The following is a 55,908-nucleotide window of genomic DNA, read 5'->3' on the forward strand; positions in this document are numbered from 1 at the left end:
GGGGCGTGCCGGCCGTCGGGATCGTCGTGTCCGTCTCCATCGGGGTCCTCCGGTCGGCCGGTGCTCCGCGGGCGCGGGTCATATGAGAGGGACCGTTTCTCCCGGGGTCTCCCGGGACCAGGCGGCGAGTGGGGTGAACCCCCGGTGCCCGCACTCCCCGAAGACGGTCACCGGGGCCCCGCCGGACAGGGCGACCAGGCGCCAGAGCCCGGGACGGGACTGGGCTGCGGAGGTCAGCGGCAGCGCCTCGCGGCCGTCCGCGTCGGCGAGCTGCCAGCCGTACTCCGCGCGCGCGGGGACGACCCCGCTCAGCGTCACGGGCCAGGAGTTCAGCCACGGGTCCTCGCGCAGCGCGCGGCCGTACGCGTCGAGGGCCGAGCCCACCGGGCCGCCCGGCGGCGGGGCGGCGGGACCCTCGACCGGGACGAACCGCTCGCCGGGCTCCGCGCGCAGCCGGCCCGAGCCCTCGTGCGGGGTCAGCTCGCCGTCGAGCACGGCGCCCACCGGGAGCGCCAGCCCGGGGGCTCTCCCCGCGGCGCCGTAGGACAGCAGGAACGCGGTGCGCCCGCTCGTCGTGCCGTGCAACCAGATGCGCCGGGTGGTCAGCCGGGCGTCGGCCGCGTCGTACTGCGCGAGCACCAGCCAGTGGTCGCGCACCGGGACGCCGCCGACCGCGCCGGAGAGGCCGACCCGGGTCCGTACGGTCGTGGCGAAGGGGGCGGGCAGCCGGTCGGCGGTGAGCCAGGCGCGGTCGAGGAGGTGGGTCAGCGCGCACTCCTCCAGGAGCCGCACCGGCCAGCCGGGTCCGGAGCCCGGTATCGCCCCCAACTCCCGCACCCGGCCAGCGAGTCCCGGCGCCTGCGCGTCCACCATCCGGGCCGCCGTCTCCTCCCACAGTCCGTACCCCCGCTGCTCCGCCGCCGCCAGGCCGCCGCGCAGCAGGTCGGCGAGCCGCTGCTCCAACTCCTCGGCGCCCGCGGTGATCCGGGCGGCTCTCCGCTCGGCCCTGCGGCGCGCCGCCTCCGGATCGGCCGGGCCCCCGGCGGATCCGGACCCCGACCTCGCGTCCGCGCTCCCGGCCCGCTCGCGGCGCGCCGCGAGCCACGGCCCGGCCCAGTCGGGCGCGACGGTCTCCCCGCTCTCCCCGCCGTCCGTCCCGTCCGAGGCCTGGAGCAGCAGCAGCCCGAGCGCGTGCTTGCACGGGAGCGCGCGGCTCGGGCACTCGCACAGGTAGGCGGGCCCCGTCGTGTCGACCACCGTCCGGTACGGCACGCGGCCGCTGCCCTTGCACAGACCCCAGACGGCGCCCTCGCCGCTGCCTCTGCCCGACCACGGTCCGGCCGTGCCGAGCCTGCTCCCCGCTCTGCGCGACGCGTCGTCAGGAGCCAGTGCCAGCACCTGCTCAGCCGTCCAGCGCACCCCCATGGCATTCATGTCCTCGACGGTAGAGGCCGCCACTGACAACGCCCGGGCCCGGAGGCCCGGGCGTGCGGGAGGGCGGGCGCAGAGGGCGGGAGACCAGAGCGCTTTACCCTTCCTTTACCATTCTCCTGGCGGGTTCAACCGACTCGCACGAACCGTCCAGGGGGAACCCGTATGAAGCGCACCGTTCGCACCGCCGTCTCCGCCCTCGCCGTCGCCGGCCTCGCCCTCGGCCTCGGCGCCTGCTCCGAGGCCGCCGAGAAGGCCGTCGACCAGGTCGACAAGTCCGTGAACGAGACCTACGAGGTCACGTACGAGGTCACCGGCACGGGTATCGAGTCGATCGACTACCACGCGGGCGACGGCACCGCGATGGCGCCGAAGATCGAGTCGGAGAAGAAGCCGGCCGCGCCGTGGAAGAAGACCGTGAAGCTGAAGGGCATCATGCCGCCGGCCGTCATGCCGGTCTCGCTCACCCCCGCCGACCTCACCTGCAAGGTCGTCTACCAGGGCAAGGTCATCAAGGAGGCCAAGGCCGAGCAGGCCATGGCCGGCGGCTGCGTCGCCGTCTCCCCGATCGCGGGCTGACCCTCCCTCACTGCTCCAACAGCCCCTGACCAGCGGCGACATCCGATTGTCAGTGGCATGGTGCACGGTGGATCCCACAGCAGATCGAACGATCTGGAGGGGGATCCATGCCCGTGCCCGAAACCATCGCGCAGCCCCGTTCCGGTGCCGAGACGGACACCGGACCGGGGCGGCCGCAGACCGTGACCGAGGTCCTGCGGCCGCACGCCGAGCACGCCTTCGCCGACGAACTCGCCGCGCTCGCCGCCGCCGACGACCGGCCTCGACCCGCCCGCTGGCGCCTCTCGCCCTGGGCCGTCGCCACCTATCTCCTCGGCGGCACACTCCCCGACGGGACGGTGATCACACCCAAGTACGTGGGCCCGCGCCGCATCGTCGAGGTCGCCGTCACCACCCTCGCCACCGACCGGGCGCTGCTCCTGCTCGGTGTGCCCGGCACCGCCAAGACCTGGGTCTCCGAGCATCTCGCCGCCGCCGTCAGCGGCGACTCGACCCTCCTCGTCCAGGGCACCGCCGGCACCCCCGAGGAAGCCGTCCGGTACGGCTGGAACTACGCCCGGCTGCTCGCCGAAGGCCCCAGCCGGGACGCCCTCGTGCCGAGCCCCGTGATGCGGGCGATGGCGCGGGGCATGACCGCGCGCGTGGAGGAACTCACCCGTATCCCCGCCGACGTGCAGGACACACTCATCACGATCCTGTCCGAGAAGACCCTCCCCCTCCCCGAGCTGGGCCAGGAGGTGCAGGCCGTCCCCGGCTTCAACCTGATCGCCACGGCCAACGACCGGGACCGGGGCGTCAACGAACTCTCCAGCGCGCTGCGCCGCCGCTTCAACACGGTGGTCCTGCCGCTGCCCGCGACCCCCGAGGCCGAGGTCGACATCGTCGCCCGCCGCGTCGAGCAGCTCGGGCGCTCCCTCGCCCTGCCCGCCGTCCCGGACGGCGTCGACGAGATCCGCCGGGTCGTCACCGTCTTCCGCGAACTGCGGGACGGGGTCACCACCGACGGCCGGACACGGGTCAAGTCCCCCTCGGGGACGCTCTCCACGGCCGAGGCGATCTCCGTCGTCACCGGCGGCCTCGCGCTCGCCGCCCACTTCGGCGACGGGGTGCTCCGCCCCGCGGACATCGCGGCGGGCATCCTCGGCGCGGTCGTCCGCGACCCGGCGGCCGACCGGGTCGTCTGGCAGGAGTACCTGGAGACGGTGGTCAGGGAGAGAGACGGCTGGAAGGACTTCTACCGTGCCTGCCGCGAGGTGAGCTGATGACGTCCGCCTCCACGGCCGGGACCACCCCTCCCTCCACCAACACCTCTCCCTCCACCACCTCGATCTCCCTTGCCGCCACCGCTTCCCGGGCCGTCGCCGCGTCCGGACGCGGCCGCGCCGGCGGGCCGCTCGTGCTCGGGGTGCGGCACCACGGGCCCGGATCCGCGCGGGGCGTGCGGGCCGCGCTGGAGGCGGCCGATCCCGCCGTCGTGCTCGTCGAAGGACCCGCCGAGGCCGACGCGCTCGTGGAGCTCGCCGGCGACCCCGGCATGCGACCGCCGGTCGCACTGCTCGCCCACGCCGTGGACGACCCCGGCCGCGCCTCGTTCTGGCCGATGGCCGCGTTCTCTCCCGAGTGGGTCGCGATCCGCTGGGCCCTCGACCGGGGCGCCGCCGTCCGGTTCATCGACCTGCCCGCCGCCCACACCCTGGCCGCCGCCGACCCCACCTGGGACGACGGGGAGGAGGAGGTCTCCGGGAGCGGCCCGCGGATCGACCCGGTCGCCGAACTCGCCCGGGTCGCCGGGTACGAGGACGCCGAGCGCTGGTGGGAGGACGTCGTCGAACTGCGCGGCGACGACGACCCGACCGCCCCCTTCGAAGCCCTCGCGGAGGCGATGGGCGCGCTCCGCGAGGCGTACGGGCACGGCGGGCACCCCCGCGACCTCGTCCGCGAGGCCCATATGCGGATCCGGCTGCGCGCAGCCCGCAAGGAGTTCGGCGACGACGCCGTCGCCGTCGTCTGCGGCGCCTGGCACGTCCCCGCCCTCACCCGGAAGACCACCGTCGCCGCCGACCGGGCCCTGCTCAAGGGGCTGCCCAAGTTGAAGGCCGAGACGACCTGGGTCCCCTGGACCCACCGCAGGCTCGCCCGCCGCTCGGGGTACGGCGCCGGGATCGAGGCGCCCGGCTGGTACGCGCATCTCTTCGCCGCGCCCGACCGGCCCGTCGAGCGGTGGATGACCAAGGTCGCGGGACTCCTCAGGGACGAGGACCACCTCGTCTCCTCCGCCCATGTCATCGAGGCCGTCCGGCTCGCCGACACCCTCGCCGCCCTGCGCGGCCGCCCGCTCCCCGGCCTCGACGAGACGACGGACGCCGTCCGCGCCGTGCTCTGCGGGGGCTCCGACGTGCCGCTCGACCTGGTCCGGGACCGTCTCGTCGTCGGCGACGTCCTCGGCGAGGTCCCGGCCGGCGCCCCAGCCGTCCCCCTCCAGCGCGATCTGGCCCGCCGTCAGCGCACCCTGCGCCTCAAACCCGAGGCCGCCGAGCGCGATCTCGATCTCGACCTGCGCAAGGACATGGACGGGGAGCGCAGCCGACTGCTGCACCGGCTGTGCCTCCTCGGCGTCGGCTGGGGCGAACCGGCCACCGGCCGTTCCGGCACCGGCACCTTCCGGGAGGGCTGGCGGCTGCGCTGGGAGCCCGAGTTGCACGTCCAGGTCGCCGAGGCCGGCGTCTGGGGCACCACTGTCGAGGCCGCCGCCACCGCCCGGGCCGGATCCCGGGCGGTGGCGGCCGACGCCCTCGCCGACATCACCGCCCTCGCCGAGCAGTGCCTGCTCGCCGGGCTCACCGACGCCCTCCCCGTCGTCATGCGGGCGCTCGCCGACCGGGCCGCGCTCGACACCGACGTCGCCCGCCTCGCCCAGGCCCTCCCCGCCCTCGCCCGCTCCCTGCGCTACGGCGACGTCCGGGGCACCGGGACGGCGGCCCTCGCCGAAGTCGCCGCCGGCCTCGCCGAACGGATCTGCGTCGGCCTGCCGCCCGCCTGCACGGGACTCGACGCCGACGCGGCCGGCGCCATGCGTGAGCGGATCGACGAGGTGCACCAGGCCCTCGGACTGCTCCCCGGAGCCGACGGGCTGACCGACCGCTGGGCCGGCGTCCTGCGCCGGCTCGCCGACCGCGACCGGATCCCGGGCATCCTCAGGGGCCGCGCCGCCCGGCTCCTCCTGGACGAGGGCCGGCTCGCCGCGGACGAGGCCGCCCTCCTGATGAGCCGCGCCCTCTCGCCCGGCACCTCGCCCGCCGACGCCGCCTCCTGGATCGACGGCTTCGCCGGCGGGGCCTCGGGCGGCGGACTGCTCCTGGTCCACGACGACCGTCTCCTGGGACTGGTCGACGACTGGCTGACGGGCGTCCCGGCGGAGGCGTTCACCGATGTCCTGCCGCTGCTGCGGCGCACCTTCTCCGGATACGAGCCGGGGGTACGCCGGACCCTCGGCGAACTGGTCGCCCGCGGTCCCCGGGCCGGCGGCCCCGGGCACACCACCCCCGGAGTCCCCGGCTTCGCGCCCACCACCGACCGGGACCGGGCGGACGCCGTCCTGCCCCTCCTCCATCTCGTCCTCGGCACGGAGGCCCTCGTATGAGCACCGGCACGTCCGCCGCCACCACCGGCACGTCCATCGCCGCCGCCACCACCGGCACGTCCATCGCCGCCGCCACCACCGGCACGTCCGCCGCCGCCACCGGGCACCCCACCGCCGACGTGACCACCGGCCCGGCCGCGCCCGCGCACACCGGGGAGGCGCCGGACGACGAGCGGCTGCGCCGCTGGCGGCTCCTCCTCGGCGGCGGGGAGGCCGACGGCACCGGCCGTGCGCTCACCGGCACCGACGCAGCCATGGACAGAGCGCTCACCGCGCTCTACGGCCGCGGGAACCAGGGCGGCGACCGCACCGGACGGGACCGCTCGGCCGGGCTCGGCGCCTCCGCCCCCTCCGTCGCCCGCTGGCTCGGCGACATCCGGACGTACTTCCCCAGCTCCGTCGTCCAGGTCATGCAGCGCGACGCGATCGACCGCCTCGGCCTCGCCACCCTGCTCCTGGAGCCGGAGATGCTGGAGGCCGTCGAGGCGGACGTCCATCTCGTCGGCACCCTGCTCTCCCTCCACCAGGCCATGCCCGAGACGACCAGGGAGACCGCGCGGGCCGTCGTGCGCAAGGTCGTCGACGATCTGGAGAAGCGCCTCGCCGCCCGCACCCGCGCGACCCTCACCGGCGCCCTCGACCGCTCCGCCCGGATCAGCCGCCCCCGGCACCGGGACATCGACTGGGACCGGACGATCCGCGCCAACCTCAAGAACTGGCTGCCCGAGCACCGCACGGTCGTCCCCGAGCGGCTGATCGGCCACGGGCGTGCCTCCCGGGCGATACGGAAGGAGGTCGTCCTCTGCGTCGACCAGTCCGGCTCCATGGCCGCCTCCGTGGTCCACGCCTCCGTCTTCGGCGCCGTACTCGCCTCCATGCGGTCGATCGCCACCCGGCTCGTCGTCTTCGACACCGCCGTCGTGGACCTGACCGACCGGATCGAGGACCCCGTCGACGTCCTCTTCGGCACCCAGCTCGGCGGCGGCACCGACATCAACCGCGCCCTCGCCCACTGCCAGTCGAAGATCACCCGGCCCGCCGACACCGTCGTCGTCCTCATCAGCGACCTGTACGAGGGAGGCATCCGCGACGAGATGCTGAAGCGGGTCGCGGCGATGAAGGCCTCCGGCGTCCAGTTCATCGCCCTGCTCGCCCTCTCCGACGAGGGCGCCCCGGCCTACGACCGCGACCACGCGGCGGCCCTCGCCGCGCTCGGCGCCCCGGCCTTCGCCTGCACCCCCGACCTGTTCCCGGAGATCATGGCCGCCGCCCTGGAGAAGCGCCCGCTGCCGATACCCCCGGTCTGACCGGCCGACCGGGCCTGACCGGCCGACCGGGTCTGACCGGCATGCCGGACGGCCCGGCCGCCTCGCTCCGCCGCTTCCGTCTGCCCGGGGCCGGGGTGCGGAATTCGTCGTCGCCGGACCACCCGCACGGGTGTCCCGGACCCCACTGAGTCCCATATCACACCTGCCTCGGAACGGCCCTCACCCGTCTTCCCGGCGCGTCGTGAGGGGCCGGGAGGCCGTGCCCCGCCTGCCGCGCACGCCGTACGGCGCCACCCCCCGCCCCCTACGGCCGACCCCGTGGCCCCTACAACCTGTGACCCGTATCACCGCTCTGTTGTGATCTGCGATTTAGGGACCCGCGCCCCTCGGCGATAACCTGCGAGACGGACATGCCGCGTCCACGGTCACCGTGTGCGCCTCCCTTGTGACAGCGCAGTCACGTTGCCCTTCGCGGCACGCCCACGCAGACAACGAACCGCGATCATCAGAAAAGGGACGGACGCGCGTGGACCTGTTCGAGTACCAGGCGAGGGACCTCTTCGCCAAGCACGGTGTACCGGTGCTGGCCGGTGAAGTCATCGACACGCCTGAGGCGGCGCGCGAGGCCACCGAGCGTCTTGGCGGCAAGTCGGTCGTCAAGGCGCAGGTGAAGGTCGGTGGCCGCGGCAAGGCCGGCGGCGTCAAGCTGGCGGCGAACCCGGACGAGGCCGTCGCCCGTGCGACGGACATCCTCGGGATGGACATCAAGGGCCACACGGTCCACAAGGTGATGATCGCCGAGCTGTCCCCGGAGATCGAGGCGGAGTACTACGTCTCGTACCTCCTCGACCGCACCAACCGCACCTTCCTCGCGATGGCGTCGGTGCAGGGCGGCATGGACATCGAGGAGGTCGCGGAGAAGACCCCCGAGGCCCTCGCGAAGGTCCCGGTCAACGCCGTCGACGGCGTCGACATCGAGAAGGCCCGCGAGATCGTGGCCCTGGCGAAGTTCCCGGCCGACGTGGCCGAGGGTGTCGCCGAGGCCCTGGTGACCCTGTGGGACACCTTCGTCGCCGAGGACGCGCTCCTCGTCGAGGTCAACCCGCTGGTGAAGACCAAGGACGGCCGCATCCTGGCCCTGGACGGCAAGGTGTCTCTCGACGAGAACGCCGACTTCCGCCAGCCGGGCCACGAGGCGCTCGAGGACAAGGCCGCAGCCAACCCGCTCGAGGCTGCCGCCAAGGCCAAGAACCTCAACTACGTCAAGCTCGAGGGCGAGGTCGGCATCATCGGTAACGGTGCCGGTCTGGTCATGTCGACCCTGGACGTCGTCGCGTACGCCGGTGAGAACCACGGCGGCGTGAAGCCGGCCAACTTCCTCGACATCGGTGGCGGCGCCTCCGCCGAGGTCATGGCGAACGGCCTGGAGATCATCCTGGGCGACCCGGACGTCAAGTCCGTGTTCGTCAACGTCTTCGGTGGCATCACCGCCTGTGACGAGGTCGCCAACGGCATCGTCCAGGCTCTGGAGCTCCTCGCCTCCAAGGGCGAAGAGGTCACCAAGCCGCTGGTCGTGCGCCTCGACGGCAACAACGCGGAGCTGGGTCGCAAGATCCTGTCGGACGCGAACCACCCGCTCGTGCAGCGCGTGGACACCATGGACGGCGCGGCCGACAAGGCCGCCGAGCTCGCGGCTGCGAAGTAAGGGACGAGGTCAAGCACACCATGGCTATCTTCCTCACCAAGGACAGCAAGGTCATCGTCCAGGGCATGACCGGTGCCACGGGCATGAAGCACACCAAGCTCATGCTGGGTGACGGCACCAACATCGTCGGTGGCGTGAACCCGCGCAAGGCCGGCACGTCCGTCGACTTCGACGGCACCGAGGTCCCGGTCTTCGGCTCCGTCGCCGAGGCGATGAAGGAGACCGGCGCCAACGTCTCGGTCCTCTTCGTCCCGCCGGCGTTCGCGAAGGCCGCCGTGGTCGAGGCGATCGACGCCGAGATCCCGCTGGCCGTCGTCATCACCGAGGGCATCGCCGTCCACGACTCCGCCGCCTTCTGGGCGTACGCGCAGGCGAAGGGCAACAAGACCCGCATCATCGGTCCGAACTGCCCCGGTCTCATCACCCCGGGCCAGTCCAACGCCGGCATCATCCCGGGCGACATCACGAAGCCGGGCCGCATCGGCCTGGTCTCGAAGTCCGGCACGCTGACGTACCAGATGATGTACGAGCTCCGTGACATCGGCTTCTCGTCCGCCGTCGGCATCGGTGGCGACCCGGTCATCGGCACCACGCACATCGACGCCCTCGCGGCGTTCGAGGCGGACCCCGACACCGACCTGATCGTCATGATCGGTGAGATCGGCGGCGACGCCGAGGAGCGTGCGGCCGACTTCATCAAGGCCAACGTCACCAAGCCGGTAGTCGGCTACGTCGCGGGCTTCACCGCGCCCGAGGGCAAGACCATGGGCCACGCCGGCGCCATCGTCTCCGGCTCCTCCGGCACCGCCCAGGCGAAGAAGGAGGCCCTCGAGGCCGCCGGCGTCAAGGTCGGCAAGACGCCGACCGAGACGGCCAAGCTCGCGCGCGCTATCCTCGCGGGCTGAAACGGCCGTAGCCGCGGGTTTCCGCGGTGGCTGTAGCTGTACGAGAGGGCCCCGCCCCCGCCCGGTTCACCCGGGCGGGGGCGGGGCCCTCTCGTATGCGGCGACTCGGCGGCCGCTACTCGGCGGCCGGGATCAGCCGCTCCGGACCCGGGTTCGGCTCGGAGCGCAGCCGGTCGCGGAGCTCCAGGTCCTCCGGGCGGAGCTTCTGCGGGCCACCGCGGACCGGGACGCCGTTGACGGTCTCGCCGGGGGCGTTCACCGGGATGTAGCGGGTCGGAGCGGTCGCCGCGGTGAAGCCCGTGACGCCGATGAGGACCGCCGTCACCCCCAGCACCGCGCGCGTCCACGTCCGCGTCCGGCGTTCGCTGCCGGACCGGACCGTGCGGGCCGCCGGGAGGGTCGCCGTCGGCGCCTCCGTGACCAGCGCGCCGAGCCGCTCGTGCAGGGCGTCGGGATCGGCCAGCTCCGGGACCCGCTTGGCGAGGACCGTGCGGGCGTGCAGCAGCCGATGGGCCGCGGCGGGGGTGCTCGCCTCGGTCTCGGCGGCGGTCTCCGGCAGGTCGAGTCCGAGCCCGTCGTAGAGCAGGACGGTGCGGCGGTACGGCGCCGGCAGATCGAGGAGCGCGGTGAGCAGGGCCCGGCGGCCCGCCTCGGTGGGCGGTGCGTCGGGGTGCTTGTGGGTGCGGCGCAGCCGGTGCCAGGGGGAGAGGGCGTACTCGTACGCCGTCGCCCGCACCCAGCCCACCGGGTCCGCGTCGACGGCGACCTCGGGCCAGCGTTCCCAGGCGCGGTGGAAGGCGTGCTCGACGGACTCCCGGGAGAGCCGCCGCCGGCCGGTCAGCAGATACGTCTGGTGGACGAGGCCGGGCGCGGCCTGCGCGTACAGCGCGTCGAACGCCTCCTCGGGGGTGAGGCCCGGGACGGCGGGCGGCCCGGGAGGCCTCTCCGCCACGGCCTGCGGGGCCTCGGCCGGGACCGGTTTCAGCCGTTCCTGAGGCCTCGGGGCGCCCTTGCGGGCCGGACCTCCGGCGATGACGGGGGAGGGGGAGGGAGCCTTGGGCGGCTTGGCGGCCCGCTTCGCCGCGGCCTTGGGGCGGACGCTCGCCGCGGGGGCGGGGGCCGGTCCCTGGGTTTTCGCCGGGGTCTGCGGCCGTACGGGTGACGGTGGCCCGGAACGCGGCTCGGCGGGCTTCTCCGGGAGGGGTGCGGAGTCCGGCCGGGAAGGGGAGGGCGACTCCGCGGGGGCGGGCGCGTCGGCCGGCCCGTGGGCGCCGAGCAGTCTCGCGTACGCCTCGCGCTTGCGGCCCCGTGGTGCCGAACGTCCGGTCTCCCATGCCTTGACCGTGGCCTTCGTGACGCCCATGGCCTCGGCGACCTGCTCCTCGCTCAGGGCGAGGGCCTCACGCAACCTGCGCCGCTCCTTGGGGGACGGCAGAGTGACGGAGGATGCGGAATCCGTGGTGCTCCGGCTCATCGGCGTCGACCTCCCGCAGAGCTGCTGTGGGCGGAAAAGTACATAAACGTATATTGGGCGACACAGCGGAGGTTTGCCTGTTACGCGACGAAAGCGCGTGTCGTTGGGAGCATGACTCCGTGACCCATGTGACCGAGCATCCCCTGGTCCGCGGCGGCCGTTCCGCGGCGCTCGCCACCGCCTGCGTCCGGGGCGGGGTCGCCGCCGGACTCGGACTCGGCGCCCTCGCGGTCCTGGTGACCGCCGGCTGGATCAGCTCCCCGTACCCCGACAGCGGCCCCGGCGGCGCCCTGCACCTGGCCGCCGGGCTCTGGCTGCTCGCCCACGGAGTGGACCTCGTCCGCACGGACACCCTGTCGGGGCTGCCCGCGCCCCTCGGCATCGTGCCGATGCTCCTGACGGCCCTGCCCCTCTGGCTCGTCCACCGGGCGACCCGCGACACCCTCGACGGGGCCGACGACGGCGACCGGCGGCCCCCCTCCGCGGGCGGTGCGGTGGCCGCCGTGACCGGGGGGTACCTCCTGGTCGCCGCCGCGGTGGTGGTCTACGGCGAGAGCGGTCCGCTGCCCGCCGAACCGCTCAGCGCCGGGTTCTGGCTGCCCGCCGTCGTGGTGGGCGCGGCCGGGGCGGGCGTCTGGACGGCGTTCGGACGCCCGCTGCCCGCTCAGCGCCAGGCGGCCGCCGCCCTGCGGGCGACCGGGCTCGGTCTCGTCACGCTGTGCGGCGGCGGCGCGGTCGTCGCGGCGGTCTCGCTCGCCTGGCACGCGGGCGAGGCGCAGACCGCGTACGCGGGTCTCACGGGGGAGTGGTCGGGGCGGGTGGCGGTGCTGCTGCTGGTCCTCGCGCTGCTGCCGAACATGGCCGTCTGGGGAGCCGCGTACGGGCTCGGCCCCGGCTTCACCCTCGGCACGGGCGCGCTCGCGACCCCGCTGGGCCTCGTCGGTGACCCGGCGGTACCGCACTTCCCGCTGCTCGCCGCGCTGCCCGACGACGGGCGCGGCGGCTGGATCCACTGGGCGGCCGCGGCGGTCCCGCTGACCGCCGTGCTGCTCCAGGGTGGCCGGGTGGGCCGCGCGGCGCGGACCTGGACGGCCCGGGACACGTCGCTGACGGCGCTGGGCGCGGCCTGGGGCTGCGGTGCGGTGGTCGCCGTGCTCTCGGCCGCGGCGGGCGGTCCGCTCGGCACGGCCCGGCTGTCGGCGTTCGGTCCGGTGTGGTGGCAGACGGGCGCGGCGACGGTCCTGTGGGGTGCCTGCGTCGGGGTGCCGGTGGCTCTGGGGGTACGGGCCTGGGGCCGCCGCGTCCCGCGCGCGAAGCGGCCGCCGCTGTCCGGGGAGGCCCCCGCGGTGGAGATGAGGGCGGCGCGGGCGGTGGCGGCCGTGCCCACGGGGCCCGGGGCCGGTTCCGTACCCGTCGGCGGTCCCGTACCCCCGCCGACCGCCTCGGCCCCGGACGCGGCGGAGACCGGGGAGGCGCACCGGGACGCCGCTCCGGCGGCGCCCGTCGGGGCGGCCGGAGCGAAGGCCGCCGGCCAGGGGCTCGACGACGGCCCGCCGTACGACACCTACGACCCGTACGGCGACTCCGTCTTCGAGCCCTACGACTACCTTCCGGCGGCCTGGGAACCCGGGGCGCCGCCCCCGCCCCCGCCCCCGGCGACGCCCTAGGGGCCCGCTACTCCCGGACCCCGAAGCCCGCGCGGAGCGGCTTCGGCAGGAGGTCGTTGCAGGCCAGCTGACCGGCGTGGGTGAGGGCGTCGTCGCGGCACTCGTAGAAGTCGCTGTAGACGAGCTGCATGGTGAAGCCCACCGCGACGATCATCAGGGCCACGCTCGCCGCGACCAGACCGCTGATCGCGGCCGTCCGCATCGAGCGGAGCGGGGCCGCCGTGGCGCCCTGCCCCGAAGGCCGGCCCAGGGGCTGCCCGGGGGCCTGTCCCGAGGGCTGGGACGCCGCTCCGGCCGGCGGCTGTGAGGTCGGCGACAGCTCGTCGGACGGCTTCGGCTTGGTGCGCAGCGAGCTGATCGCCCAGTAGACGCCCAGGGCGCCGAGCAGCAGCGCGAGTTCCGGGATCTCGAAGATGGCGAAGAAGAAGGCCCACATGCCGGCGAGGATCGCGTACCGCGCGCGCCGCTGCGCCGGGTCCGTCGGGTCCCAGCGGAGCCCCCGTCCGCCGCCGCCCTGGCCGGGCCCATCCTGGCCGGGTCCGCCCTCCGGCCCTCCCTGGCCGCCGCCCTGGCGCTCGGGCCCACCGCCGAAGCCGTCGTCCGAGCGACCCGGCTGGCGCGGGCTCCAGCGGCCGTCGGACGGCCCCGACGAGCCGGAGCCCCCGGACGATTCGTCGTCCGAGCCCTCCGGTCGCCGCGGCTGCCACGGCTGGTCCGGCCGACCCTCGGGCGGCGGCGCGAACGGGTTGTTGTCGTCCGTGGACTGGCGTTCCGGCATCTGCTGAACGTCTTCCCTCTGTCGTCGCGACCACGGCCGCACCCGTGGTCTCCGCTGCTGTCTCGTCCGCCGCCGTCCGGGTCTTCGACCGGTGCAGGTCGGGTGCGCGTCCGGCGTCGGACCTTGACGCTACCGCCCTGCTCCGCCCCCGTCCCGTGGGGGCCGTCCGGTGTGCCGGTATCGTTGCTGACGGTCGAGCCATTCGTAGGGTTCCCCGTATCGAGCGGCACGATTCGTTCGTACGACCGTACAAACACCACGGAAAGAGTGACCCAGTGGCTGCCGCCCGCCTCGTCGTCCTGGTCTCCGGTTCCGGTACCAATCTGCAGGCCCTCCTCGACGGCATCGCCGCCGACCCCGAGGGCTACGGCGCGGAGATCGTCGCCGTCGGCGCCGACCGCGACGGCATCGCCGGTCTGGAGCGCGCCGAGCGCGCCGGACTGCCGACCTTCGTCTGCCGGGTCAAGGACCACGCGACCCGCGAGGAATGGGACCGCGCCCTCGCCGAGGCCACCGCCGCGTACGAGCCGGATCTCGTCGTCTCGGCCGGCTTCATGAAGATCGTCGGCAAGGAGTTCCTCGCCCGCTTCGGCGGCCGGGTCGTCAACACCCACCCGGCTCTGCTGCCCAGTTTTCCCGGTGCCCACGGGGTGCGTGACGCCCTCGCCTACGGCGCGAAGGTCACCGGGTGCACCGTCCACTTCGTCGACGACGGTGTCGACACCGGCCCGATCATCGCCCAGGGCGTGGTCGAGGTGCGGGACGAGGACGATGAAGCCGCTCTGCACGAGCGCATCAAGGAAGTCGAGCGCTCACTGCTCGTCGACGTCGTGGGGCGCCTCGCCCGGCACGGCTATCGCATTGAGGGACGAAAGGTTCATGTCGGTGAACACGGACACCGTTAAGCCCATCCGCCGCGCGCTGGTCAGCGTCTACGACAAGACGGGGCTCGAGGAACTGGCCCGCGGTCTGCACGAGGCCGGTGTCGAGCTCGTCTCCACCGGCTCCACGGCCGGGAAGATCGCCGCCGCCGGTGTGCCGGTCACCAAGGTCGAGGAGCTGACCGGCTTCCCCGAGTGCCTGGACGGCCGCGTCAAGACCCTCCACCCGCGCGTGCACGCCGGCATCCTCGCCGACCTGCGCCTGGAGTCGCACCGCGAGCAGCTCGCCGAGCTCGGCGTGGAGCCCTTCGACCTGGTCGTCGTGAACCTCTACCCCTTCAAGGAGACCGTCGCCTCCGGCGCCACTCCCGACGAGTGCGTCGAGCAGATCGACATCGGCGGCCCTTCGATGGTCCGCGCCGCCGCCAAGAACCACCCGTCCGTGGCGATCGTCACCAGCCCCGAGCGGTACGCCGACGTCCTCGCGGCCGTCCAGGCCGGTGGCTTCGACCTGACCGCGCGCAAGCGCCTGGCGGGCGAGGCCTTCCAGCACACCGCCGCCTACGACGTGGCCGTCGCCGCCTGGTTCGCCGACGACTACGCGGCCGCCGACGACTCGGGCTTCCCCGACTTCCTGGGCGCCACCTACGAGCGGAACAGCGTCCTGCGCTACGGCGAGAACCCCCACCAGGGCGCCGCGCTGTACGTCGACGGCACGGGCGGCCTCGCCGAGGCCGAGCAGCTGCACGGCAAGGAGATGTCGTACAACAACTACACGGACACCGACGCCGCGCGCCGGGCCGCGTACGACCACACCGAGCCCTGCGTCGCGATCATCAAGCACGCCAACCCGTGCGGCATCGCGATCGGCGCCGATGTCGCCGAGGCCCACCGCAAGGCCCACGCCTGCGACCCCCTGTCCGCGTTCGGCGGCGTCATCGCCGTCAACCGCCCCGTCTCGGTCGCGATGGCCGAGCAGGTCGCGGAGATCTTCACCGAGGTCATCGTCGCCCCGGCGTACGAGGACGGGGCCGTCGAGGTCCTCGCCAAGAAGAAGAACATCCGCGTGCTCAAGGCCGAGGGCGCCCCGAGCAACCCGGTCGAGGTCAAGCCGATCGACGGCGGTGCGCTGCTCCAGGTCACCGACCGTCTCCAGGCCGAGGGCGACGACCCCGCGAACTGGACCCTGGCGACCGGTGAGGCGCTGTCGGCCGACGAGCTCGCCGAGCTGGCCTTCGCCTGGAAGGCCTGCCGCGCGGTCAAGTCCAACGCGATCCTGCTCTCCAAGGACGGCGCCTCGGTCGGCGTCGGCATGGGCCAGGTCAACCGCGTCGACTCCGCGAAGCTCGCGGTCGAGCGGGCGGGCGAGGAGCGGGCGCGCGGCTCCTACGCCGCCTCGGACGCCTTCTTCCCCTTCCCCGACGGCCTGGAGATCCTCACCGCGGCCGGTGTGAAGGCGGTCGTGCAGCCGGGCGGATCGATGCGGGACGAGCTGGTCGTCGAGGCCGCGAAGAAGGCCGGCGTGACGATGTACCTCACGGGGACGCGCCACTTCTTCCACTGAGCCACGCCCCACGGGCGGCCCGCCGACACCCTTCGGGGGTGCCGGGGGGCCGCCCGTCGGCGCATGAGGAACGTCACCGGCGGATTTCCGGGCCCCACGGAGGGCCCGGGAGCCCCGGAAGGTCCCGTCGGCGGCAGGTCCGCCGATCGGGTGGACTCTGGTCTAATGGGTTGCTCTTTTGTCGGCCACTGGTAGTGGGGGCGTGGTGTTGGACGTACAGAACAGGTCCGCCGAGGAGGCCGGCACCGGCGCTCCGGGCGCCGCCGCCGCCGGGTCGCCGGACGGCCTCGCGCCGGCCCCGCTCCGCCCGTACCTCATCCTCGCGGGCGTCCTGTGCGGTCTGTACTTCCTCTACTCCTGGGTGCAGTACGCGCACTTCCGCACCCCGTCCTGGGACCTCGGGATCTTCGGGCAGTCCGTCCGGGCGTACGCCGAGTTCCGGGCCCCGGTCGTCGACATCAAGGGCCCCGGCTTCCACATACTCGGCGACCACTTCAGCCCCGTCACGGCGCTCCTCGCGCCGCTGTACTGGGTCTGGTCCTCGCCGGTCTCGCTGCTCTTCGCCCAGGCCGCGCTCTTCGCCTCCGGCGCCGTCGTCGTCGGCCGCACCACCCAGCAGATCCTCGGCAGCCGGGCCGCCGGCATCGGCCTCGCGCTCGCGTACGGGCTCTCCTGGGGGCTCCAGGAAGCCGTCAAGTCCGACTTCCACGAGATCGCCTTCGCCGTCCCCATGCTCGCCCTGACCTGCCGGGCCCTGCTCCTCGGGCGCTGGACCGCGGCCGCCGCCTGGGCCGCCCCGCTCGTGCTCGTCAAGGAGGACATGGGCCTGACCGTCTCGATGGTCGGCGTGGTCCTCTTCCTGAAGGGCCGGAAGCGGCTGGGCGCGGCCCTGGCCGGCTTCGGCGTGGCGGCGTTCGCGCTCACCGTCCTCGTCCTGATCCCGGCGGCGAGCCGGGTCGGCGAGTACGACTACTGGTCGAAGATCGAGAAGACCGGACAGGGTACCGAGACCTCCTTCGGCCAGGTCATCGGCGACGCCCTCACCTCGGGCGAGCGCTGGGAGATGGTGGTCTTCCTCCTCGCGATCACCGGCTTCCTCGCGCTGCGCTCCCCGCTGGTCCTGCTCGTGCTGCCCACGCTCGGCTGGCGCTTCGTCTCCCAGGACCCCAACCACTGGGGCATGCACTGGCACTACAGCGCCATCCTCATGCCGGTGGTCTTCCTGGCCCTGGTGGACGGCGTCCGTTCCGTGCGCACCTCCCCGCGCGCGTGGCTCGCCTCGTACGGGAAGGTCGTCGTCCCGGTGGCGACGGCGGTCGCGCTGGTGCTCGCCGCGAACCTGCCGCTGCGGGAACTGACGAAGCCGGAGACGTACCGGACGGACGTCCGGGCCGAGCAGGCGCGGGCGGCGGTCGACGCGGTGCCGGAGGGCGCGAGCGTGGAGGCGGACGTCTCGCTCCTCGCCCACCTCACGGCGGACCACCGGGTCTACTGGGTCGGCACGTCGAAGGGCGCCACCCCGGACTACCTCGCCTTCGACCTGCGCGGCTGGTCGCAGCAGGTCTCGGACCCCGAGCAGCTGGCTTCGCAACTGCATCCGGAGGCGCGGTACGAGATCACCCACCGCTCGGACGGTTTCGCGGTCCTCAAGCGGGTCTGACCCGGCTGACACGACGGGGGCCCGGTTCCGTCCGGAACCGGGCCCCCGCCATGGGTGGATCAGTACTGCTGCTTGTTGCGGTTGAACCAGGCCGAGCCGTCCGACTTCGCCACGAAGACGATGATCAGGATGCCGAGGACGAGGCTCACGATGCCGAGAGGCAGCGAGAAGATGCTGAACAGCACGGCGAACGCGGCCCACACGATGGCGCCGATGCGGACGCCGTTGCCGCCGGACTTGACCTTGACGGCGAGCACCATGCCGAGGACGGCGAAGATGAGCGAGACGATGCCCGCGCCGATCAGGATGCCCTGGCCCAGGTCGGCGAACGCCTCGGCGTCGGCGGACGAGGTGCCCGCCTTCTCGAGCTCGCTGTCGACGGCGAAGGACATGCCGATCGCCGCGATGCCGCCGAGCAGGTTGAACGCGGCGAGGATCCACAGCATCACGCGCGCGGACTTCACACCGCCCGGCATCTCCATGGCCATGCCCGGGTAGCCGCCCCCGCCGTACGGGGAGACCGGCGGAGCCGCCGGGTAGCCGTAGCCCTGCTGCGGCGGCACGCCCTGGGGGGCCTGCTGCGGGTAGCCGTAACCGGGCTGCTGGCCCTGGCCCTGACCCTGCGGCTGGCCGTACGGGTTGTTCGGGTCACCGAAGCTCATCGCGGGTTTCCTCCGTGAAATTTCTCTGTGCGGGGACGACGCGGCCCGCGCGGAGGACTTTTCACGGGATGTGAGCGGATTCCCCCCGGCACTTTCCGCGGTACTTCGCCGATCATCGTGGTCGCTTGGTCGACTTTTTGTCCAGTCGATACGCATCGGAGTTGTGCAAGTGCAACCCGTCGCTCCCCGTGACCGGCCGCCGGGCACGAGCGAATTGGAAGAAGGCGGGGGTCATCCGGGAGGATGGCTCCATGAGCGCCCAGATTCTCGATGGCAAGGCCACCGCAGCCGCGATCAAGTCCGATCTGACCGTCCGTGTGGCGGCCCTCAAGGAGCGGGGCGTCACCCCCGGCCTCGGCACCGTCCTGGTCGGCGACGACCCGGCGAGCCACAAGTACGTGGCCGGGAAGCACCGCGACTGCGCGCAGGTCGGCCTGGCCTCGATCCAGCGCACGCTGCCCGCCACCGCCACCCAGGAGGAGATCGAGGCGGTCGTACGGGAGCTCAACGAGGACCCGGCCTGCACGGGCTACATCGTGCAGCTCCCGCTCCCCAAGGGCATCGACGAGAACCGCATCCTGGAGCTGATGGACCCGGCCAAGGACGCCGACGGTCTGCACCCGACCAACCTCGGCCGGCTCGTCCTCAACGAGCCCGCCCCGCTGCCCTGCACGCCGAACGGCGTCATCACGCTGCTCCGCGCGCACGGCGTGGAGATCAACGGCGCCGAGGTCGTGGTCGTCGGTCGCGGGGTCACCATCGGCCGCCCGATGCCGCTCATCCTCACCCGCCGCTCCGAGAACGCGACCGTGACCCAGTGCCACACCGGTACCCGGGACCTGTCGGCGCACCTGCGGAACGCCGACATCATCGTCGCGGCGGCCGGTGTGCCGCACCTGATCAAGCCCGAGGACGTGAAGCCGGGCGCGGCCGTCCTCGACGTCGGTGTCTCCCGCAACGGCGAGGGCAAGATCGTCGGCGATGTGCACCCGGGCGTCTCCGAGGTGGCCGGCTGGATCTCCCCGAACCCCGGCGGCGTCGGCCCGATGACCCGCGCCCAGCTCCTCGTCAACGTCGTCGAGGCCGCCGAGCGCGCGGCCGCGGCGCTCTGACGTGACCCCCGGAACCCCGGGCACGGCCGGGACCCCGGACGGGGCGGCCGACGGCCCGTCGAAGAACGGGACCGCACGCGCCCCGCGCTCCGGCGGCGCGAACGGGGCTGCCGCGAACGGTGATGCCGGGACCGAGGCTGCCGGGACCGAGGCCGCCGCGAAGGGGGCTGCCTCGACCGCGGGAGCCACGGCCTGGAAGCGGCCCGCGCCCAGCCTCACCACCGACACCGCGCGGCCCGAGGGCGGCGGCCGGGCGGCCCCCGGCGACGCCCCGGCCCCCGCCCGTCAGTGGCCGCTGCTGACCGTGCTCGGTCTCGCCGGGCTCGGTCTGCTCGTGGTCGGGACGGACGCCTTCCCGCAGTCCTTCCGCGTCGGCACGATGCTGGTCGGTGCGGCGCTCCTCGTGGGGGCCGCGCTGCGTCGGGTGCTGCCCTCGGTCGGCATGCTCGCCGTACGGTCCCGCTTCACGGACATGATCACGTACGGGGTCATGGGTGGCCTGATCGTGCTGCTCGCGCTCATGGTGCAGCCGGCGCCCTGGCTGAAGATCCCGTTCCTGGAGGACATCCTCCATCTGACGGTCACCTGACGGTCGCCCGGCCTCCGGACGACCCGGACGACAGGTGGCGCGGCGCCCGCCCTCTCCCCCGTGGGAGGGCGGGCGCCGCTGCGATCAAGGGTCATGTACGTGCCAAGGTCGGTTCAAGGGCCGACCGGGCGCTGTGGCACGGAAGTGACCATTCCGGTACCTCGGCTGCGCATCCGGGGCGCGCATCGCCCCCGGACCTGCCATCCTTCGGTGGAGCAGGGGAGACGCGGGAGGCACGGGACAAGGGGGACCGCCATGCCTGGCTGGAAGGCGCTGCCGGAGGAACTCGATCCGGACGTCCGCGCGTTCACGGAACGGCTCCGCCGTCTCGTCGACCGCAGCGGTCTCGGCGTCACGGCCGTCGCCGAGCGCACCGGTCACGAACGGTCCGCGTGGGACACGTACCTGAATGCCCGTCAGTCCGTGCCCCGCGGCGCCGCCGTGGCGCTCGCCGAGGTGACCGGGAGTGACCCGGCGTCCCTCGCGACCGACTGGGAGCGCGCGGAGCGTGCCTGGGCCCGTACCACCGCGCCCGCCGGGGACAGGGGCGGCGCCGGGGCGCGGCCCGCGCGCGAGCCCGAGGACGCCGACGGCGGCCGCCCCCGCGACCCCGGGGGTGACGACCGCACCATGGAGATCCGGCGCCTGGACCGGCCCCGCCCGGAGGTTCCCCTCCCCGCCCCCGACGCGCCCGCCTCGCGTACACCCGACTCCCGTCGCCGCAAGGTCCTGCTCTACGCCACCGGCGTCATCGGCGCGCTGCTCGTGGTCACCGCCGCCCTGCTGCTCGTCGACCTCGGCGGCGGCTCCGAGGGCCCCGGCGAGGGCCACAGGGCGGCCGCCCCGCCCACCACCACGGCCCCGCCCGCCACCCGGCCCGCGAGCCTGCCCCCCGGCGTGCGGTGCGCGGGACCCGACTGCACGGGCAAGGACCCGGAGGCCATGGGCTGCGGCGGCCCCCTCGCCACCACCGTCGCCCGTGCCGCCGTCGGCGCCGCACAGGTCGAGGTCCGCTACAGCGAGACCTGCGGGGCGGCCTGGGCCCGGCTCACCGGCGGCGCGCCCCGGGACGCCCTGACGATCCGCGCCGGGGACGCCGAGCGGCGCGCCACCGTCGCCGCGGGAACCGACACGGCGACGGCGGAGACCGACGCGTACACGCCGATGGTCGCCGTCGCCCCCGGCACGGCCGCCCTGGCCTGCGGGCAGCTCGCCGACGGCAGCGAGGGCTGTGTCACCGGCCCGTGAACGGGTAGGCGGACGGGTGACGAAGGCCCGGCGGAGGGCCCGCAGTGAGCCGCACCACAAGGGGGTGGGGATTCACCGGGGCCCGGGTCGGATAGCCTGACCGCTGGATATCTCTTCATGTCGAGACACCGATCGATCAAGAGAGCTATCCCGCACCAGGGGCAGGGACCCCCACCGCCAGCTGTCTTACGGAGATCGCCATGACCCGCACTCCCGTGAATGTCACCGTGACCGGCGCGGCCGGCCAGATCGGCTACGCGCTGCTCTTCCGCATCGCCTCCGGCCACCTGCTCGGCGCGGACGTGCCGGTCAAGCTGCGCCTCCTCGAGATCCCGCAGGGCGTGAAGGCCGCCGAGGGCACCGCCATGGAGCTCGACGACTGCGCCTTCCCGCTGCTCAAGGGCATCGACATCTTCGACGACCCGAACAAGGGCTTCGAGGGCGCCAACATCGGCCTGCTCGTGGGCGCCCGCCCGCGCGGCCCGGGCATGGAGCGCGGCGACCTGCTCGCCGCCAACGGCGGCATCTTCAAGCCGCAGGGCCAGGCCATCAACGCCCATGCCGCGGACGACATCAAGATCCTCGTCGTCGGCAACCCGGCCAACACCAACGCCCTCATCGCGCAGCAGTCCGCCCCGGACGTGCCGGCCGAGCGCTTCACGGCCATGACCCGCCTGGACCACAACCGCGCCCTGACGCAGCTGGCCCAGAAGACCGGCGCCTCGGTCGAGGACATCAAGCGCCTCACCATCTGGGGCAACCACTCGGCGACCCAGTACCCGGACATCTTCCACGCGGAGATCGCGGGCAAGAACGCCGCCGAGATCGTCGACGACGAGGCGTGGCTGGCCGAGACCTTCATCCCGACCGTCGCCAAGCGCGGCGCCGCGATCATCGACGCCCGCGGTGCGTCCTCCGCCGCCTCGGCCGCGAACGCCGCCATCGACCACGTCCACACCTGGGTCAACGGCACCGCCGCGGGCGACTGGACCTCCATGGGCATTCCGTCGGACGGCTCGTACGGTGTCCCGGAGGGTCTCATCTCCTCCTTCCCCGTCACCACCAAGGACGGCAAGTACGAGATCGTCCAGGGCCTGGAGATCAACGACTTCTCGCGCGGCCGTATCGACGCCTCGGTGAAGGAGCTCTCCGAGGAGCGCGACGCGGTCCGCGAGCTCGGCCTCATCTGAGTCCCCGCTCCACGCGCCCGGCGCCCCCGAACCGTACGACCGACCGTACGGCTCGGGGGCGCCGTTTCTCATGCTCCGGAACGGGAGCCCGGGCCGGCCGTAGGCTGGGGCGGTCGGGCACCAGAGACATCGGCGGTATCGGAGGGATCGTGACCGGGAGCACCGCGGACGGCATCCACGTCACCAACACCGGGGGCAACGTCACCATCGGCGACCACAACACCGTCACCAGCACGGTGCACGGGGCCCCCGCGGCCCGTGATCCCCTGCAGGAGGAACTCCTGCAGGCCGTTCGCCGGCTCCGTGCCGACCTCGCCGGGGTCGTCCCCACCGAGCGGACGGCCGCCCTCGACGGCGAACTCGCCGACGCCGAGGCCGAGATCGAGAGCACGGGCCGCGCGGACGCGGGCCGGCTCGGCCGGGTGCGCCGCGCCCTCACGGACGCGGGCGCGGTGACCGGGATCCTCGCCTCGGGCGTGGCCGTCGGACAGGCGGCCGGCGCGTTGCTCGGCGGCTGAACCCGGCAGGTCCCGCGCGCCTCAACCCGTCGTGTTCTCGCGGAGCTTCGCCGCCAGCGCGGCCAGGTCGTCCCGTGCGCGAAGGAGCAGGCCGCCGCCGAAGGTGATCCGGGTCGCTCCGAGACGGCCGAGTTCGGCGAAGGACGGGCCGCCCTCCGGGGCCGCCAGCGTGTTGAGCGGGAGGTCGCCGAGGGCGGCGCGCAGGGCCGGGAGGTCGGCGGGCGGGGCCGTGATCGGGTAGACGCAGTCCGCCCCGGCCTCCGCGTAGAGCCGGGCGCGGGCGATCGCAGCCTCCAGCGGTACGGACGCCCCGCGGAGGTACACGTCCACGCGCGCGTTGACGAAGAGCCCGGGCCCCGCCGCCGCCCGCACCTCCGCCAGCCACGCGGCGTGCGCCCGCGGGTCCTTGAGCCGGCCGTCCGGCCCGGTGTCCTCCAGGTTCACGCCGACGGCCCCCGACTCCCGTACACGTTCGACCAGTTCGGCCGCCGGTAGCCCGTAGCCGCCCTCCAGGTCCGCCGTCACGGGCACGGAGACGGCCCGGACGATCCGGGTCACGGCGGCGAACATCTCCGCCGCGGGGGTCGCCCCGTCCTCGTACCCGAGGGCGGCGGCGATCCCGGCGCTCGGCGTCGCGAGCGCCGGGAACCCGGCCGCCTCGAAGGCGCGGGCGCTCACCGCGTCCCACGGGCCCGGCAGCACCAGCGGATCGCCGGCCGCCCGGTCCCGGTGGAGCTCACGCAGGACCCGGGCCGCCGGGCCGCCGGTCCCGCTCCCGGGCGTGCCCCCGTTCGTGCTCACGCGCTGCGCGGGGTGTAGTGGCCGGGCGTCATCCGGGTGGAGACGGCGATCCGGTTCCACGCGTTGATGACGACGATCGCGCTGATGACGCGGGCGAGTTCGGTCTCGTCGAGGTGCTTCGCGGCGCGGGCGTACACCTCGTCGGGGACGTAGCCGTCGGTGAGGACGGTGACGGACTCCGTCAGCGCGAGGGCGGCGAGCTCCCGCTCCGTGTAGAAGTGCCTGGACTCCTCCCAGGCGGAGAGCTGCACGATCCGCTCGACGGTCTCGCCCTCGGCCAGCGCGTCCTTGGAGTGCATGTCGATGCAGAAGGCGCAGTGGTTGATCTGCGAGGCCCGGATCTTGATCAGGTGGTAGAGGGTCGGGTCGATGTCCTTCGCCGCAGCCGTCTCCAGCCGGAGCATCGCCCGGTAGAACTCGGGCACGCGCTCGGCGAGGGGGAGGCGCGGGGCGTGCTCGTGGGCGTACTCGGCCGGCGCCGTGGCGTCGTCGGTGTCGAGGGGGCTGATGGTGTTCGTGTGCATGGTCATGTCTTCACCGTACGAGCCAGGTGGCTCAGGGGTATGGTCCATTCGTATGGCGAACGAGTGGGCCACTTTCGGGGCCGATCTCCATCTGGAACTGCGCGGTCCGCGGCTGCGGGCCGGACTCATGGACGCGCTCCGCGAGGCGGTGCGCAGCGGGCGTCTGGAGGCGGGCACCCGGCTGCCGTCCTCCCGGTCGCTCGCCGCGGACCTCGGCATGGCCCGCAACACCGTCGCCGACGCCTACGCCGAACTCGTCGCCGAGGGCTGGCTCACGGCCCGGCAGGGCTCCGGCACCCGGGTCGCCCGCCGCACCGAACCCCGTCGCGCCGAACCGCGCCGCGCCGAACCCCGTCGCGCCGAACCCCGCCGTCCGGAGCCCCGCCCCGGGGCGAGGCCCGCGGCCGCTCCGCCCGCGCGTGCCCTGCCACGGCCCTCCGCGCCCGCGCACAACCTGAAGGCCGGCACCCCCGACCTGGCGTCCTTCCCGCGCGCCGAGTGGCTCAAGGCGTACCGGCGGGCGCTCACCGCCGCCCCCAACGAGGCCTTCGGGTACGGCGATCCGCGCGGCCGTATCGAACTCCGCACCGTCCTCGCCGAGTACCTGGCCCGGGCGCGGGGCGTGTACGCCCGGCCCGAACGGATCGTCGTCTGCGCGGGCTTCGTGCACGGGCTGATGCTGATCGGGCAGGTGCTGCGGAGCCGGGGCGTCCGGGACGTCGCGATCGAGTCGTACGGGCTGGGTCTCCACGCGGGTCTCCTCACCGGCGCGGGCCTCGGCACCCCGGTCCTGCCCTTCGACGAACGCGGCACCCGGGTCGAGGAGTCGGGCCCCCTCGGCTCGGCCGGGGCCGTCCTGATGACGGCCGCCCACCAGTTCCCGCTGGGCGGCGCCCTGCCCCCGGACCGGCGTGCGGAGGTCGTCGACTGGGCGCGTGCCTCGGGCGGTTTCGTCCTGGAGGACGACTACGACGGGGAGTTCCGGTACGACCGCCAGCCGGTGGGCGCCCTCCAGGGCCTCGACCCCGAGCGGGTCGTCTACCTCGGCACCGCGAGCAAGTCCCTCGCCCCGGGGCTGCGGCTCGCGTGGATGGTGCTCCCGGAGAGCCTGGTCGGCGAGGTGGTGGCGGCGAAGGGGGTCGTGGACTGGGTGTCCAGCGCGCCGGACCAGCTGGCGTTCGCGGAGTTCCTGGGCTCGGGGGCGTACGACCGGCACGTACGGGCGATGCGGCTGCGCTACCGGCGGCGCCGCGACCAGCTGGTCGCGGCGGTGGCGGCGCACTCGCCGGAGACGAGGGTCAGCGGGATCGCGGCCGGTCTCCACGCCGTCCTTGCCCTGCCGCCCGGCACGGAGCAGGACGTGCTGCGGGCCGCCGCCTGGAACGGCCTCGCGGTCCAGGGCGTCGACCAGTTCCGCCGCCCGGGGGTGCCGGCGACCCTGGACGGTCTCGTCGTCGGCTACGCGACCCCTCCGGACAGCGCCTGGCAGAGCGCCCTCCGGACCCTCTGCCGGGTGCTGCCCCAGGCGCCGGGAGGCGGCTGAGCGGTGCCGAGTCCGGCGAGGGGCGCCCCGGCCCCGGTCCCGGGCCGTCCGCGCCCGGCCCGGGGCCGGGGCGTGGCTAGAGGTCCTTCCGCCCCGGGCCGTGGCCGCCCGCGCCGGGTCCCGGGGGGCCGCCCGGTCCCGCGCCCGGTCCCGCCGCCGCCCCCGCCGCCTCCACCGTTCGCCCGTTCGCGTCCACCTCCGGAGGTTCGCCGAAGCGGGCCAGGGTCAGGGAGCCCGCCACCGCGATCGCGAAACCGGTGACCGCGAGCCAGCCGAGGCCCTCCCGTGTGGTGTCGCCGAGCCAGGCCACCCCGATGATCGCGGGGCCGACCGTCTCGCCGAGCACCGCGCCCGCCGTCGCCGTGGTCACCGAGCCGCGCTGGAGCGCCGAGGTCAGCAGCACGAACGCGGCCCCGCCGCCCACCAGGAGCGCGTACCAGACCGGATCGGCGAAGTCGATGCCGTCGATCAGCCGGACCGCCACCTCGACCACCCCGAAGCCGAAGCCCGCCCCGAGGCCGAGGACGAGGGCGCGGGGCTTCGCGGGCAGCCGCCCGCCCACGACACCGAGCAGCAGCACTCCGAAGGCGCTCACGAGCAGGGCCCAGGGCAGCCAGTCGGGGCCGTCCTCGTGTCCCTCCTTCCCGGAGGCGAGGGCCAGCAGCGCGAGGCCGGCGCAGACCACGCCCACCGCCGTCCACTCCACCCGGCTGAGCCGCACCCGCAGCACCCGGGAGGCGATGACCGCCGTGACCGCCAGGCTCGCGGCGAGGGCCGCGCCCACGACGTAGATGGGCAGGGTCCGCAGGGCCACGATCTGCAGCACGAAGCCGAGGCCGTCCATGCAGAGACCGGCGATGTACCGCCACTGCCGCAGCACCCGCCACATCAGCGCGATGTCGACCCCGCCACCGGTCCCCGGTGACGTGGCACGGGCCCCCATCGCCTGGAGAACCGAGGCCGCACCGAAGCAGACGGACGAGGCGAGCGCACAAATCATCCCGAGTAGCACGAAATGACTCTAGGTGCTGCGGCTGGAATTGACCGGCCTACACTGTGCGGTCGCGACTGCGAAGGGGAGGGCCAGGGACATGCGGAGGCTGAGGTCGAGCACGGTCGTGCTCGGCGGGATGGGTGTGCTCGCGGCGACGATCACGGCGTGCGGATCCGACCCGGACAAGCGGTGCGTGGACCCGGTGACCCGGGAGGCGCTGCCCAGCTACGAGTGCGAGAGCGGCGGCGGCAGCGACGACGACGACAACGGCGGCACCACCCACCGGGGCTCGTACTACTACGGCGGCTCCCTGCGTGACAACCGCGTGAGCGGCGGCAGCTTCGACATGAAGGCCGTCGACACCGGCGGCTTCGGCTGTTCCGGTTCCGGCGGCGGCTGAGAGAGGTCCGGCACATGCGACGGCACACCATCGAGCCCCGTCCGGGCTGGCAGGAGACGGTGGAGGAGCAGGGGCTCGTCTACCCGCTGACCCGTTACCCGGACGATTCGCTGCGTCCGTACTGGGACGAGAGCGCGTACTACTCCTTCAGCCTGCCCGAGGTCGAGGCGCTCGAGGAGGTCGTCGAGGAGCTCCACGCGATGTGTCTCGCGGCGGCCGCGCACATCGTCGAGCGGGACCGGTTCGCCGAGCTGGGGATGACCGATCCGAAGCTCGCCTCCCTGGTCGCCGAGTCCTGGCGGCGGCGCGCCGAGCTTCCGTCCCTCTACGGGCGGTTCGATCTGCGCTACGACGGCACCGGCCCGGCCAAGATGCTGGAGTACAACGCCGACACCCCCACCTCGCTCGTGGAGGCCGCGAGCCCGCAGTGGTTCTGGATGGAGGAACGGTTCCCCGGCGCCGATCAGTGGAACTCCCTCCACGAACGGCTCGTCGACGCATGGCGGAAGCAGGCCCGCCTGCTTCCTCCCGGCCCCCTCCACTTCGTGCACTCGGACGGCGACGAGCTCGGCGAGGACCTGATGACGGTCGCGTATCTGCGCGAGACCGCTCAGCAGGCCGGGCTGGAGACCGAGGCCCTCTCCGTCGAGCGCATCGGCTGGGACCGGCTCTCGCGCCGCTTCGTGGACGACCGGCTCCGGTTCATCCGCAGCTGCTTCAAGCTCTACCCGTGGGAGTGGCTGACCACCGACCGCTTCGGCCGGCACGTCCTGGACACCCTCGACAACGGCGGCGGCACCGGGACCACCTGCTGGATCGAGCCCGCCTGGAAGATGCTGCTCTCCAACAAGGCGCTCCTGGCGATCCTGTGGGAGCTCTACCCCGGCCACCCCAACCTGCTGCCCGCCTACCTCGACGGACCACGGGAACTCGCCACGAACGGCGGCTGGGTCGCCAAGCCGCTGCTCGGCCGCGAGGGCGCGGGCGTCACCCTGCACGAGGCCGGCACGGAGCCGTTCGTGCGGGACGGAGAGCCCTGCTGCTACCAGGAACTGGCCCCGCTGCCCGACTTCGACGGCAACCGGGTGGTGCTCGGCGCGTGGGTCGTCGAGGACGAGGCGGCGGGACTCGGCATCCGGGAGTCGGCGGGCCTCGTCACCGACGAGTACGCCCGCTTCCTCCCGCACGTGATCCTGTAGGGCGCGAGCGGCGCTACTCCGGGACGTAGTCCCGCAGCGGAGCCGGCCGCAGGCCCGCGGCCTCGGCCGCCGCCAGGGCCCGCGTCAGATCCTGCTCCAGGGTCTCGTTGAAGTGCAGCAGGATGATGTCGCCGGCCTTGAGCGACGGCGTCGGCGGCGTCCACTGGCCCCAGGTGGTGAGGTCGTACGTCCAGGTCACGAGGGCCTTCGCCCCGCAGGCGCGGGCCGCGGTCCGGGTGGTCGCGTCGTACACGCCGTACGGCGGGCGGAGCAGCCGCGGGCCGTCGCCGAACTGCGCGAGGTGCTGGTCGCGCGCCCCGCAGAACTCCGCCTTCTGGCCGGCGGCGTCGAGGGTGGTCAGGTCCGGGTGGTCGACCGTGTGGTTCTCGACGCGGGAGGGCCCCTGGTTCAGCAGGGTGTGGAAGTAGCCGGAGTCGTACGAGTAGGCCCGGGGCAGCAGGAAGAGCGAGGCGGGCACCCGCCGGTCGAGCAGCAGTCTCGCCGCGGCGGGGTCGTGGAACCAGCCGTCGTCGATGGTGACGAAGACGACCGGGTCGGTGGTCTCGATGTGCGAGACCACCGGGACGGGCTCGGGCCAGGCCGCCCTCGGTGCGGCGTGCGCGGGTCCGGTGACCGCGCCGAGGAGCGCGAGGGGGACGAGGGCGGCGAGCGCGGCACGCACGGCGTGACGCAGGCGGAGTCTCGGCATGGCGGCATCATTGGCCTAGACCAACTGCCCTGTCAATGGTCCGAGTTGCCCCGCACCGGCCCGCGTTCTCCGTCCCCTCAAGCGGACCTCGTCACTCCTCCGACAGGACACCCCTCAGCTGCTCCAGACCCCAGTCCAGGTCCTCCTTGGAGATGACCAGCGGCGGCGCGATCCGGATCGTCGAACCGTGGGTGTCCTTCACCAGGACACCCCGCTCCATCAGCTTCTCCGAGATCTCCCGGCCCGTACCGTGCGACGGCGCGATGTCCACCCCGGCCCACAGCCCGCGGCCGCGCACCGCCTCCACCGCCCCGCCGCCCACGAGCAGCCCCAGTTCCGCGTGCAGGTGCTCGCCCAGCTCCGCCGCCCGCTCCTGGTACTCGCCCGTCCGCAGCATCGCGATCACCTCCAGGGCCACCGCGCAGGCCAGCGGATTCCCGCCGAACGTCGAGCCGTGCTCACCGGGCCGGAACACCCCGAGCACCTCCCGGTCGGCGACCACCGCCGACACCGGCACCACCCCGCCGCCCAGCGCCTTCCCCAGGATGTACACGTCCGGCACCACGCCCTCGTGCTCGCACGCGAACGTCCGGCCCGTCCGGCCCAGACCCGACTGGATCTCATCCGCCATGAACAGCACGTTCCGCCGGCGGGTCAGCTCCCGCACCCCCGCCAGATAGCCCGCCGGCGGGACCAGGACACCCGCCTCGCCCTGGATCGGTTCGAGCAGCACCGCCACCGTGTTCTCGGTGACCGCCGTCTCCATCGCCGTCAGGTCCCCGTAGGGCACGATCTCGAACCCCGGCGTGTACGGACCGAAGTGGTCCCGCGCCTCGTGGTCCGTGGAGAAGCTGACGATCGTCGTCGTCCTGCCGTGGAAGTTGTTCGCCGCCACCACGATCTTGGCGTGCCCGTCCGGCACGCCCTTCACCTCGTACCCCCACTTCCGGGCGGTCTTGACGGCCGTCTCGACCGCCTCCGCGCCGGTGTTCATCGGCAGCACCGCCTCCTTCCCGCACAGCTCGGCGAGCCGGGTGCAGAACTCGGCGAACCGGTCGTGGTGGAAGGCGCGCGAGGTCAGCGTCACCCGCTCCAGCTGTGCCTTCGCCGCGTCGATCAGACGCCGGTTGCCGTGGCCGAAGTTGAGCGCCGAGTAACCGGCGAGCATGTCGAGATAGCGGCGCCCCTCGACATCGGTCATCCAGGCGCCGTCCGCCGAAGCGACGACGACCGGCAGGGGGTGGTAGTTGTGAGCGCTGTGCGCCTCCGCCGAAGCGATCGCGTCTTGTGTGCTCGACACGGGATCTCCGTTCGTCCTGCGGGCTCGGGGGATGACCCCGACGAGGGGGTGTGGCCCCTGTTTCTATCGTCGCTCGGATGCCGGACCGGGAAACCTCGCGCGCGGCGCGCCCGCTACTCTGAAAACACGCACGGCGACTGGCGAACGGGGAAGCGACCCCGGGGGAGCCGTGCGCGGCAGACCACACGAGACGCCGCCCGCCTGGGCGTCACGGGACCGAAGTCCCGCGTGGCGCCGCGCCTCTCACGCAGTGCCCCGGGACCCGCCGACGCCCGGAGGACATCACCATGACCACGTCGCAGCACCCGTCCACGCACCCCGCGCTCGCCGCCGCCGACCCCGAGCTCGCCGCCCTCGTCGGCGCCGAGGAACGTCTCCAGGCCGATACCCTGCGCCTCATCCCCAGCGAGAACTACGTCTCCGCCGCCGTCCTCGAAGCCTCCGGCACCGTCCTCCAGAACAAGTACAGCGAGGGCTACCCCGGCCGCCGTTACTACGAGGGCCAGCAGAACATCGACCAGGTCGAGACCCTCGCCGTCGAGCGAGCCAAGGCCGTCTTCGGCGTCGACCACGCCAACGTCCAGCCCTACTCCGGCTCCCCGGCCAACCTCGCCGTCTACCTGGCCTTCGCCGAGCCCGGCGACACCGTCATGGGCATGGCCCTGCCCATGGGCGGCCACCTCACCCACGGCTGGGGCGTCTCCGCCACCGGCAAGTGGTTCCGCGGCGTCCAGTACGGCGTCCGCCAGGACACGGGCCTCATCGACTTCGACGAGGTCCGCGAACTCGCCCTCAAGGAACGCCCCAAGGTGATCTTCTGCGGAGGCACCGCGCTGCCCCGCACGATCGACTTCGCCGCCTTCGGCGAGATCGCCCGTGAGGCCGGCGCCGTGCTCGTCGCCGACGTCGCCCACATCGCCGGCCTGATCGCGGGCGGCGCCCACCCGTCCCCGGTCCCGCACGTGGACGTCATCTCCACGACCACCCACAAGACCCTGCGCGGTCCGCGCGGCGCCATGCTGATGTCCCGCGAGGAGCACGCCAAGGCCCTGGACAAGGCCGTCTTCCCCGGCCTCCAGGGCGGCCCCCACAACCAGACCACCGCCGCCATCGCCGTCGCCCTCCGCGAGGCCTCCCTGCCCTCCTTCCGCGACTACGCCCACGCCGTCGTCGCCAACGCCAAGGCCCTCGCCGAGGCACTCCTCGCCCGCGGTTTCGACCTCGTCTCCGGCGGCACCGACAACCACCTGATCCTGATGGACCTCACCCCCAAGCAGGTCCCGGGCAAGATCGCGGCGAAGGCCCTCGACCGGGCGGGCATCGTCGTCAACTACAACACCGTCCCCTACGACCCCCGGAAGCCGTTCGACCCCTCGGGCATCCGCATCGGCACCCCTTCCCTCACCTCGCGCGGCCTCACCACCGCGCACATGGACCAGGTCGCCGACTGGATCGACCGCGGTGTCGCCGCCGCCGGCACCGGCGACGAGCAGTCCCTCGCCGCCGTCCGCGCGGAGGTCGCCGACCTCCTGGCCGCCTTCCCGGCCCCGGGCCTCCCGGTCTGACCCCCTGGGCGGTGCCCGGGCGGCCTCCCCAGAGGCGTCCGCCCGGCCCGCCCCGCCGCTCAGCCGCCGACCGACTCGGCCGTCCGCCGGGCCTCCTCGCGGTCCGGTATCCCTTCGAGGCGGAAGGTGAGCGCGCCCCCGTTCCTCGTCCAGAGGAGCGTGGGGCCCGCCGTAGGGACCTCATGGGTCCAGGCCGAACCCGTCCCGTCCGTCATCGGGAACGTCAGCAGGTGCGGGGCCGCGAACCAGTAGCCCTGCGCGCCGTCCGGCAGATCGACCCACTCCGGCTGCGTCCGCACCTGCTTGGCGAACCCGATGTCCAGCCGGGCCGGGAACTCGTCCAGCCGCACGGTGCGCTCCCCCTCGCGCCAGCACAGACTGATCACCGCCCGGCCCCGCTCGGCCGACCCCGTCACCGCCATGGCGTCCGGCGCGCCGAGCGCGCCGGGTATCAGCGGCTCGAAGCCCGCGAGCCGCCCGGCCTCCGCCGGCGGCACCGGCTCCGGACACCCCGGCACCGGGCCCCCTGGCGGGACGTGCCGCCCGTCCGGGTCGTACCGCACGGCCACCCCGCCGAAGCCGAACCACTCCGCCACCGCCGCCCGCACCGGCGGAGTGAGCACCAGCACGATCAGCACCCCGGTCAGAGCGGCCACCAGCGCCCGCCACCGCGCCCGCGCCCACCCCCGTACCGACGCCCACCAGCGGCGCGGGGCCGACCGCGGCTCCGGCTCCGGGGTCGGCGCCCGCTCGGCGAGGAGCTGGGCGTGCACCCGCTCGGCCATCGACTCCCCGTCCACGTCCGGCACCCGCAGCCGCCGTCCCAGCTCCCTCAGCTCGTCCGGCAGACCCTCGTCAGCCACGCCCCTCACCTCCCTCCGGTCCTTCCGTCAGGCTCTCCCCGAGCGCCAGCCCCAGCTTCCTCAGCGCCCGGCTCAGCCGGGACTTCACCGTCCCCCTCGGCCAGCCGAGCGCCTGGGCCGTCTCCGCCTCGTCCAGTTCGAGCAGATAGCGGTGGATCACCACCTGCCGGTGGTCCTCGCCCAGGGCGTCGAGCGCGTCGAGGAGCCGTCTGCTCCGCTCCCGCTCCACCGCCGCGACCGCCGGGTCGGCCGACTCCGGTATCCGCGGCTCACCCCCGAGCATGTCCGCCTCCCGGCCGGCGACGGCCCGCTGCCGACCCGCCGACCGCACTGTGTTCCTGGTCTCATTGACGACGATCCGCAGCAGCCACGGCCGGAACGCCGAGCCTTCCTCGAAACGCCCGAGCGAGCGGTACGCCTTGAAGAAGGCCTGCTGCACCACGTCCTCGGCCTCCGTGCCCGCGCCGCACGCCACCGCGGCTCTCAGCGCGACCGCCGTGTGCGCGCGGACCAGCGCCGCGTACGCCTCCGGCTCCCCGGCGCGGACCCGTGCGATCACCGCGGCCTCGTCGTCGACCAGGCCCCCCTCCCGCGTCCTCACACTCTTGATACACCGGCAGGCCGGGATCGGTTCCCACACCTGAGAGAATGATGTGCATGGCCTCTGACGTTCCCCGCGTGCTCTCCGGAATCCAGCCCACGGCAGGCTCGTTCCACCTCGGCAACTACCTCGGCGCCGTCCGCCAGTGGGTCGCCCTCCAGGAGACCCACGACGCCTTCTACATGGTCGTCGACCTGCACGCGATCACGGTCCCGCAGGACCCCGCCGAGCTGCGCGCCAACACCCGGCTCGCCGCGGCCCAGCTGCTCGCCGCCGGTCTCGACCCCGAGCGCTGCACCCTGTTCGTCCAGAGCCACGTCCCCGAGCACGCCCAGCTCGGCTGGGTCATGAACTGCCTCACCGGCTTCGGCGAGGCCTCCCGCATGACCCAGTTCAAGGACAAGTCCGCGAAGCAGGGCGCCGACCGCGCCACGGTCGGCCTCTTCACGTACCCGATCCTGCAGGTCGCGGACATCCTGCTCTACCAGGCCAACCAGGTCCCGGTCGGCGAGGACCAGCGCCAGCACATCGAGCTGACCCGCGACCTCGCGGAGCGCTTCAACGGCCGCTTCGGCGAGACGTTCACGATCCCGTCGCCGTACATCCTCAAGGAGACGGCGAAGATCTACGACCTCCAGGACCCGGCGATCAAGATGAGCAAGTCGGCGTCGACGCCGAAGGGCCTCATCAACCTCCTGGACGAGCCGAAGACCACCGCGAAGAAGGTCAAGAGCGCGGTCACCGACACCGAGACGGTGATCCGTTTCGACCCGGTGAACAAGGCCGGCGTCTCCAACCTGCTGACCATCATGTCCACGCTCACCTCCACCTCCGTCGAGGACCTGGAGAAGAGCTACGAGGGCAAGATGTACGGCGCGCTCAAGACGGACCTCGCCGAGGTCATGGTGGACTTCGTCACGCCGTTCCGGACCCGCACCCAGGAATACCTGGACGACCCGGAGACGCTGGACTCGGTCCTGGCCAAGGGAGCCGAGAAGGCCCGTGCGGTCGCCGCCGAGACGCTGGCGCAGACGTACGAGCGCATGGGCTTCCTGCCCGCCAAGCACTGAGACCAAGGACCCTGGCCCAAAGGGTGGTGCAGGCCGCACACTGGCGGCTGTACCACCCGACACAAGTCGACCGACGACGGAGGAGAACGACGTGGGGACCGTAACGCTCGGCGTTTCGATCGCGGTCCCGGAGCCCTACGGCAGCCTGCTCCAGGAGCGGCGCGCCGGCTTCGGGGACCCTGCCGCGTACGGCATCCCCACGCATGTGACGCTGGTCCCGCCGACGGAGGTCGCCGAGGACCGGCTGCCGGAGATCGAGGCGCACCTCGCGGATGTCGCCGCCGACCACCAGCCGTTCCCCGTGCGTCTCCAGGGCACCGGCACCTTCCGTCCGCTCTCCCCGGTCGTCTTCGTCAAGCTGCAGGAGGGCGTGCCCTTCTGCAACCGGCTCCAGCAGCGGATCCGGGACGAGGCGGGACCGCTCCCGCGCGAGCTCCAGTTCCCGTACCACCCGCACGTCACCGTGGCCCACGGCATCTCCGAGGAGGGGATGGACCGGGCGTACGAGGAGCTCGCCGGGTACGAGGCGGCCTGGACCTGCCGCTCGTTCGCGCTGTACGAGCAGGGCGCGGACGGCGTGTGGCGGAAGCTGTACGACTACGAGTTCGGCAGCGGCCGCCCGATCTCGGCCGTCCCCGCACAGGGCGGCAGCCCGGTGGACACGCCGACGCCCACGGCCTAGACCCGGACCCGGCCTGGGCTCGGCCCGGACCCGGAGCCACGGGCCCGGTGTGCCGGGCACGCCGGGCCCTCGGCGCGTCACACCGGCAGCCGCCGGAACAGCGGCCTCGGCGCGTGCCGTACCGCCGCCATCACCATCCGCAGCGCCCCCGGCACCCACACCGTCTCCGAGCGCCGCCGCAGCCCCAGCTCGATCGCCGTCGCGACCGCCTCCGGCGTGGTCGCGAGCGGTGCCTCCGCGCGCCCGGCCGTCATCTTCGAGCGGACGAACCCCGGCCGGACGACCATGACGTGCACCCCGGTGCCGTGCAGGGCGTCCCCGAGGCCCTGGGCGAAGGCGTCGAGCCCCGCCTTCGACGAGCCGTAGATGAAGTCGGCGCGGCGGGCGCGCTCGCCCGCCACCGACGAGAGCACGACCAGCGAGCCGTGTCCCTGCGCCTGCAGCGCGCCCGCGCACACCAGACCGGCGGAGACCGCGCCCGTGTAGTTGGTCTGCGCGACACGGACGGCGGCGACCGGGTCGGACTCGTCGCGCGCCTGGTCACCGAGGACCCCGAAGGCGAGCAGCACCATGTCGATGTCGCCCTCCGTGAAGATCTTGCCGAGCCGCTCCTCGTGCGACGCGGTGTCGAGCGCGTCGAAGGGGACGGTGCGCACCTCGGCGCCCAGCACCCGCAGGGAGTCCGCCGCGGCGGTGAGCGCGGGGGAGGGGCGCCCGGCCAGCCAGACGGTCCGGGTACGGCGGGCGATCAGCCGGCGGGCGGTGGCGAGCCCGATCTCGGAGGTGCCGCCGAGGACGAGCAGGGACTGCGGGGCGCCGAAGGCGTCCTTCATGGGGGCTCCTGGAGGGGTGTCGTCGATCAGGCCGGATCAGGGAGCGGTGTCGGGTGTCGTGCGTCGCGAGGCGGAGGAGGGAGCCGACGCGGAGCGTCGGCGACCTCGGCGGGGCCGCCGTACGCGCGCGTGGGCCGGCGCGGTGCGCCTCCAGCCGGTGATCGCTTCGCAGTCGTCGTCCAGGACGAGGGTCTCGACAGCCATGAGAGTGACCGTATAGCCGCGTCTGTCGCTTTTGCCGGTATTGCAGAGCGGTTCGTCGATAGGGGTGATGAAAGGAGTGTCGGGAAAGATCCCCCAGGCCCCCGCCGAACGGTGACGCAGGGGATGTCGCTCGCGGGGCACGGGATGTCGCTCGCGGGTCCGCGGGCCCCGGCGGGGGATTCTCGTACCGCGCTCTCCGCGCAACGAACGGATCGAGGGGCAGACGTACGACATGGACTGGCTCACCAAGCTCCCCGTCATCGGCCCCTGGGTCGCCCGCCTCATGCGGACCCACGCCTGGCGCTCGTACGAGACGCTCGACGCGGCCCACTGGACCCGGCTGGCCGCCGCGATCACCTTCGTGTCCTTCCTCGCCCTCTTCCCACTGATCACGGTCGCCGCGGCGATCGGGGCCGCGCTCCTGAGCAAGGAGCAGCTCGACAAGATCGAGGACAAGATCAGCGACCAGGTGCCCGGCATCTCCGACCAGCTCAACATCAGCGGGCTGGTCGACAACGCCGGCACCGTCGGGCTCGTCGCCGGTGCGCTCCTGCTGGTCACCGGCATCAGCTGGATCGGCTCCATGCGGGACTGCCTGCGTGCCGTGTGGGGGCTCGACGACATCGAGGGCAACCCGATCCTGCTCAAGGGCAAGGACGGGCTCATCCTCGTCGGCCTCGGCGGCGTGGCCCTCGCCTCGCTCGCCGCGTCCTGGCTCGGCTCCACCGCCGTCGGCTGGAGCGCCGACCGGGTCGGCATCTCCAGCGAGGGCGCCGGCGGCTACTTCCTGCAGGCCGCCGCCGTCCTCGTCGCCGTCGTCGCCGACTTCCTGATCCTGCTGTACGTCCTCACGCTGCTGCCCGGTGTGCACCCGCCGCGCCGACGGCTCGTGGTGGCGGCGCTGATGGGCGCGGTCGGCTTCGAGCTCCTGAAGCTGCTGCTCGGCGGCTACATGAGGGGCGTCGCGGCGAAGTCGATGTACGGGGCGTTCGGCGTGCCGATCGCCCTGCTGCTGTGGATCAACTTCACCGCGAAGCTGCTGCTGTACTGCGCCGCGTGGACGGCCACGGGCTCCCGTGGGGAGTCCGCGGCCGACGACGGGCCGGAGTCCGCTACGGGTTCACGTCCGGGTTCCGGCGGGAACGGCGACGACGTCCCGCCGCCCCGGCCAGCGGCCAGCGGCGGTTGACCAGGAAGACGGCACCGGCGAGGAGCAACAGGACCCCGCCTGCCACTCCGAGCGCGACCCCGATGCCGCCGGACCGCTCCTCGGAGGATGCCTGGACGGTGTTGTCCGGGGCGTTCTTTCCGGGCGCCGGGACCGAACCGTCGTCCGGGGCGGACGTCTCGGTCCGCGCGGACCGGGGCGGCACCAGCTCGCCGACCGGAGTGACCTTCCCGGACGCGGCGAAGCCCCAGTCGAGCAGCCGGGCCGTCTCGCGGTAGACCGCGTGCTGCTCCTTCGACGAGGGGTTCATCACGGTGACGAGCAGCACCTTGCCGTCGCGCTCCGCGACGCCGGTGAAGGTGGCGCCCGCGTGCGTGGTGTTGCCGTTCTTCACGCCGGCGATGCCCTGGTACGGGGCGACGCCGAGATCACCGGTGAGCAGGCGGTTGGTGTTCTGGATCTCGAAGGTCTCGCGCTTCTTGCCCGGCTTCTGCTCGCCGGGGAAGGCGGCGCGGGGCGTGGCGGCGTACTCGCGGAAGGCCGGCTTCTGCATGCCGCTGCGGGCGATGAGTGTCAGGTCGTACGCGGAGGAGACCTGGCCCGGGGCGTCGTAGCCGTCCGGGGAGACCACGTGCGTGTCGAGCGCCTGGAGCTCGGCCGCGTGGTCGTTCATCTCCTTCACGGTCTGCCGCAGGCCGCTGTTCATGCTGGTCAGGACGTGTACGGCGTCGTTGCCCGAGCGGAGGAAGACCCCGAGCCACAGGTCGTGGACGGTGTAGGTCTGCTTCTCCTTGATGCCGACCAGGCTCGAGCCCGCTCCTATCCCGGCCAGGTCGGTGGTGGTGACGAGGTGCTTGAGCCGGGCGTCGGGGAACTTCGGCAGCAGGGTGTCCGCGAAGAGCATCTTGAGCGTGGAGGCGGGGGCGAGCGGCCAGTGCGCGTTGTGCGAGGCGAGGATCTGGCCGCTCTCGGCGTCCGCGACGATCCAGGAGCGTCCCGACAGCTCCTTCGGCAGCACCGGGGCACCGGGCCCCAGCTGGACCTGGGTGCCGGGGTTGCCGAGCAGCGGGCCGCCGAGCGAGGACATCGCGTTCGGGGGCTTGGGCTGCTTGTCCTTCTCGTCCTTCGTGTCCGCGTGCGCGGGCACGGCGACGACGAGCGGCAGGAACAGAGCAGCAGTGACCGCCCAAGCGGTCTTCTTGGAAGCAGACACGGTCGTGAACGTACAGGTACGGAACAAGGATCCGAACCCCGGCTGGCCGTTCGGCCGGGCTCGTCCACCCGTCCGCGGGGCCGGTGGGACGGACGGTGATGCTGGGGTCATGAAGTTCAGCCGTCGCGTCTCCTGGTTCCCGCTCGGGTTCGGGGTGTGAAGCTGGTTCATCGGGATCACTTTCCATATGCAGCTGACCTGTAGAGCCTCGACGGCAGAGAAGGTCAGCCGAGAGCCTTGACCCCTTTCGTCTCGCCTGTGGGAGCCGAGCGGCTGGACACCGTGCGGGTGGCCGTCTACGCCCGACAGCCCAGGGCGCGCCCCGACTCGTCCGAGGCGTCTCCGGAGGCGCAGGTGGCGGCCGGTGAGGCGCTGGCGGCGAGCGGGGGTTGGGAGGTCGTTCACACGTTCAAAGACGTCGGTGGGTCCGGTTGGGATCCCCACCGGACCGGTGGGTCCGGTGGGGATCCCCACGCCGTGCGCCGACGCCCATCCGTGCTGCGTGCTGTGCACGAAGCCGGCGACCGTGGCCGACCGCTTCGCTGCCGAGCATGGCTCATCGGACCGTGCCGGTGGAGCCCCGTGTGCTGATCGATCGACCGACTGCGGCAGGACCTCAACGGCCCCGCCCGCGCGCTTCCCGTGGCGCGTGGGCGGGGCCCTCTACTTGCCCGAGTTCGCTCGTACGCCCCTCAGGCCGATCACACCGACGGCCGTCCCTAGGATGAACGACGTCACGGCGAGGGTGAGATGCACCCAGAAGTAGGCGGTCGGGTCACCCGCGTCGTCGAAGGCAAGTCCGCTCGCGTCCTCGTAGAGGTTCCGGGCGAAGGTGATCCAGATCATCCAGGACCAGGCACCGAACGCGAGAAGGAACCAGGACGTGCGACGGCTGAGCTTCACGGGATGCCCTTCCGGGGGTAGGCGGGTCGGTCCTGCCAGTATCCGGCCCGTGCTCCCTGCCGTGGTGGCCGGGGTCTGTGCGCTGACGGTGAGCCGCCCATGTCCCTCGTCCTGGGGACGGTGATCGGAGTGCTCGGGTTGCGTGGGGTGCGCGCCGCGCGCCGCGAAGTCGGTGAGGACCGCGCGAGCGGTAGAAGAAGGGGTTCCGGGGCGTGGTCGTCTTCCTGCTGGTTCTGATCGTCGTGCTCGCGCTGCTCTGCGCCGTGCACTGGTACGTGTGGCGGCGCCTCGTGCGCGACGTCACGACGCGGGGGAGCCTGCCGCGCCGCCTGGGCACGGCCGCCGTCGTGGTGCTGCCGCTGCTGTCGTTCGCGGCCCTCGCCTCGTCCCGCGCCGGAGCCCCGTTCGTGCTCCAGCAGGTGGTCGCGTGGCCGGGCTTCCTGTGGCTCGCCCTGCTCCTGTACGTGACCCTCGCCCTGGCCGTCGGCGAGGTGGTCAGACCCCTCCTCCTCCGCCTGCTCGAACGCCGTGCGCGGGCCGGGACGCCCGCGGCGGGCTCGGTGGCCCCGGCGGCCCCGGTGCCGGCGCCCGTGCCTGTGCCGGTCCCGGACCACACGCCGGCCGCCCCTGGAAAGCCCGCCGAAACGGCTCCGCAGTCCGCCGGTGAGGAGCACGCCGCCCCCGACGAGCACGCCACCTCCGGCGAGCACGCCGCCCCCGACGAGCCGGCCGAAGCGGCTCCCCAGCCCGCCCCCGCGACCCCCGCCGAGGTCTCCCGCCGGCTCTTCGTCTCCCGCGTCGTGGGCGGCGCCGCGGCCGCCGCCGCCGTCGGGACCGTCGGCTACGGGGCGTACGGCGTGCTGCGCGGTCCCCGGGTCAAGCGGGTCACCGTCCCGCTCGCCAAGATCCCGCGCGCCGCCCACGGCTACCGGATCGCCGTCGTCTCCGACATCCACCTCGGACCGATCCTCGGCCGCGCCCACACCCAGCGCATCGTGGACACGATCAACTCCACCCAGCCCGATCTGATCGCGGTCGTCGGCGACCTCGTCGACGGCACCGTCGAGAACCTCGGCTCCGCCGCCGAGCCCCTCGCGCGGCTCCGCGCCCGGCACGGCTCCTTCTTCGTGACCGGCAACCACGAGTACTTCTCGGGCGCCGACGCCTGGGTCGACCACGTCCGTGAGCTCGGACTGCGCCCTCTGCGCAACGAGCGCGTGGAGGTCGCGGCCGGCTTCGACCTCGCCGGCGTCGACGACGTCGCGGGCGAGAGCGAGGGCCAGGGCCCCGACTTCGGACGGGCGCTCGGCGACCGCGACCGGGCCCGCGCCGCGGTGCTCCTCGCGCACCAGCCGATCGTCGTCCACGACGCCGTGCGGCACGGCGTGGACCTCCAGCTCTCCGGACACACCCACGGCGGCCAGCTCTGGCCCGGCAACTACCTCGCCGAACTGGCCAACCCGACCGTCGCCGGCCTCGAACGGTACGGAGACACCCAGCTGTACGTCTCGCGCGGCGCGGGCGCCTGGGGACCGCCGGTCCGGGTCGGCGCGCCCTCGGACATCACCGTCGTCGAACTCGCTTCGAAACAGGCGTAATCGGGGCAGGGTCACTCCCCGCACCGAGCCCGATACGTGCTGCTCATCGACTTAAATTCGCATTTCCCGGACATATACCTGTGGTGTGCAAGTTTTCTCTTCCACTTGTGAAACTCGTGTGATGGGATGACGGCATCGCGACGTTTCCGGGGGCCGTCGCAGCTGGGGTGGACGAATAAAGGAAGCACGGCAATGCGGTCGACGGTCCGTCTGCGGATCCTCATCACTTGTGGAGTACTGGTGGCCGCCGGAGTGGGGGGCTGGCAACTCCTGCCCTCCGACGGCGGCCGGACCGATCCGATCAGCGTCGGCACAACCGACGAGGTCACTTCACTGGACCCGGCCGGCGCGTACGACGCCGGTTCCTGGGCCATGTACAGCAACGTCTTCCAGTCGTTGCTCACGTTCAAGCCGGGGTTCACGACCCCCGTTCCCGACGCGGCGGAGAGCTGCAAGTTCCAGGGCTCGAAGCTCACGGTCTATCAGTGCACCCTCCGCGACGACCTCTCGTTCGCCAATGGGCGCAAGATCACGGCCGAGGACGTCAAGTACTCGTTCGAGCGGATGCTGCGCATCAAGACGGACGTCGGTCCGCAGCCCCTCTTCCCGACGTTGAAGAGCGTCTCGGCGCAGGGCCGTGAGGTCACCTTCCATCTGAGCAGCCGGGACGCCACGTTCCCGCTGAAGCTGGCCACGGGCGCGGGTTCGATCGTCGATAAGGACCACTACCCGGCGAAGGGGCTGCGGGGGGACACGGCCGTCGACGGCTCGGGGCCGTACGTCCTCAAGGAGTACAAGCCGGGCGAGTCCGCGCTCCTGGAGCCGAACCCGAAGTACCGCGGCGCGGTCACCAAGGCCGGCGGCCCGGTGCGGGTGAAGTACTACGCCCAGTCCGCGGACCTCGCCGACGCCTGGAAGGCGAAGGAGATCGAGGTGACGCACCGGCAGCTGCCGCCGGAGTTCATCTCGACCCTGGAGCCGCGGGACGGGACCCGGGTCACCGAGGCGGAGAGCGCCGAGATCCGCAACCTCAACTTCAACGTGCGGCCCGGCTCGCCCATGGCCGACAAGGCCGTACGCCAGGCCGTCGCCGCGCTGCTCGACCGCCCGGCGATCACCACCGGCGCCTACAAGGGCACCGTCGAGCCGCTGTACTCGCTCATCCCGCAGGGCTTCGTCGGGCACAGCACCGCGTTCTACGACATCGACCCGGAACCGAACGAGAAGCGGGCGAAGAAGCTCCTCGAGGACGCCGGCGTCAAGACGCCGGTGACGTTCACCTTCGGCTACCGCGCGGACGCCACGTACAGCGCCGAGACCGCGGAGATCAAGCGGCAGCTTGAAGAGGCCGGCCTCTTCAAGGTCAAGGCCGTCGAGGTCAAGTGGACGGAGTTCCAGAAGCAGTACGCGAAGGGTGCCTTCGACGCGTACACGGTCGGCTGGCTGCCCGACTTCCCCGACTCCGACAGCTTCACGGCTCCGCTGGTCGGCACCGAGAACACCCTGCACAACGGGTTCTCCAGCAAGCGGATCGACGCGCTGATCTCCTCGACGCAGCAGTTCAGCGACCGCTCCCGGGCGACCTCCGACTTCAAGGCGATCCAGAGCGAGGTCGCGTCCGACGTGCCGCTCGTCCCGCTGTGGCAGAAGAAGGACTACGTCCTCGCCACCGAGGAGGTCGGCGGCTCCCAGTACCTGACGGACGGCACGGGCATCTGGCGTCTGTGGGAACTCGGCTGGATCTAGCGGGACCGGACAGGGCGGGTGTCCTGCCGGTCCGGCCGGACACCCCCCGGGTCCCCGGGGCCCCGGGGTCTACGACTCCGGCGCCCCCTCCGGCGGCTTCGGGCTCGCCCTCTTCTTGGGCTTGCCCGAGGCCGCCATTCCCGCTGCCGTGGGCATGAAGTCGGAGAGCAGCTCGTGCGTCTCCTTGACCAGCGGGCGCAGGATCCGGAAGCGGGAGAGCGAGATCGCGCGGGCGGTGACCGGCGCGAGCCGCTCGACCAGCCGGCGGCTGTTGGCCGCGCCCTCGGAGCGGTCGTACACCCAGAAGAGGACCAGGCCCATCTGCTGGAGCCACAGCAACTGCGGGAGGGCTTCCCTGAGTTCCGGGTCGACCTTCACCGAGGCGCCGGCGATGACCCGCCGGTGGACCTCGATCGCGGCCTCGCGCGGACCCTCCGACTCGGGCGAGAAGGGGCTGAGCGGGCTGTCCGGGTCGGCGGCGTTCTTGAAGAACTGCGCCGCGAACTCGTGGTACGGCTCCGCGATGTCGAGCCAGCCGAGGTAGACCCCCCGGATCCGGGCCGTGAGGTCCTTCTCCCCGCCGGTCAGGACGGGTTCGACGGCCGCCTGGTGCTCCTCGGCGATCCGGTCGTAGAAGCCCTGGACGAGGTGTTCCTTGGACGAGAAGTAGTAGTACGCGTTCCCGACGGAGACGCCGGCCTCCTGGGCGATGGCCCGCATGGTCGTCTTGTCGTAACCACGCTCCTTGAACAGCCGGAGCGCGGTTTCGAGGATGAGCGTGCGGGTCTGCTCGCTCTTCGGGGCCTTCTTGTCTTCCTTCACGTCCGTCACACGGACGAGCCTAGCCGGGCGGACCGGGCGCCTCGCAGCGCCCGTCCTCGCAGGCCCCGGGCCCGCGGTCCGGCCCCTTGAGGGCCTCGCGCCACTTCGCCGCCGCCAGGACGGTCATCCGGGCGAAGGGCTGCCCCGCCGGGGTGGCCAGCCAGTGGGCCTTGGCCCGGTGGTCGGCGAGCGCCCAGAGGCAGACGATCCAGGCGGAGGTCTCCCGGTAGACCTGTCCCCGGTCCCCGACCACGGTGATCTCCCGCAGGGTCGCGGTGTGGTCGAGTTCCGGGAACCGGCGCCGGGCCTCCTGCGACCCGGCCGGTACGAGGTCCAGCGGCACGAGCTGCCGCTGGCGCAGCAGCCAGTGCCTGAGGTGCACACAGAGCGGGCAGTCCGCGTCGTACAGCACGGTCAGACGCCCCACGGGGGTCGGCACGGCGCGCCCCTCTCAGCGCTGGGGCGCCGGCGGGGCCCAGGGGCCGCCCCGGGGGGTGGCGGTCCAGCCCTGCGGGCCGACCGGGGGGGCACCTGCTCGCGCTCCATGACCCCGCGGCGCCGGATCCTGTTGAGGACGTAGACGTTGCCGAGGTGCATGACGCCGAGGACCAGCAGGACGACCCCGAGCTTCACGGAGAGCGCCTCGAAGAGCGCGCGGGCGTCGAGGACGGCGTCGTCCTGGCTGAGGTAGAGGGCGACGAAGCCGAAGTTGACGAGGTAGAACCCCACCACCAGGAGGTGGTTGACGGCTTCGGCGAGCTTCTCGTTCCCGTGCAGGACGTCCGCCAGGAAGATCCTTCCGTTGCGGCTGAGCGTGCGTGCGACCCAGACGGTCAGCGCCACGCTGATCAGCAGATAGACGATGTACGCGACGACAGTGAGGTCCATGCCCCACCCTCCCTTGAACGCGTTCAAAAGCTGTTGGTCATGACTGTAGACCTCTCTTTGAACGTGTTCAAGTCGCTTGCGCGGCCGGGGGAAACCCGCTGGCCACCGCCGGTCCGGGCGCATAGGGTCCCCCGAATGACGCTCTCTCATGACCTGGCCGGCCAGGGCCCCTCGACCGTTCTCCTGCTGCACTCCGGGGTCTGCGACCGCCGGATGTGGGAGGGGCAGTTCCACGCCCTCGCGGAGGCCGGACACCGGGTCGTCCGCTGTGACCTCCGCGGCTTCGGCGACACCCCCGTCGACGCCGCGCACACCCACGCCGACGACGTACGCGACCTCCTCGACCACCTCGGCGTCGAACGGGCGGCCGTCGTCGGCTCCTCCTTCGGCGGCCAGGTCGCGCTGGAACTCGCCGTCCGACACCCCGGACGCGTCTCCGCCCTCGCCCTGCTCGCCTCCGGCATCCCCGGCTTCGAACCCGGCGAGGAGCTGCGCGCCTGGGGAGACCGCGAGGACGAACTGCTCGATAAGGGCGATCTCGACGGCGCCGTCGAGCTCAACGTCGACACCTGGCTCGGACCCGAGGCCGGACCCGGGGTCCGCGCGCTCGTCCGGGAGATGCAGCGGCGCGCCTTCGAGGTCCAGCTCGCCGCCCCCGAGGAGTTCGAGCCCGTCACCCCCGAGGTCACCGCCGACGACATCGCCGGGATCGGGGTCCCCGCCCTCGTCGCCGTGGGCGCCCACGACCTTCCCGACTTCCGGGCGGTCGCCGACGACCTCACCCGCCTCCTGCCCGCCGCCCGCCGCGTCGACCTCGACTGGGCCGGTCACCTCCCCGCCCTGGAGCGCCCGGACGAGACCGCCCGGCTGCTCACCGCCTTCCTGGCGGAGGCGGTGCGGTAGGCCTCAGCGGAAGCGGCGTACCCCCGGCACGAGGGCCGTCGCGGCGCAGCAGCCGCCCACGGCGACGGCCGCGGCGAGCAGCGGCACCTCCGGCCCCCAGGCCGAGGCGGCGAGCGGCGCCAGCGCGTACCCCAGGGGCATGGCGGCCAGTGAGAGCAGCCAGTCGTACGAGGTGACCCGGGCCAGCGCGTGGGCGGGCACCGCCCGTTGGACGGCGGTCTCCCAGACGGGGGAGAGGAATCCGAGGCCCGCCTGCGCGAGCCCGTAGGCCGCGATCGTCAGGGGCGCGGGCGCGGCGACCGCGAGCAGGACCAGCGGCAGCGCGTACGTGGCGAGCCCGAGGTTCGCCGTGAGGACCGGGCGCCGGGGCGTGACCCGGTCGGCGAGCAGCGCCCCGAGGAGGAAGCCCACGGCGCCGACCTGGAGCAGGACGACCCAGGTGGTGCCGCCGCCGAGCCGCTGCACGGCGATGGCGGGCCCGAGGGTCATCAGGACGGCCGCGGCGCCGTTCCAGGCGCTGTGGCCGATCAGGCTGGTCCAGTACCAGTCGCGTGAGCGGACCTCCTGCCAGCCCTCCGCCAGGTCGGCGCGGAGCGAGCGGCGCGGGATCGGTACCCGCTTCACCCGCACGGCCGCCAGGAGGGCCGCGCTGAGGGCGAACGTCGCCGCGTCGAGGACGAACGCCCAGCCGGGGCCCACGGTCAGGACGAGGGTGCCGGCGAGTGCGGGGCCGCCGAGCCGGGTGGCGCTCTTGGCGATGCTCATCGCGGCGTTGGCCCGGTGCAGCGACTCGGCCGCCACCGTGCCCTTCACCAGCGGCGCGACGGTCGGCATGGCGAAGGCGCCGGCCGCGCCGCCGAGCGCCTCGGAGACGGCGAGGACGGCCAGGCTGGGCGCTCCGCCGAGGAGTTGGATCCCGACGATCAGCTGGGTGACGCAGCGCACGAGGTCCGTGGTGAGCGCGACGGTGCGGGCGTCGAACCGGTCGCCGACCACGCCGCCGAGCGGCAGCAGGAGCAGCTTGGGCACCATCGCGCAGCCGAGGACCAGGGCGAGCGCGGAGGTGGATCCGGTGGCCTCCAGGACGGCCAGGGCGAGGGCTGCGGGGATGGCGGCGTCGCCCAGGAGGGAGAGGGTGCGGCCGGTGAAGAGCAGCCGGAAGGAGCGGGTGCGCAGGGGGTGGGGGACGGGCGGCGGCGCCGTGGCCGTGGCAGCGGTCATGACCCGAAGAGTATTTCGTTACCGAATAATTCGTCAACGAAATACTTCTCGGGTGGATCCCTGCCCGTCGACGTACGATCACCCCATGGCGCAACCCGAGGAACGGCGTACTCCGAGCGAAGCCCCCGCTCCGGGCGAGCCGAGTGCCGCCCACGAGCCGCATGCCGCCCGCGACGCGGGTGGGGCACGCGACGCGCATGCCGCGCGCGACTGGACCGACGAGCATGTCGCCCGCTGGCAGCCCGTCCTGCCCGCCCTCGACCCCGTCGTCGAGGGCGCCGTCACCCGGATGAAGAAGCTCTCGGTCCATCTGCGCCGGGTCAGGGAGCAGTCGCTCGTCGACTTCGACCTGGAGCGCCACGAGTTCGACACCCTGCACAAGATCGCGGGCCGGGGCGGCAGCGCCGCGCCCTCGGAACTCGCCCAGGACCTCGACCTGGCCCCGGCCTCCGTCTCCGGCCGCCTCGACGCGCTGGAGAAGCGCGGGTTCGTCCGCCGCACCCAGTCCACCACCGACCGGCGCCGGGTCGTCGTCGAACTCACCGCCTCCGGCCGCGAGACCTGGCTCGGTGCCATGGACGTCCTCGGCCACGAGGAGTACCGCCTGCTCGGCGTCCTCACCCCGGAGGAACGCGCCCTCCTCAACGGCATGCTGCGGCGCGTCATGGTCGAGGCCGAGTCGACGCAGCCGACCCGCCACTGGTAGGCGCCCCGCCCGCCGGCCACCGGTCCCGGACACGACGAAGGGGCGCCCTCGGGCGCCCCTTCATCGACGACGGCCGCTCACATGCTGAGCGACCGCGCGTAGTTCAGCTGACCCATCACCCAGTGGATGGTGTCCGGTCCGCGCGCCGGGATCATCGTCGCGTGGTGCTTGCCGCCGCTGGTCACGGTGACCTGGATGAAGCCGGTGGTCGTCTTCTCCTTCATCAGGAGGAACAGCAGACCGAGCAGGCAGAAGATGAAGAAGATGACCGCGAGCACGATCGCGACCGTGGGCATCTTCTCCTCGGTCCGCGACATGTCCATCGCGTTCCACACGGAGCCCTTGAGCGGCATCGGACCGGCCGGCGTGATGATCTGGTCGCCCACCACGGTGATGTCACCGAGGCTCAGCAGCGGCGTGCCGCCACCCTGCGGGACGCCGGGCACCTGCTGCGGCGGCACCGGCACCCCGCCGGGCAGGGTCGGCTGGTACGCCGGGGGGTGCGGGTACCCGTAGGCGGGCTGGCCCGGCTGCTGCTGCCCGGGGCCCCACTCGTACTCCTCCGACCGGTAAGGGTTCGGCTCGCTCATCAGTCCCCGTCCTCCACAAAGAAAAAGCCCGCTCCTGCACGCCGCAGCGTACAGAAGCGGGCCGAACCACCGAACCATGAGCCGGGAAACCCGGCCCCGGAACCTCAGTGATCAGAAGCGACGCGTGATCAGCGCGCGCTTCACTTCCTGGATCGCCTTCGTGACCTCGATGCCACGCGGGCAGGCGTCCGTGCAGTTGAACGTCGTGCGGCAACGCCACACGCCGTCCTTGTCGTTCAGGATCTCCAGGCGCTGCTCGCCGGCCTCGTCACGCGAGTCGAAGATGAAGCGGTGCGCGTTGACGATCGCGGCCGGACCGAAGTACTGACCGTCGTTCCAGAAGACCGGGCAGGACGACGTGCACGCGGCGCACAGGATGCACTTGGTGGTGTCGTCGAAGCGCTCGCGGTCCTCGGCGGACTGCAGGCGCTCGCGCGTCGGCTCGTTGCCCTTGGTGACCAGGAAGGGCATGACGTCCCGGTACGCCTGGAAGAACGGCTCCATGTCGACCACGAGGTCCTTGAGGACCGTGAGGCCCTTGATGGCCTCGACCGTGATCGGCTTCTCGGGGTTGATGTCCTTGATCAGCGTCTTGCAGGCGAGCCTGTTCTTGCCGTTGATCCGCATCGCGTCCGAGCCGCAGATGCCGTGCGCGCACGAGCGACGGAAGGTCAGCGTGCCGTCGACGTCCCACTTGATCTTGTGGAGGGCGTCGAGCACACGCTCCTTCGGGTCGATGTCGATCTGGAAGTCCTCCCAGACCGACGCGTCCGACACCTCGGGGTTGAAGCGGCGGATCCGCATCGTGACCGTGATGTACGGGGAGGCGGCGGACTCCGCCTCGACCTTGTCCAGTACGGGGGTAGCCATCAGTACTTACGCTCCATCGGCTGGTAGCGGGTCGTCACGACCGGCTTGTAGTCGAGACGGACGGTCTCGGAGCCGTCCTCGCCGACCTCGCGGTACGCCATGGTGTGACGCATGAAGTTGACGTCGTCGCGGTTGGGGTAGTCCTCGCGGTAGTGACCGCCGCGGGACTCCTTGCGCGCCAGGGCCGAGACGGCCATGACCTCGGCCAGTTCGAGCAGGTTGCCCAGCTCGATGGCCTCCAGGAGGTCCGTGTTGAAGCGCTTGCCCTTGTCCTGGATGGACACGTTCTCGTAGCGCTCGCGCAGCTCGGCGATCTTCTCGACGGCCGTCTTGATCGTCTGCTCCGTGCGGAACACCATCACGTTGGCGTCCATCGTCTCCTGGAGCTCACGGCGGATGTCGGCCACCCGCTCGTTGCCCGTGGAGTTGCGCAGCTTCTCGATCGTCGCGACGACGAGGGACTCCGGGTTCTCCGGCAGCTCGACGTAGTCGTGCTTGGCGGAGTACTCGGCGGCCGCGATGCCGGACCGCTTGCCGAAGACGTTGATGTCGAGCAGCGAGTTGGTGCCCAGACGGTTGGCGCCGTGCACGGAGACACAGGCGACCTCGCCGGCCGCGTACAGGCCCGGGACGACGGTGGTGTTGTCCGCCAGGACCTCACCCTCGACGTTGGTCGGGATGCCGCCCATGGCGTAGTGCGCGGTGGGCTGGATCGGGATCGGGTCCGTGTACGGCTCGATGCCGAGGTACGTACGGGCGAACTCGGTGATGTCCGGGAGCTTGGCGTCGAGCTGCTCCGGCGGGAGGTGCGTCAGGTCCAGGTAGACGTGGTCGCCCTCGGGACCGCAGCCGCGGCCCTCGCGGATCTCCGTGTAGATGGAGCGCGAGACGACGTCACGGGACGCGAGGTCCTTCATGACCGGCGCGTACTTCTCCATGAAGCGCTCGCCGTCCTTGTTGCGGAGGATGCCGCCCTCACCGCGGGCGCCCTCCGTCAGCAGGATGCCCATGCGCCAGATGCCCGTCGGGTGGAACTGGAAGAACTCCATGTCCTCCAGCGGCAGACCGCGCCGGTAGCAGGCCGCCTGGCCGTCACCCGTCAGCGTGTGCGCGTTGGAGGTCACCTTGAAGAACTTGCCCGTGCCGCCGGAGGCGTAGATCACGGCCTTGGCCTGGAAGATGTGGATCTCGCCGGTGGCCAGCTCGTACGCGACGACGCCGGCGGACTTCTTGACGCCGTCGACCTCGGTGATCAGCTGGTCCAGGACGTAGAACTCGTTGAAGAACTCCACGCCCTCCTTGACGCAGTTCTGGTACAGCGTCTGGAGGATCATGTGGCCGGTGCGGTCCGCGGCGTAGCAGGACCGGCGGACCGGGGCCTCGCCGTGGTTGCGGGAGTGACCGCCGAAGCGGCGCTGGTCGATGGTGCCGTTCGGGGTCCGGTTGAACGGCAGGCCCATCTTCTCCAGGTCGAGGACGGCGTCGATGGCCTCCTTCGCCAGGATCTCGGCGGCGTCCTGGTCGACCAGGTAGTCACCGCCCTTGACCGTGTCGAAGGTGTGCCACTCCCAGTTGTCCTCCTCCACGTTCGCCAGCGCGGCGGCCATGCCGCCCTGCGCGGCGCCCGTGTGGGACCGGGTGGGGTAGAGCTTCGTCAGCACGGCGGTGCGGCTGCGCTTCGTCGACTCGATGGCGGCGCGCATGCCGGCGCCACCGGCGCCGACGATGACGGTGTCGTACTTGTGGATCTTCATGTCGTGGATTACCTCAGCCCCGTGCCTAGCGGATGTTCGGGTCGAAGGTGAAGATCACCAGCGTGCCCAGAAGGATGGTGAACACCGTGGCGGTGTACAGCAGGCCCTTGAGCCACAGGCGCGTGTTGGCCCGCTCCGCGTAGTCGTTGATGACGGTACGGAGGCCGTTGGCGCCGTGCAGCATGGCGAGCCAGAGCATCAGCAGGTCCCAGACCTGCCAGAACGGGGACGCCCAGCGGCCGGCCACGAAGGCGAAGCCGATCTTGGAGACGCCGCCGTCCAGGAAGAGCTGGATCAGCAGGTGGCCGAGGACCAGGACGACGAGGACCACGCCCGAGAGGCGCATGAAGAGCCAGGCGGCCATCTCGAAGTTGCCGCGGGTCGCGCGCGGGGTCTTGCCGGTGCGCTTGCGGGGGGCCTCGATGTACGGCGCGGGGTTGTCCACGTCGTAGTGGGCGCCGCCCTCGACGGGACCGATCGCGGTGGAGGTGGTGTCAGCGGACATATCTGGCGTCAGCTCCCGAACAGTTCACGTGCGGCGTGGCCGAGGATCGGGTACAGCGAGCCCGCCATCAGCACGACCCAGAGGCCCACGACGGTCCAGAGCATCTGCTTCTGGTAGCGCGGGCCCTTGGACCAGAAGTCCACGGCGATGACACGGAGACCGTTCAGCGCGTGGAAGAGGATGGCAGCGACGAGGCCGTACTCGAGGAGAGCGACGATCGGCGTCTTGTAGGTCGCGACGACCTCGTCGTACGCCTCGGGGGAGACGCGGACGAGAGCGGTGTCCAGCACGTGTACGAACAGGAAGAAGAAGATGAGGACGCCGGTGACTCGATGAGCCACCCAGCTCCACATTCCTTCCCGGCCGCGGTACAGCGTTCCAGCCGGCACGGAAAAACCCTCCGGGAGCGGGGATCAGGGTCGGCCGGCTTCTCTGTCGGTCTGACCCGGCCGGGTACGGTCCACCGGCCCCGGTCATCGTAGCGACGACTTGTCGGTTCGCTCGCGCGGGGTCCATCGGTGTGATCAAACAGGCACGGACGGACTATCGCACAGGCCGGAATCGCCGTATTCCGGACGGATTCACGGCCCGGAGTGTCGCGGTGTGAGGGCCTCCGCGAGTCGGAACGCCAGCCGGGCGCGGGCGAGCCGCCTCAGTTCGTCGGCGGCGATCACGCGTTCCTCCTCCGGTTCGTTGCCGAGACGTGACCGAATGCCTGCCAATACCTGGTCGAGACGCTCCCCGGGCCTCACTCCGTCGAGGCTGATCACGAACGCGCGTCCGAAGCTGCTCTCGTACGCGGCGTGGGCGGCCCGCAGCGCGGTCCGCGCGGCCGGCGGCGCGTCGGGGTGCGGCAGTGCCGAGGACTCGGCGGCCAGGGCCTCGTCGAGATCGGCGCGGGAGAGGTCGTACCCGGCCTCGTCGGCGGCGGCGAGCAGCGCGTCGACCGTCGGGTACGGACGGTGCGCCGCCACCCGTTCGGCCCAGCGGAGGCTGTGGCAGCAGGACAGGAGCAGGGTCTCGGCCTCGACGGGCGAGGCCGCGTTGAAGCCCGCGAGACCGCGGACCGAGGGGCCCTGGCTCTGGGCGGGTATGGCAGGCGTGTCCGTGGAGCCCGGCTTGCGGCAGGGGACATGGGTGTCGCTGGTCAGCGTGGGCTCCGGTACTCCGGGACGGGTGGGGCGGCTCGCGCGGGGGACGGGCGCGATGGGGTGGGTGTGACGCAACGTTACCGACGGGACGAGGGAAGTGTCCGACGGATGCGCGAATTTCACCCGGAAGGGAGAGTTTCGGAACAGGTGATGGACGCATGGGTTCCGGTCACGGCGCCGTCGCGTCCCCCGATTGGCCGGACCGCCCGCAGTACGGGAGGATTCCGAATGATGCGGTACTCCATACGAGGGCCCCACAAGGGCCCCGCACTCCTGGCGACGGCGGTGGCACTGGCCACCGTGGCGGCCTGTTCCGGCGGATCGCCGTCCGGCCCGGGGACGTCCGCCGCCCCCTCCGGCACGGCCTCCACGAGCGCGGCGCCCACCAGCGCGCCGCCCAGCCCGACGCCCACGCCGACCCGGACCTACCCGCTCTCCACCGCGCCCCGCACGATCCCCGCGGTCCGCGACCACGAGGCCGCCCGCGGACCCGGCTGGAAGCCCGCCGCCCCCGCGGGCGTCGTCGTCGCGGCCAACAGCCCGGGCCTCGCCGACGAGGGCAGGCTCCTCGCCGGGGAGCTCGGCATCCCGTACCGCGGCACCGTCGCCGTCGGGCCCGGGGACGTCGAGCTGGCGCTCGGCGGGACCGGCGCCCGCGAGTCGTACACGCTGACCGTCCGTGACGACCGGGTCCGGATCACCGGCCCCGACGAGGCCGGGGTCTTCTACGGCACCCGCACCCTCAAGCAGTCGGTCAAGGCCACCGGCGCGGTGCCGGAGGGCGTCGTCACCGACGCGCCCGCGAAGCCCCAGCGCGGACTGAACGTCGACATCGCCCGCAAGTTCTTCACCGCCGGCTGGATCGAGGACCGGCTCCGCGAGATGGCCGACCTCAAGCTCAACCAGTTCGGTCTCCACTTCTCCGACGACCAGGGCTTCCGGATCGCCTCGGACTCCCACCCCGAGATCGTCTCCGCCCAGCACCTCAGCAAGGCCGAGGTGCGCCGGATCCTCGCCCTCGCGCAGAGCCTGCACATCACCGTCGTGCCCGAGATCGACTCGCCCGGACACCTCGGCGCCGTCCTGCGCGCCCACCCGGACCTCCAGCTGCGCAACGTCCGGGGGACGCCGCGGCAGGGCGCCATCGACATCTCCAAGCCGGCCTCGGCGAAGATCGTCGACGATCTGCTGCGCGAGTACTCCGCGCTCTTCCCCGGGGGCTGGTTCCACGTCGGCGCCGACGAGTACCAGGCGCTGACCGTCCGCAGCCCCTCCGCCTCGTACCCGCAGCTGGCCGAGGCGGCGCGGCAGAAGTACGGGCCCCAGGCCGGCGTCCAGGACCTCGCGGAGGGCTGGCTGAACGACCGCGCCGCCGTCGTGCGCACGGCCGGGAAGACGGCCAAGGCCTGGAACGACGGCTTCTTCCGCGGTGGCGTCGTCACCGCGGACCGGCGCATCGAGGTCGAGTACTGGACGGGCAAGGAGATCGGCGCGCGCCCGCCCTCCGAGTACCTGGCCGAGGGCCGCCAGGTCGTGAACCTCAACGACGAGTACCTGTACTACGTCCTCGGCGAGCCCAACCAGTTCACGTACCCCACGGGCCGCCGCATCTACGAGCAGTGGACCCCCCTGGTCCTGCGCGGCACGACCCCGGTCGCCGCCCGGTACGCCCCCCAGATCCTGGGCGCCCGGTTCGCGGTCTGGTGCGACCTGTCGGCGGCCCAGACCCCGGCCCAGGTCGCGAACGGCATCCGCATGCCGCTGACGGCCCTCGCCCAGAAGGTCTGGGACGCCAGGACGCCGACCCTGACGTGGGACCGGTTCACGGCACTGGCGACGCAGCTGCGGTGATCTTCGACGTGGACGGGATCGGTCCGGATCGCGTACGTTCCCCCGGCGGCGGCCGCCCGGCCGCCACAGGATCCCGGGGGGGACCACATGCTCATGCTGCGCAATCCGAACGGCCTTTCCCACGCCGTCGTGGCCCTGCTCGGGGGCAACATCTTCTTCGACGTCCTGCTCGGTCTCGCCGACATCCGTGATCTGGCGGCCGACGAGACGGAGTACGTGGATTCGACGAGGTTCGGGACGCTCGACCTGAACCTGGTGTACAGCCTGTCGTTCACGCTGTACGTGGCGACGGGGATCGTCTTCATCGTCTGGTTCCACCGGCTGCGGAAGAACGCCGAGGTCTGGGCCGCTGACCTGCAGACCCGGAAGCCGGGCTACGCCGTCGGAGGCTGGTTCATTCCCATCGGCAACTTCTGGATCCCCCGGGCGGTCGCCGTGGAGATCTGGCGGGCCAGCCGCTGGGAGCCGTACGCCGCCGACGGCAAGCGGGAGCTGACGCTGCTCAACACCTGGTGGACCTGCTGGATCGTCGGCACCGTCGTGAACTGGACCTCCGGCCAGATGCTCAAGACGGCGGAGACCACCGGCGACTACGACGCCGCGAGCCAGTGGTCGCTCGTCGGCTTCGGACTCGACATCGTCGCCGCCGTCCTCGCCATCCTCGTCGTCCGCCGTCTGACCTCTATGCAGCACACCAAGGCCACTGGCATGATTCCGGCCGCGCAGTGACGAAAAAGCGCTGTCCGGCGCAGTAGGGGACGTACTGCGTCCGTATCTGGTGGCGAGGAGGCGTCCATGACGTCGGTGACGGGTCGGAGCCTGCTGGAACTGATCGACGGGGCCGACGAGCGGGGCCTGGCCGCGGCCGGTCTCGCCTGCCTCGACCGCTGCCTCCCGCTGCTCCCCGGTGACCGGGGCGACGCCCTGCGCCCCGTGTGGGCCGCCGTCGCACGCGGCGACGGCGCGGCCTGGGGCGAGGCCGTCGCCAAGGCCCAGGTCGAACTGGACGTGGAGCCGGGCGCCGACGACGCGGACGCCGGGGCCGTACGCGGCATGCTCGCGTTCGCCCCGACGGCCTGGACGGCCGACGCCCTGCGCGTCTGGGCCGCGGCCTGCTCGGCCACGGCCCTCGCCCTGCACGGGCGGTACGACGCCGCCGACGTGCCCGACGGCCTCGTCGAGCGCTGCCAGGCCGGCGACGCGGACGGCGCGGGCCCGCTGCTCGCGGGAGAGCTCCGCCGTCAGCAGGCCGTCCTCGACTCGGTCGCCCACGGCCCGACCGGCCTGCGCCGGGCGCGTGAACTCTCCGTCGAGGGCGGCCGGGTGCTGCGCGCGGTCGTCTCCCGCCGGGCCCGCACCGCCTGACCAGGCCCTAGGACGCCGCCTCCGGGGACGTGATCGTCGCCGAGGCGATCGTCTCGGCGATCTGCCGCTCCGCCGTGGACTTGTCGAGTCCGAGGCCGGTCAGTACGCCCGTACCGTCCTCGTGCTCCAGGAGGGCGAGCAGGATGTGCTCGGTGCCGACGTAGTTGTGGCCGAGGCGCAGCGCCTCGCGGAACGTCAGCTCCAGGACCTTCTTCGCCGCCGTGTCGAACGGGACGAGCGCGGGCATCTCGGCGGCGGGCGGCGGCAGGGTCGCCGTGACGGTCTCACGGACCTCGTCGACGGTCACGCCCCGCGAGGTGATCCAGAGCGCCGCGAGCCCCTCGGGCTCGGCGAGCAGGCCGAGCGTCAGGTGGGCGGGGGAGATCTCGTCGTTCCCGGCGCTCCTGGCCTCGTTCTGGGAGGAGACGACGACGTTCCGCGCCCGGGGGGTGAAGCGGCCGAACCCCGCGCTCGCGTCCATCTTCTCCGCGTCCG

55 protein-coding genes, 1 pseudogene and 1 riboswitch (2 of these 57 only partly in view) are annotated in these 55,908 nt (G+C 72.7%); of the genes and pseudogenes, 29 read left to right on the plus strand and 27 right to left on the minus strand.

All coding sequences use genetic code 11. The annotated features are described in order from the left end of the window. Positions 1–40, minus strand: the 5' end (the start) of a protein-coding gene (locus OG392_RS22315; RefSeq protein ID WP_329282113.1) for a DUF5691 domain-containing protein. 1,733 nt of this gene lie to the left of the window's left edge; only the first 40 of its 1,773 coding nucleotides appear in the window; the start codon lies at positions 38–40; its stop codon lies off the left edge, out of view. A 38-nt stretch (positions 41–78) separates the two neighbouring features. Continuing rightward, positions 79–1,434, minus strand: a complete 1,356-nt coding sequence (locus OG392_RS22320; protein ID WP_329282115.1) for an SWIM zinc finger family protein — start codon at positions 1,432–1,434, stop codon at positions 79–81. Between the two features lie 162 nt (positions 1,435–1,596). On the opposite strand from OG392_RS22320, the gene OG392_RS22325 reads away from it, so the two are divergent. From OG392_RS22325 to sucD, 6 genes are all read left to right on the plus strand, one after another. After that, positions 1,597–2,010: a hypothetical protein gene (locus OG392_RS22325; RefSeq protein ID WP_329282117.1), complete on the plus strand. Its 414-nt coding sequence runs from the start codon at positions 1,597–1,599 to the stop codon at positions 2,008–2,010. Between the two features lie 107 nt (positions 2,011–2,117). Beyond that, the gene (locus tag OG392_RS22330) at positions 2,118–3,272 is read left to right on the plus strand and encodes an ATP-binding protein (RefSeq protein WP_329282119.1); all 1,155 of its coding nucleotides are present in this window, start codon (positions 2,118–2,120) and stop codon (positions 3,270–3,272) included. Next, positions 3,272–5,650, plus strand: a complete 2,379-nt coding sequence (locus tag OG392_RS22335) for a DUF5682 family protein (protein WP_329282122.1) — start codon at positions 3,272–3,274, stop codon at positions 5,648–5,650. Before OG392_RS22330 ends, OG392_RS22335 begins: the two co-directional genes overlap by 1 nt. Before the next feature lie 119 nt (positions 5,651–5,769). Further along, positions 5,770–6,957: a VWA domain-containing protein gene (locus tag OG392_RS22340; RefSeq protein WP_443055089.1), complete on the plus strand. Its 1,188-nt coding sequence runs from the start codon at positions 5,770–5,772 to the stop codon at positions 6,955–6,957. A 487-nt stretch (positions 6,958–7,444) separates the two neighbouring features. After that, positions 7,445–8,623, plus strand: a complete 1,179-nt coding sequence (gene sucC / locus OG392_RS22345) for an ADP-forming succinate--CoA ligase subunit beta (protein WP_329282126.1) — start codon at positions 7,445–7,447, stop codon at positions 8,621–8,623. Positions 8,624–8,643: 20 nt separating this feature from the next. Next, entirely contained in the window at positions 8,644–9,528 is an 885-nt protein-coding gene (sucD, locus tag OG392_RS22350; RefSeq protein ID WP_189832909.1) for a succinate--CoA ligase subunit alpha, read from the plus strand. 115 nt (positions 9,529–9,643) lie between these two features. Here sucD and OG392_RS22355 read toward each other — a convergent pair whose 3' ends face one another. After that, positions 9,644–11,002 carry a helix-turn-helix domain-containing protein gene (locus OG392_RS22355; RefSeq protein ID WP_329282128.1) on the minus strand — a complete coding sequence of 453 codons (1,359 nt, stop codon included), beginning with the start codon at positions 11,000–11,002 and terminating at the stop codon, positions 9,644–9,646. Positions 11,003–11,121: 119 nt separating this feature from the next. On the opposite strand from OG392_RS22355, the gene OG392_RS22360 reads away from it, so the two are divergent. Beyond that, positions 11,122–12,669, plus strand: a complete 1,548-nt coding sequence (locus OG392_RS22360) for a cell division protein PerM (protein WP_329282130.1) — start codon at positions 11,122–11,124, stop codon at positions 12,667–12,669. 7 nt (positions 12,670–12,676) lie between these two features. Here OG392_RS22360 and OG392_RS22365 read toward each other — a convergent pair whose 3' ends face one another. Then, positions 12,677–13,447 carry a hypothetical protein gene (locus tag OG392_RS22365; protein ID WP_329282132.1) on the minus strand — a complete coding sequence of 257 codons (771 nt, stop codon included), beginning with the start codon at positions 13,445–13,447 and terminating at the stop codon, positions 12,677–12,679. 275 nt (positions 13,448–13,722) lie between these two features. Between OG392_RS22365 and purN the strand changes: the two genes are divergently transcribed. From purN to OG392_RS22380, 3 genes are all read left to right on the plus strand, one after another. Further along, positions 13,723–14,352: a phosphoribosylglycinamide formyltransferase gene (gene purN / locus OG392_RS22370; RefSeq protein WP_189832905.1), complete on the plus strand. Its 630-nt coding sequence runs from the start codon at positions 13,723–13,725 to the stop codon at positions 14,350–14,352. After that, positions 14,327–15,892, plus strand: a complete 1,566-nt coding sequence (purH, locus tag OG392_RS22375) for a bifunctional phosphoribosylaminoimidazolecarboxamide formyltransferase/IMP cyclohydrolase (protein ID WP_329282136.1) — start codon at positions 14,327–14,329, stop codon at positions 15,890–15,892. Before purN ends, purH begins: the two co-directional genes overlap by 26 nt. Before the next feature lie 205 nt (positions 15,893–16,097). Beyond that, positions 16,098–17,552: a DUF2079 domain-containing protein gene (locus tag OG392_RS22380; RefSeq protein ID WP_329287395.1), complete on the plus strand. Its 1,455-nt coding sequence runs from the start codon at positions 16,098–16,100 to the stop codon at positions 17,550–17,552. 59 nt (positions 17,553–17,611) lie between these two features. Here OG392_RS22380 and OG392_RS22385 read toward each other — a convergent pair whose 3' ends face one another. Continuing rightward, positions 17,612–18,214, minus strand: a complete 603-nt coding sequence (locus OG392_RS22385) for a hypothetical protein (RefSeq protein WP_329282139.1) — start codon at positions 18,212–18,214, stop codon at positions 17,612–17,614. Between the two features lie 251 nt (positions 18,215–18,465). On the opposite strand from OG392_RS22385, the gene OG392_RS22390 reads away from it, so the two are divergent. The 5 genes from OG392_RS22390 (at position 18,466) to OG392_RS22410 (ending at position 22,871) form a co-directional block, all read left to right on the plus strand. Beyond that, a complete protein-coding gene (locus tag OG392_RS22390) occupies positions 18,466–19,326 on the plus strand; it encodes a bifunctional methylenetetrahydrofolate dehydrogenase/methenyltetrahydrofolate cyclohydrolase (protein ID WP_030318483.1) in 861 nt (286 codons plus the stop codon). Position 19,327: 1 nt separating this feature from the next. Next, positions 19,328–19,915 (plus strand): DUF3017 domain-containing protein, encoded by a 588-nt coding sequence (locus OG392_RS22395; protein ID WP_329282141.1) that lies wholly within the window; start codon positions 19,328–19,330, stop codon positions 19,913–19,915. 255 nt (positions 19,916–20,170) lie between these two features. Next, positions 20,171–21,163 carry a helix-turn-helix domain-containing protein gene (locus OG392_RS22400; protein ID WP_329282144.1) on the plus strand — a complete coding sequence of 331 codons (993 nt, stop codon included), beginning with the start codon at positions 20,171–20,173 and terminating at the stop codon, positions 21,161–21,163. 200 nt (positions 21,164–21,363) lie between these two features. Further along, positions 21,364–22,353, plus strand: a complete 990-nt coding sequence (locus tag OG392_RS22405) for a malate dehydrogenase (protein WP_329282146.1) — start codon at positions 21,364–21,366, stop codon at positions 22,351–22,353. A 149-nt stretch (positions 22,354–22,502) separates the two neighbouring features. Next, positions 22,503–22,871 (plus strand): hypothetical protein, encoded by a 369-nt coding sequence (locus OG392_RS22410; protein WP_443054837.1) that lies wholly within the window; start codon positions 22,503–22,505, stop codon positions 22,869–22,871. Positions 22,872–22,892: 21 nt separating this feature from the next. On the opposite strand, the gene OG392_RS22415 is transcribed toward OG392_RS22410, so the two are convergent. Both OG392_RS22415 and OG392_RS22420 read right to left on the minus strand, forming a co-directional pair. Continuing rightward, a complete protein-coding gene (locus OG392_RS22415) occupies positions 22,893–23,672 on the minus strand; it encodes an isocitrate lyase/PEP mutase family protein (RefSeq protein ID WP_329282148.1) in 780 nt (259 codons plus the stop codon). Beyond that, complete coding sequence (locus OG392_RS22420; RefSeq protein WP_443054838.1) at positions 23,669–24,202, minus strand: carboxymuconolactone decarboxylase family protein; 534 nt, start codon at positions 24,200–24,202, stop codon at positions 23,669–23,671. The genes OG392_RS22415 and OG392_RS22420 overlap by 4 nt, the downstream gene beginning before the upstream one ends. A 46-nt stretch (positions 24,203–24,248) precedes the next feature. Here OG392_RS22420 and pdxR point away from each other — a divergent pair, with 46 nt between their 5' ends. Then, positions 24,249–25,739 (plus strand): MocR-like pyridoxine biosynthesis transcription factor PdxR, encoded by a 1,491-nt coding sequence (pdxR, locus tag OG392_RS22425; RefSeq protein WP_329282152.1) that lies wholly within the window; start codon positions 24,249–24,251, stop codon positions 25,737–25,739. Between the two features lie 76 nt (positions 25,740–25,815). On the opposite strand, the gene OG392_RS22430 is transcribed toward pdxR, so the two are convergent. Beyond that, the gene (locus tag OG392_RS22430; protein WP_329282154.1) at positions 25,816–26,739 is read right to left on the minus strand and encodes a hypothetical protein; all 924 of its coding nucleotides are present in this window, start codon (positions 26,737–26,739) and stop codon (positions 25,816–25,818) included. Between the two features lie 91 nt (positions 26,740–26,830). Between OG392_RS22430 and OG392_RS22435 the strand changes: the two genes are divergently transcribed. Both OG392_RS22435 and OG392_RS22440 read left to right on the plus strand, forming a co-directional pair. Continuing rightward, complete coding sequence (locus tag OG392_RS22435; RefSeq protein WP_329282157.1) at positions 26,831–27,133, plus strand: hypothetical protein; 303 nt, start codon at positions 26,831–26,833, stop codon at positions 27,131–27,133. Positions 27,134–27,147: 14 nt separating this feature from the next. Continuing rightward, positions 27,148–28,332 (plus strand): glutathionylspermidine synthase family protein, encoded by a 1,185-nt coding sequence (locus OG392_RS22440; RefSeq protein ID WP_329282159.1) that lies wholly within the window; start codon positions 27,148–27,150, stop codon positions 28,330–28,332. Between the two features lie 13 nt (positions 28,333–28,345). On the opposite strand, the gene OG392_RS22445 is transcribed toward OG392_RS22440, so the two are convergent. Both OG392_RS22445 and rocD read right to left on the minus strand, forming a co-directional pair. Continuing rightward, positions 28,346–29,041, minus strand: coding sequence for a polysaccharide deacetylase family protein (locus OG392_RS22445; protein ID WP_329282161.1), 696 nt, complete (start codon positions 29,039–29,041; stop codon positions 28,346–28,348). 91 nt (positions 29,042–29,132) lie between these two features. Next, complete coding sequence (gene rocD / locus OG392_RS22450; protein WP_329282163.1) at positions 29,133–30,341, minus strand: ornithine--oxo-acid transaminase; 1,209 nt, start codon at positions 30,339–30,341, stop codon at positions 29,133–29,135. 123 nt (positions 30,342–30,464) lie between these two features. Next, positions 30,465–30,555, plus strand: a riboswitch (ZMP/ZTP riboswitch). Positions 30,556–30,628: 73 nt separating this feature from the next. On the opposite strand from rocD, the gene glyA reads away from it, so the two are divergent. Then, positions 30,629–31,906 carry a serine hydroxymethyltransferase gene (gene glyA, locus OG392_RS22455; protein WP_329282165.1) on the plus strand — a complete coding sequence of 426 codons (1,278 nt, stop codon included), beginning with the start codon at positions 30,629–30,631 and terminating at the stop codon, positions 31,904–31,906. Positions 31,907–31,965: 59 nt separating this feature from the next. Here glyA and OG392_RS22460 read toward each other — a convergent pair whose 3' ends face one another. Both OG392_RS22460 and OG392_RS22465 read right to left on the minus strand, forming a co-directional pair. Further along, positions 31,966–32,769: a hypothetical protein gene (locus OG392_RS22460; protein WP_329282167.1), complete on the minus strand. Its 804-nt coding sequence runs from the start codon at positions 32,767–32,769 to the stop codon at positions 31,966–31,968. Then, on the minus strand, positions 32,762–33,370 hold the full coding sequence (locus OG392_RS22465; RefSeq protein ID WP_329282170.1) for an RNA polymerase sigma factor: 609 nt from the start codon (positions 33,368–33,370) through the stop codon (positions 32,762–32,764). The genes OG392_RS22460 and OG392_RS22465 overlap by 8 nt, the downstream gene beginning before the upstream one ends. Before the next feature lie 56 nt (positions 33,371–33,426). Between OG392_RS22465 and trpS the strand changes: the two genes are divergently transcribed. Further along, complete coding sequence (gene trpS / locus OG392_RS22470; protein ID WP_329282172.1) at positions 33,427–34,440, plus strand: tryptophan--tRNA ligase; 1,014 nt, start codon at positions 33,427–33,429, stop codon at positions 34,438–34,440. A gap of 91 nt (positions 34,441–34,531) precedes the next feature. Continuing rightward, on the plus strand, positions 34,532–35,122 hold the full coding sequence (locus OG392_RS22475; RefSeq protein ID WP_329282174.1) for a 2'-5' RNA ligase family protein: 591 nt from the start codon (positions 34,532–34,534) through the stop codon (positions 35,120–35,122). Positions 35,123–35,199: 77 nt separating this feature from the next. On the opposite strand, the gene OG392_RS22480 is transcribed toward OG392_RS22475, so the two are convergent. Both OG392_RS22480 and OG392_RS22485 read right to left on the minus strand, forming a co-directional pair. Continuing rightward, positions 35,200–35,955 (minus strand): decaprenylphospho-beta-D-erythro-pentofuranosid-2-ulose 2-reductase, encoded by a 756-nt coding sequence (locus OG392_RS22480; RefSeq protein WP_329282175.1) that lies wholly within the window; start codon positions 35,953–35,955, stop codon positions 35,200–35,202. Positions 35,956–35,991: 36 nt separating this feature from the next. Next, a complete protein-coding gene (locus OG392_RS22485; RefSeq protein ID WP_329282177.1) occupies positions 35,992–36,159 on the minus strand; it encodes a hypothetical protein in 168 nt (55 codons plus the stop codon). Positions 36,160–36,391: 232 nt separating this feature from the next. Between OG392_RS22485 and OG392_RS22490 the strand changes: the two genes are divergently transcribed. Next, complete coding sequence (locus OG392_RS22490; protein WP_329282179.1) at positions 36,392–37,348, plus strand: YihY/virulence factor BrkB family protein; 957 nt, start codon at positions 36,392–36,394, stop codon at positions 37,346–37,348. On the opposite strand, the gene OG392_RS22495 is transcribed toward OG392_RS22490, so the two are convergent. Together OG392_RS22495 and OG392_RS22500 are read right to left on the minus strand one after the other, a co-directional pair. After that, complete coding sequence (locus tag OG392_RS22495; protein ID WP_329282181.1) at positions 37,272–38,540, minus strand: D-alanyl-D-alanine carboxypeptidase family protein; 1,269 nt, start codon at positions 38,538–38,540, stop codon at positions 37,272–37,274. The genes OG392_RS22490 and OG392_RS22495 overlap by 77 nt on opposite strands. Positions 38,541–39,203: 663 nt before the next feature. After that, the gene (locus OG392_RS22500; RefSeq protein ID WP_329282183.1) at positions 39,204–39,443 is read right to left on the minus strand and encodes an SCO4848 family membrane protein; all 240 of its coding nucleotides are present in this window, start codon (positions 39,441–39,443) and stop codon (positions 39,204–39,206) included. 212 nt (positions 39,444–39,655) lie between these two features. On the opposite strand from OG392_RS22500, the gene OG392_RS22505 reads away from it, so the two are divergent. Together OG392_RS22505 and OG392_RS22510 are read left to right on the plus strand one after the other, a co-directional pair. Further along, positions 39,656–41,041 (plus strand): metallophosphoesterase, encoded by a 1,386-nt coding sequence (locus tag OG392_RS22505; RefSeq protein WP_329282185.1) that lies wholly within the window; start codon positions 39,656–39,658, stop codon positions 41,039–41,041. 192 nt (positions 41,042–41,233) lie between these two features. Further along, positions 41,234–42,787, plus strand: a complete 1,554-nt coding sequence (locus tag OG392_RS22510) for an ABC transporter substrate-binding protein (protein WP_329282187.1) — start codon at positions 41,234–41,236, stop codon at positions 42,785–42,787. Between the two features lie 69 nt (positions 42,788–42,856). On the opposite strand, the gene OG392_RS22515 is transcribed toward OG392_RS22510, so the two are convergent. From OG392_RS22515 to OG392_RS22525, 3 genes and pseudogenes are all read right to left on the minus strand, one after another. Continuing rightward, positions 42,857–43,618, minus strand: coding sequence for a TetR family transcriptional regulator (locus tag OG392_RS22515; RefSeq protein WP_329282189.1), 762 nt, complete (start codon positions 43,616–43,618; stop codon positions 42,857–42,859). A 10-nt stretch (positions 43,619–43,628) separates the two neighbouring features. Beyond that, positions 43,629–44,048: a thiol-disulfide oxidoreductase DCC family protein gene (locus OG392_RS22520; protein ID WP_329282191.1), complete on the minus strand. Its 420-nt coding sequence runs from the start codon at positions 44,046–44,048 to the stop codon at positions 43,629–43,631. A gap of 12 nt (positions 44,049–44,060) precedes the next feature. After that, positions 44,061–44,497, minus strand: a pseudogene (locus tag OG392_RS22525) (hypothetical protein). Between the two features lie 135 nt (positions 44,498–44,632). Here OG392_RS22525 and OG392_RS22530 point away from each other — a divergent pair. Beyond that, entirely contained in the window at positions 44,633–45,400 is a 768-nt protein-coding gene (locus tag OG392_RS22530) for an alpha/beta fold hydrolase (protein ID WP_329282194.1), read from the plus strand. Between the two features lie 3 nt (positions 45,401–45,403). Here OG392_RS22530 and OG392_RS22535 read toward each other — a convergent pair whose 3' ends face one another. Beyond that, a complete protein-coding gene (locus OG392_RS22535) occupies positions 45,404–46,621 on the minus strand; it encodes an MFS transporter (RefSeq protein ID WP_329282195.1) in 1,218 nt (405 codons plus the stop codon). A gap of 85 nt (positions 46,622–46,706) precedes the next feature. Here OG392_RS22535 and OG392_RS22540 point away from each other — a divergent pair, with 85 nt between their 5' ends. Then, on the plus strand, positions 46,707–47,327 hold the full coding sequence (locus OG392_RS22540; RefSeq protein ID WP_329282197.1) for a MarR family winged helix-turn-helix transcriptional regulator: 621 nt from the start codon (positions 46,707–46,709) through the stop codon (positions 47,325–47,327). A gap of 77 nt (positions 47,328–47,404) precedes the next feature. Here OG392_RS22540 and OG392_RS22545 read toward each other — a convergent pair whose 3' ends face one another. From OG392_RS22545 to OG392_RS22570, 6 genes are all read right to left on the minus strand, one after another. After that, a complete protein-coding gene (locus tag OG392_RS22545) occupies positions 47,405–47,917 on the minus strand; it encodes a hypothetical protein (RefSeq protein WP_329282200.1) in 513 nt (170 codons plus the stop codon). A gap of 111 nt (positions 47,918–48,028) precedes the next feature. Continuing rightward, positions 48,029–48,787 (minus strand): succinate dehydrogenase iron-sulfur subunit, encoded by a 759-nt coding sequence (locus OG392_RS22550; protein ID WP_317874556.1) that lies wholly within the window; start codon positions 48,785–48,787, stop codon positions 48,029–48,031. Further along, positions 48,787–50,541 (minus strand): succinate dehydrogenase flavoprotein subunit, encoded by a 1,755-nt coding sequence (gene sdhA, locus OG392_RS22555; RefSeq protein ID WP_329282205.1) that lies wholly within the window; start codon positions 50,539–50,541, stop codon positions 48,787–48,789. Before sdhA ends, OG392_RS22550 begins: the two co-directional genes overlap by 1 nt. 25 nt (positions 50,542–50,566) lie before the next feature. Further along, positions 50,567–51,046: a succinate dehydrogenase hydrophobic membrane anchor subunit gene (locus tag OG392_RS22560; protein WP_030318423.1), complete on the minus strand. Its 480-nt coding sequence runs from the start codon at positions 51,044–51,046 to the stop codon at positions 50,567–50,569. 8 nt (positions 51,047–51,054) lie between these two features. Further along, entirely contained in the window at positions 51,055–51,435 is a 381-nt protein-coding gene (sdhC, locus tag OG392_RS22565) for a succinate dehydrogenase, cytochrome b556 subunit (RefSeq protein WP_329282208.1), read from the minus strand. Between the two features lie 192 nt (positions 51,436–51,627). Next, positions 51,628–52,197, minus strand: a complete 570-nt coding sequence (locus tag OG392_RS22570) for a 2-oxo-4-hydroxy-4-carboxy-5-ureidoimidazoline decarboxylase (protein WP_443055090.1) — start codon at positions 52,195–52,197, stop codon at positions 51,628–51,630. A 228-nt stretch (positions 52,198–52,425) separates the two neighbouring features. Between OG392_RS22570 and OG392_RS22575 the strand changes: the two genes are divergently transcribed. From OG392_RS22575 to OG392_RS22585, 3 genes are all read left to right on the plus strand, one after another. After that, the gene (locus OG392_RS22575; protein ID WP_329282212.1) at positions 52,426–54,048 is read left to right on the plus strand and encodes a beta-N-acetylhexosaminidase; all 1,623 of its coding nucleotides are present in this window, start codon (positions 52,426–52,428) and stop codon (positions 54,046–54,048) included. A 93-nt stretch (positions 54,049–54,141) separates the two neighbouring features. Continuing rightward, on the plus strand, positions 54,142–54,777 hold the full coding sequence (locus tag OG392_RS22580; protein ID WP_329282214.1) for a DUF4328 domain-containing protein: 636 nt from the start codon (positions 54,142–54,144) through the stop codon (positions 54,775–54,777). 66 nt (positions 54,778–54,843) lie between these two features. Beyond that, entirely contained in the window at positions 54,844–55,413 is a 570-nt protein-coding gene (locus tag OG392_RS22585) for a hypothetical protein (protein ID WP_329282216.1), read from the plus strand. Between the two features lie 7 nt (positions 55,414–55,420). Here the strand turns inward: OG392_RS22585 and OG392_RS22590 are convergent, their stop codons facing one another. Continuing rightward, on the minus strand, positions 55,421–55,908 hold the 3' portion of the coding sequence (locus OG392_RS22590) for a Clp protease N-terminal domain-containing protein (protein WP_329282218.1). Its footprint extends 256 nt past the window's final position; the window shows 488 of its 744 coding nt (coding positions 257–744); the start codon falls outside the window, past its right edge; its stop codon occupies positions 55,421–55,423.

Source organism: Streptomyces sp. NBC_00691, from assembly GCF_036226665.1.
Classification (GTDB): Bacteria; Actinomycetota; Actinomycetes; order Streptomycetales; family Streptomycetaceae; genus Streptomyces.

What these genes read in the sequence shown, in the direction of transcription:
- OG392_RS22320 (WP_329282115.1), bottom strand. Translation starts at nt 1,434, where the DNA reads ATGAATGCCATGGGGGTGCGCTGGACGGCTGAGCAGGTGCTGGCACTG.
- OG392_RS22325 (WP_329282117.1), top strand. Translation starts at nt 1,597, where the DNA reads ATGAAGCGCACCGTTCGCACCGCCGTCTCCGCCCTCGCCGTCGCCGGC.
- OG392_RS22330 (WP_329282119.1), top strand. Translation starts at nt 2,118, where the DNA reads ATGCCCGTGCCCGAAACCATCGCGCAGCCCCGTTCCGGTGCCGAGACG.
- OG392_RS22335 (WP_329282122.1), top strand. Translation starts at nt 3,272, where the DNA reads ATGACGTCCGCCTCCACGGCCGGGACCACCCCTCCCTCCACCAACACC.
- sucD (WP_189832909.1), top strand. Translation starts at nt 8,644, where the DNA reads ATGGCTATCTTCCTCACCAAGGACAGCAAGGTCATCGTCCAGGGCATG.
- OG392_RS22355 (WP_329282128.1), bottom strand. Translation starts at nt 11,002, where the DNA reads ATGAGCCGGAGCACCACGGATTCCGCATCCTCCGTCACTCTGCCGTCC.
- OG392_RS22365 (WP_329282132.1), bottom strand. Translation starts at nt 13,447, where the DNA reads ATGCCGGAACGCCAGTCCACGGACGACAACAACCCGTTCGCGCCGCCG.
- purH (WP_329282136.1), top strand. Translation starts at nt 14,327, where the DNA reads ATGTCGGTGAACACGGACACCGTTAAGCCCATCCGCCGCGCGCTGGTC.
- OG392_RS22385 (WP_329282139.1), bottom strand. Translation starts at nt 18,214, where the DNA reads ATGAGCTTCGGTGACCCGAACAACCCGTACGGCCAGCCGCAGGGTCAG.
- OG392_RS22390 (WP_030318483.1), top strand. Translation starts at nt 18,466, where the DNA reads ATGAGCGCCCAGATTCTCGATGGCAAGGCCACCGCAGCCGCGATCAAG.
- OG392_RS22400 (WP_329282144.1), top strand. Translation starts at nt 20,171, where the DNA reads ATGCCTGGCTGGAAGGCGCTGCCGGAGGAACTCGATCCGGACGTCCGC.
- OG392_RS22405 (WP_329282146.1), top strand. Translation starts at nt 21,364, where the DNA reads ATGACCCGCACTCCCGTGAATGTCACCGTGACCGGCGCGGCCGGCCAG.
- OG392_RS22420 (WP_443054838.1), bottom strand. Translation starts at nt 24,202, where the DNA reads ATGACCATGCACACGAACACCATCAGCCCCCTCGACACCGACGACGCC.
- pdxR (WP_329282152.1), top strand. Translation starts at nt 24,249, where the DNA reads ATGGCGAACGAGTGGGCCACTTTCGGGGCCGATCTCCATCTGGAACTG.
- OG392_RS22430 (WP_329282154.1), bottom strand. Translation starts at nt 26,739, where the DNA reads ATGATTTGTGCGCTCGCCTCGTCCGTCTGCTTCGGTGCGGCCTCGGTT.
- OG392_RS22435 (WP_329282157.1), top strand. Translation starts at nt 26,831, where the DNA reads ATGCGGAGGCTGAGGTCGAGCACGGTCGTGCTCGGCGGGATGGGTGTG.
- OG392_RS22440 (WP_329282159.1), top strand. Translation starts at nt 27,148, where the DNA reads ATGCGACGGCACACCATCGAGCCCCGTCCGGGCTGGCAGGAGACGGTG.
- OG392_RS22445 (WP_329282161.1), bottom strand. Translation starts at nt 29,041, where the DNA reads ATGCCGAGACTCCGCCTGCGTCACGCCGTGCGTGCCGCGCTCGCCGCC.
- glyA (WP_329282165.1), top strand. Translation starts at nt 30,629, where the DNA reads ATGACCACGTCGCAGCACCCGTCCACGCACCCCGCGCTCGCCGCCGCC.
- trpS (WP_329282172.1), top strand. Translation starts at nt 33,427, where the DNA reads ATGGCCTCTGACGTTCCCCGCGTGCTCTCCGGAATCCAGCCCACGGCA.
- OG392_RS22480 (WP_329282175.1), bottom strand. Translation starts at nt 35,955, where the DNA reads ATGAAGGACGCCTTCGGCGCCCCGCAGTCCCTGCTCGTCCTCGGCGGC.
- OG392_RS22485 (WP_329282177.1), bottom strand. Translation starts at nt 36,159, where the DNA reads ATGGCTGTCGAGACCCTCGTCCTGGACGACGACTGCGAAGCGATCACC.
- OG392_RS22490 (WP_329282179.1), top strand. Translation starts at nt 36,392, where the DNA reads ATGGACTGGCTCACCAAGCTCCCCGTCATCGGCCCCTGGGTCGCCCGC.
- OG392_RS22510 (WP_329282187.1), top strand. Translation starts at nt 41,234, where the DNA reads ATGCGGTCGACGGTCCGTCTGCGGATCCTCATCACTTGTGGAGTACTG.
- OG392_RS22530 (WP_329282194.1), top strand. Translation starts at nt 44,633, where the DNA reads ATGACGCTCTCTCATGACCTGGCCGGCCAGGGCCCCTCGACCGTTCTC.
- OG392_RS22535 (WP_329282195.1), bottom strand. Translation starts at nt 46,621, where the DNA reads ATGACCGCTGCCACGGCCACGGCGCCGCCGCCCGTCCCCCACCCCCTG.
- OG392_RS22540 (WP_329282197.1), top strand. Translation starts at nt 46,707, where the DNA reads ATGGCGCAACCCGAGGAACGGCGTACTCCGAGCGAAGCCCCCGCTCCG.
- OG392_RS22545 (WP_329282200.1), bottom strand. Translation starts at nt 47,917, where the DNA reads ATGAGCGAGCCGAACCCTTACCGGTCGGAGGAGTACGAGTGGGGCCCC.
- OG392_RS22550 (WP_317874556.1), bottom strand. Translation starts at nt 48,787, where the DNA reads ATGGCTACCCCCGTACTGGACAAGGTCGAGGCGGAGTCCGCCGCCTCC.
- sdhA (WP_329282205.1), bottom strand. Translation starts at nt 50,541, where the DNA reads ATGAAGATCCACAAGTACGACACCGTCATCGTCGGCGCCGGTGGCGCC.
- OG392_RS22560 (WP_030318423.1), bottom strand. Translation starts at nt 51,046, where the DNA reads ATGTCCGCTGACACCACCTCCACCGCGATCGGTCCCGTCGAGGGCGGC.
- OG392_RS22575 (WP_329282212.1), top strand. Translation starts at nt 52,426, where the DNA reads ATGATGCGGTACTCCATACGAGGGCCCCACAAGGGCCCCGCACTCCTG.
- OG392_RS22580 (WP_329282214.1), top strand. Translation starts at nt 54,142, where the DNA reads ATGCTGCGCAATCCGAACGGCCTTTCCCACGCCGTCGTGGCCCTGCTC.
- OG392_RS22585 (WP_329282216.1), top strand. Translation starts at nt 54,844, where the DNA reads ATGACGTCGGTGACGGGTCGGAGCCTGCTGGAACTGATCGACGGGGCC.